General features: G+C 63.2%; 48 protein-coding genes, 1 tRNA gene, 1 pseudogene and 1 riboswitch (2 of these 51 cut by a window edge). Of the genes and pseudogenes, 22 read left to right on the top strand and 28 right to left on the bottom strand.

The window, feature by feature from the left end; genetic code table 11:
- Positions 1-691: the 3' portion of a 2-C-methyl-D-erythritol 2,4-cyclodiphosphate synthase gene (gene ispF, locus MSKU9_RS14495; protein ID WP_141262213.1), read on the top strand. It extends 479 nt beyond the left edge of the window; the window shows 691 of its 1,170 coding nt (coding positions 480-1,170); the start codon falls outside the window, past its left edge; its stop codon occupies positions 689-691.
- A 108-nt stretch (positions 692-799) separates the two neighbouring features.
- Here ispF and MSKU9_RS14490 read toward each other — a convergent pair whose 3' ends face one another.
- The 7 genes from MSKU9_RS14490 to fzlA form a co-directional block, all read right to left on the bottom strand.
- Positions 800-1,573, bottom strand: a complete 774-nt coding sequence (locus MSKU9_RS14490; RefSeq protein ID WP_141262091.1) for an ATP12 family chaperone protein — start codon at positions 1,571-1,573, stop codon at positions 800-802.
- Positions 1,570-4,047 carry an AsmA family protein gene (locus MSKU9_RS14485; protein WP_141262090.1) on the bottom strand — a complete coding sequence of 826 codons (2,478 nt, stop codon included), beginning with the start codon at positions 4,045-4,047 and terminating at the stop codon, positions 1,570-1,572. Before MSKU9_RS14485 ends, MSKU9_RS14490 begins: the two co-directional genes overlap by 4 nt.
- A 32-nt stretch (positions 4,048-4,079) precedes the next feature.
- Positions 4,080-5,057, bottom strand: a complete 978-nt coding sequence (locus MSKU9_RS14480) for an RluA family pseudouridine synthase (RefSeq protein WP_141262089.1) — start codon at positions 5,055-5,057, stop codon at positions 4,080-4,082.
- A complete protein-coding gene (locus MSKU9_RS14475; RefSeq protein ID WP_141262088.1) occupies positions 5,054-6,442 on the bottom strand; it encodes a replication-associated recombination protein A in 1,389 nt (462 codons plus the stop codon). The genes MSKU9_RS14480 and MSKU9_RS14475 overlap by 4 nt, the downstream gene beginning before the upstream one ends.
- 123 nt (positions 6,443-6,565) lie before the next feature.
- A complete protein-coding gene (locus MSKU9_RS14470) occupies positions 6,566-7,942 on the bottom strand; it encodes an MBOAT family O-acyltransferase (RefSeq protein WP_162853826.1) in 1,377 nt (458 codons plus the stop codon).
- Positions 7,942-9,174 carry a BaiN/RdsA family NAD(P)/FAD-dependent oxidoreductase gene (locus tag MSKU9_RS14465; RefSeq protein WP_141262086.1) on the bottom strand — a complete coding sequence of 411 codons (1,233 nt, stop codon included), beginning with the start codon at positions 9,172-9,174 and terminating at the stop codon, positions 7,942-7,944. The genes MSKU9_RS14470 and MSKU9_RS14465 overlap by 1 nt, the downstream gene beginning before the upstream one ends.
- 4 nt (positions 9,175-9,178) lie before the next feature.
- Positions 9,179-9,847 (bottom strand): FtsZ-binding protein FzlA, encoded by a 669-nt coding sequence (gene fzlA / locus MSKU9_RS14460; protein ID WP_025437472.1) that lies wholly within the window; start codon positions 9,845-9,847, stop codon positions 9,179-9,181.
- 167 nt (positions 9,848-10,014) lie between these two features.
- Between fzlA and minC the strand changes: the two genes are divergently transcribed.
- The 3 genes from minC (at position 10,015) to minE (ending at position 11,950) form a co-directional block, all read left to right on the top strand.
- A complete protein-coding gene (gene minC, locus MSKU9_RS14455) occupies positions 10,015-10,749 on the top strand; it encodes a septum site-determining protein MinC (protein WP_141262085.1) in 735 nt (244 codons plus the stop codon).
- Between the two features lie 113 nt (positions 10,750-10,862).
- Positions 10,863-11,675, top strand: coding sequence for a septum site-determining protein MinD (gene minD, locus MSKU9_RS14450; protein WP_141262084.1), 813 nt, complete (start codon positions 10,863-10,865; stop codon positions 11,673-11,675).
- Positions 11,675-11,950, top strand: a complete 276-nt coding sequence (minE, locus tag MSKU9_RS14445) for a cell division topological specificity factor MinE (RefSeq protein WP_141262083.1) — start codon at positions 11,675-11,677, stop codon at positions 11,948-11,950. The genes minD and minE overlap by 1 nt, the downstream gene beginning before the upstream one ends.
- 43 nt (positions 11,951-11,993) lie before the next feature.
- Here the strand turns inward: minE and MSKU9_RS14440 are convergent, their stop codons facing one another.
- Positions 11,994-12,668: a GntR family transcriptional regulator gene (locus MSKU9_RS14440; RefSeq protein WP_141262082.1), complete on the bottom strand. Its 675-nt coding sequence runs from the start codon at positions 12,666-12,668 to the stop codon at positions 11,994-11,996.
- 245 nt (positions 12,669-12,913) lie between these two features.
- Here MSKU9_RS14440 and MSKU9_RS14435 point away from each other — a divergent pair, with 245 nt between their 5' ends.
- Both MSKU9_RS14435 and aldA read left to right on the top strand, forming a co-directional pair.
- Complete coding sequence (locus MSKU9_RS14435; RefSeq protein WP_227002507.1) at positions 12,914-13,480, top strand: ferritin-like domain-containing protein; 567 nt, start codon at positions 12,914-12,916, stop codon at positions 13,478-13,480.
- 150 nt (positions 13,481-13,630) lie between these two features.
- Positions 13,631-15,079, top strand: a complete 1,449-nt coding sequence (gene aldA, locus MSKU9_RS14430) for an aldehyde dehydrogenase (RefSeq protein ID WP_141262080.1) — start codon at positions 13,631-13,633, stop codon at positions 15,077-15,079.
- Positions 15,080-15,250: 171 nt separating this feature from the next.
- Here the strand turns inward: aldA and coaA are convergent, their stop codons facing one another.
- On the bottom strand, positions 15,251-16,228 hold the full coding sequence (gene coaA, locus MSKU9_RS14425; protein ID WP_141262079.1) for a type I pantothenate kinase: 978 nt from the start codon (positions 16,226-16,228) through the stop codon (positions 15,251-15,253).
- A 293-nt stretch (positions 16,229-16,521) separates the two neighbouring features.
- Here coaA and MSKU9_RS14420 point away from each other — a divergent pair, with 293 nt between their 5' ends.
- A complete protein-coding gene (locus tag MSKU9_RS14420; RefSeq protein WP_141262078.1) occupies positions 16,522-17,847 on the top strand; it encodes a glycerate kinase type-2 family protein in 1,326 nt (441 codons plus the stop codon).
- A gap of 100 nt (positions 17,848-17,947) precedes the next feature.
- Here the strand turns inward: MSKU9_RS14420 and MSKU9_RS14415 are convergent, their stop codons facing one another.
- The 3 genes from MSKU9_RS14415 to MSKU9_RS14405 all read right to left on the bottom strand — a co-directional run bounded on the left by MSKU9_RS14415 (position 17,948) and on the right by MSKU9_RS14405 (position 21,085).
- Positions 17,948-18,316 (bottom strand): hypothetical protein, encoded by a 369-nt coding sequence (locus MSKU9_RS14415; RefSeq protein WP_141262212.1) that lies wholly within the window; start codon positions 18,314-18,316, stop codon positions 17,948-17,950.
- A gap of 123 nt (positions 18,317-18,439) precedes the next feature.
- On the bottom strand, positions 18,440-19,486 hold the full coding sequence (gene recA / locus MSKU9_RS14410) for a recombinase RecA (protein ID WP_141262077.1): 1,047 nt from the start codon (positions 19,484-19,486) through the stop codon (positions 18,440-18,442).
- Positions 19,487-19,663: 177 nt separating this feature from the next.
- A complete protein-coding gene (locus MSKU9_RS14405) occupies positions 19,664-21,085 on the bottom strand; it encodes a gamma-glutamyltransferase (protein ID WP_141262211.1) in 1,422 nt (473 codons plus the stop codon).
- 246 nt (positions 21,086-21,331) lie between these two features.
- Here MSKU9_RS14405 and MSKU9_RS14400 point away from each other — a divergent pair, with 246 nt between their 5' ends.
- Positions 21,332-22,126 (top strand): DsbA family protein, encoded by a 795-nt coding sequence (locus tag MSKU9_RS14400; RefSeq protein WP_141262076.1) that lies wholly within the window; start codon positions 21,332-21,334, stop codon positions 22,124-22,126.
- A gap of 56 nt (positions 22,127-22,182) precedes the next feature.
- On the opposite strand, the gene hemA is transcribed toward MSKU9_RS14400, so the two are convergent.
- A complete protein-coding gene (gene hemA, locus MSKU9_RS14395; RefSeq protein ID WP_370685935.1) occupies positions 22,183-23,526 on the bottom strand; it encodes a 5-aminolevulinate synthase in 1,344 nt (447 codons plus the stop codon).
- 120 nt (positions 23,527-23,646) lie between these two features.
- Positions 23,647-24,111 carry a hypothetical protein gene (locus MSKU9_RS14390; RefSeq protein ID WP_141262075.1) on the bottom strand — a complete coding sequence of 155 codons (465 nt, stop codon included), beginning with the start codon at positions 24,109-24,111 and terminating at the stop codon, positions 23,647-23,649.
- Positions 24,112-24,246: 135 nt separating this feature from the next.
- Between MSKU9_RS14390 and MSKU9_RS14385 the strand changes: the two genes are divergently transcribed.
- Genes MSKU9_RS14385 through MSKU9_RS14375 form a run of 3 tightly spaced genes read left to right on the top strand, consistent with a single transcriptional unit; the run spans position 24,247 to position 28,454 of the window.
- Entirely contained in the window at positions 24,247-26,178 is a 1,932-nt protein-coding gene (locus MSKU9_RS14385; protein WP_141262074.1) for a transketolase-like TK C-terminal-containing protein, read from the top strand.
- A gap of 30 nt (positions 26,179-26,208) precedes the next feature.
- Positions 26,209-27,231, top strand: a complete 1,023-nt coding sequence (gene gap / locus MSKU9_RS14380) for a type I glyceraldehyde-3-phosphate dehydrogenase (protein ID WP_141262073.1) — start codon at positions 26,209-26,211, stop codon at positions 27,229-27,231.
- Positions 27,231-28,454, top strand: coding sequence for a phosphoglycerate kinase (locus MSKU9_RS14375; protein WP_141262072.1), 1,224 nt, complete (start codon positions 27,231-27,233; stop codon positions 28,452-28,454). Before gap ends, MSKU9_RS14375 begins: the two co-directional genes overlap by 1 nt.
- Positions 28,455-28,613: 159 nt before the next feature.
- On the opposite strand, the gene ftsY is transcribed toward MSKU9_RS14375, so the two are convergent.
- The 4 genes from ftsY to MSKU9_RS14355 all read right to left on the bottom strand — a co-directional run bounded on the left by ftsY (position 28,614) and on the right by MSKU9_RS14355 (position 32,175).
- On the bottom strand, positions 28,614-29,630 hold the full coding sequence (gene ftsY, locus MSKU9_RS14370) for a signal recognition particle-docking protein FtsY (protein WP_141262071.1): 1,017 nt from the start codon (positions 29,628-29,630) through the stop codon (positions 28,614-28,616).
- Between the two features lies 1 nt (position 29,631).
- Entirely contained in the window at positions 29,632-30,879 is a 1,248-nt protein-coding gene (mtaB, locus tag MSKU9_RS14365) for a tRNA (N(6)-L-threonylcarbamoyladenosine(37)-C(2))-methylthiotransferase MtaB (protein WP_141262070.1), read from the bottom strand.
- Positions 30,876-31,700 carry a diaminopimelate epimerase gene (gene dapF, locus MSKU9_RS14360; protein ID WP_141262069.1) on the bottom strand — a complete coding sequence of 275 codons (825 nt, stop codon included), beginning with the start codon at positions 31,698-31,700 and terminating at the stop codon, positions 30,876-30,878. The genes mtaB and dapF overlap by 4 nt, the downstream gene beginning before the upstream one ends.
- Positions 31,701-31,773: 73 nt before the next feature.
- The gene (locus MSKU9_RS14355; RefSeq protein ID WP_141262068.1) at positions 31,774-32,175 is read right to left on the bottom strand and encodes a VOC family protein; all 402 of its coding nucleotides are present in this window, start codon (positions 32,173-32,175) and stop codon (positions 31,774-31,776) included.
- A gap of 89 nt (positions 32,176-32,264) precedes the next feature.
- Between MSKU9_RS14355 and MSKU9_RS14350 the strand changes: the two genes are divergently transcribed.
- From MSKU9_RS14350 to MSKU9_RS14340, 3 genes are all read left to right on the top strand, one after another.
- Complete coding sequence (locus MSKU9_RS14350) at positions 32,265-32,909, top strand: class I SAM-dependent methyltransferase (protein WP_141262067.1); 645 nt, start codon at positions 32,265-32,267, stop codon at positions 32,907-32,909.
- A gap of 163 nt (positions 32,910-33,072) precedes the next feature.
- Entirely contained in the window at positions 33,073-34,932 is a 1,860-nt protein-coding gene (locus MSKU9_RS14345) for a hypothetical protein (RefSeq protein ID WP_141262066.1), read from the top strand.
- A 157-nt stretch (positions 34,933-35,089) separates the two neighbouring features.
- Positions 35,090-35,392: a hypothetical protein gene (locus MSKU9_RS14340; RefSeq protein ID WP_141262209.1), complete on the top strand. Its 303-nt coding sequence runs from the start codon at positions 35,090-35,092 to the stop codon at positions 35,390-35,392.
- Positions 35,393-35,458: 66 nt separating this feature from the next.
- On the opposite strand, the pseudogene MSKU9_RS14335 reads toward MSKU9_RS14340, so the two are convergent.
- The 6 genes and pseudogenes from MSKU9_RS14335 to gcvT all read right to left on the bottom strand — a co-directional run.
- Positions 35,459-36,127, bottom strand: a pseudogene (locus MSKU9_RS14335) (ABC transporter ATP-binding protein); the annotation flags it as partial.
- A 74-nt stretch (positions 36,128-36,201) separates the two neighbouring features.
- Entirely contained in the window at positions 36,202-37,209 is a 1,008-nt protein-coding gene (locus tag MSKU9_RS14330; protein WP_141262064.1) for a FecCD family ABC transporter permease, read from the bottom strand.
- On the bottom strand, positions 37,206-38,225 hold the full coding sequence (locus MSKU9_RS14325; RefSeq protein WP_141262208.1) for an ABC transporter substrate-binding protein: 1,020 nt from the start codon (positions 38,223-38,225) through the stop codon (positions 37,206-37,208). Before MSKU9_RS14325 ends, MSKU9_RS14330 begins: the two co-directional genes overlap by 4 nt.
- Positions 38,226-38,501: 276 nt before the next feature.
- Complete coding sequence (gene gcvP, locus MSKU9_RS14320) at positions 38,502-41,396, bottom strand: aminomethyl-transferring glycine dehydrogenase (protein WP_141262063.1); 2,895 nt, start codon at positions 41,394-41,396, stop codon at positions 38,502-38,504.
- Between the two features lie 32 nt (positions 41,397-41,428).
- The gene (gcvH, locus tag MSKU9_RS14315) at positions 41,429-41,794 is read right to left on the bottom strand and encodes a glycine cleavage system protein GcvH (protein ID WP_141262062.1); all 366 of its coding nucleotides are present in this window, start codon (positions 41,792-41,794) and stop codon (positions 41,429-41,431) included.
- A 49-nt stretch (positions 41,795-41,843) separates the two neighbouring features.
- Positions 41,844-42,977 carry a glycine cleavage system aminomethyltransferase GcvT gene (gene gcvT, locus MSKU9_RS14310; protein WP_141262061.1) on the bottom strand — a complete coding sequence of 378 codons (1,134 nt, stop codon included), beginning with the start codon at positions 42,975-42,977 and terminating at the stop codon, positions 41,844-41,846.
- A gap of 259 nt (positions 42,978-43,236) precedes the next feature.
- A riboswitch (glycine riboswitch) is annotated at positions 43,237-43,324 on the bottom strand.
- A gap of 125 nt (positions 43,325-43,449) precedes the next feature.
- On the opposite strand from gcvT, the gene MSKU9_RS14305 reads away from it, so the two are divergent.
- A complete protein-coding gene (locus tag MSKU9_RS14305) occupies positions 43,450-43,761 on the top strand; it encodes a putative quinol monooxygenase (protein ID WP_141262060.1) in 312 nt (103 codons plus the stop codon).
- 80 nt (positions 43,762-43,841) lie between these two features.
- Here the strand turns inward: MSKU9_RS14305 and speE are convergent, their stop codons facing one another.
- The 3 genes from speE to uvrA form a co-directional block, all read right to left on the bottom strand.
- The gene (gene speE / locus MSKU9_RS14300; protein WP_141262059.1) at positions 43,842-44,702 is read right to left on the bottom strand and encodes a polyamine aminopropyltransferase; all 861 of its coding nucleotides are present in this window, start codon (positions 44,700-44,702) and stop codon (positions 43,842-43,844) included.
- Between the two features lie 131 nt (positions 44,703-44,833).
- Positions 44,834-45,298 carry an adenosylmethionine decarboxylase gene (gene speD, locus MSKU9_RS14295; protein ID WP_025437442.1) on the bottom strand — a complete coding sequence of 155 codons (465 nt, stop codon included), beginning with the start codon at positions 45,296-45,298 and terminating at the stop codon, positions 44,834-44,836.
- 159 nt (positions 45,299-45,457) lie between these two features.
- Positions 45,458-48,496: an excinuclease ABC subunit UvrA gene (gene uvrA / locus MSKU9_RS14290; protein WP_141262058.1), complete on the bottom strand. Its 3,039-nt coding sequence runs from the start codon at positions 48,494-48,496 to the stop codon at positions 45,458-45,460.
- A 295-nt stretch (positions 48,497-48,791) separates the two neighbouring features.
- Between uvrA and ssb the strand changes: the two genes are divergently transcribed.
- The 7 genes from ssb (at position 48,792) to eda (ending at position 56,594) form a co-directional block, all read left to right on the top strand.
- Positions 48,792-49,322: a single-stranded DNA-binding protein gene (gene ssb, locus MSKU9_RS14285; protein ID WP_141262207.1), complete on the top strand. Its 531-nt coding sequence runs from the start codon at positions 48,792-48,794 to the stop codon at positions 49,320-49,322.
- A 161-nt stretch (positions 49,323-49,483) separates the two neighbouring features.
- Positions 49,484-52,261 carry a DNA gyrase subunit A gene (gene gyrA, locus MSKU9_RS14280; RefSeq protein WP_141262057.1) on the top strand — a complete coding sequence of 926 codons (2,778 nt, stop codon included), beginning with the start codon at positions 49,484-49,486 and terminating at the stop codon, positions 52,259-52,261.
- Positions 52,254-52,766 (top strand): pantetheine-phosphate adenylyltransferase, encoded by a 513-nt coding sequence (coaD, locus tag MSKU9_RS14275; RefSeq protein WP_141262056.1) that lies wholly within the window; start codon positions 52,254-52,256, stop codon positions 52,764-52,766. The genes gyrA and coaD overlap by 8 nt, the downstream gene beginning before the upstream one ends.
- Before the next feature lie 62 nt (positions 52,767-52,828).
- Positions 52,829-53,320 carry a peptidylprolyl isomerase gene (locus tag MSKU9_RS14270; protein ID WP_141262055.1) on the top strand — a complete coding sequence of 164 codons (492 nt, stop codon included), beginning with the start codon at positions 52,829-52,831 and terminating at the stop codon, positions 53,318-53,320.
- 232 nt (positions 53,321-53,552) lie between these two features.
- Positions 53,553-53,628, top strand: a tRNA-Lys gene (locus tag MSKU9_RS14265).
- A 467-nt stretch (positions 53,629-54,095) separates the two neighbouring features.
- Complete coding sequence (gene edd / locus MSKU9_RS14260; protein WP_141262054.1) at positions 54,096-55,934, top strand: phosphogluconate dehydratase; 1,839 nt, start codon at positions 54,096-54,098, stop codon at positions 55,932-55,934.
- Positions 55,935-55,979: 45 nt separating this feature from the next.
- The gene (gene eda / locus MSKU9_RS14255) at positions 55,980-56,594 is read left to right on the top strand and encodes a bifunctional 4-hydroxy-2-oxoglutarate aldolase/2-dehydro-3-deoxy-phosphogluconate aldolase (protein WP_141262053.1); all 615 of its coding nucleotides are present in this window, start codon (positions 55,980-55,982) and stop codon (positions 56,592-56,594) included.
- Between the two features lie 582 nt (positions 56,595-57,176).
- On the opposite strand, the gene alkB is transcribed toward eda, so the two are convergent.
- Positions 57,177-57,671, bottom strand: the 3' portion of a protein-coding gene (gene alkB, locus MSKU9_RS14250; RefSeq protein ID WP_141262052.1) for a DNA oxidative demethylase AlkB. Its footprint extends 162 nt past the window's final position; the window shows 495 of its 657 coding nt (coding positions 163-657); its start codon lies off the right edge, out of view; its stop codon occupies positions 57,177-57,179.

Genomic DNA, 57,671 nt, shown 5'->3' with positions numbered 1-57,671 from the left:
CGACCTGTTCCGCGCCCAGACGCCGCAGGGTTTCCGTTTCGCGCTGCTGCGTGACCTGCACCGCGCGGCCAGTGCCGCCGACGCCACCGATGACGCTGCCCTGCTGGAACAGGCGGGACACCACGTGGCCATCGTTCCCGGTTCGGAAGACAACATCAAACTGACCTACAAGGAGGATCTGGTGCGCCTGGAACGCCTGATCGGCCCGACCCTGCTGCCGCGCACCGGGACGGGCTACGACGTACACGCCTTTGCCGAAAACCGGCCCCTGATCATGTGCGGCATCAACGTGCCGCACACGCGCGGCCTTGCAGGCCACTCGGATGCGGATGTGGGCATCCACGCCCTGTGCGACGCCATTTACGGCGCACTGGCCGAAGGCGACATCGGCCGCCACTTCCCCCCCAGCCAGAATGAATGGAAGGACGCGGACAGCGCGCGCTTCCTGGTCCATGCGGGCGAACGCATCCGCCAGCGCGGCGGCATGCTGGTCAATGCCGATGTGACCCTGATCTGTGAACGCCCCAAGATTGGCCCCCATTCGGAAGCGATGCGCGCCCGTCTGGCCGAACTGCTGAAGGTTGATATCGACCGGATCTCGGTCAAGGCCACGACCTCCGAACGTCTTGGCTTTACCGGGCGCGAGGAAGGCATAGCCTGCCTGGCCAGCGCCACGGTGCTGGTGCCCTGATCGCCTGAGACGCAAAAAAAACGGCCCGGTGCAATGCCGGGCCGTTTCTGTTTGTAGACGACTGAAAATAAAGTTTTTAGGTGCTGCCTTTTCAGGCTGCCCTTTGCCTCAGGCCATATGGCACAGGCGCAGGAAACGCGATGCGTCAGTCACCTCGACCGCCGCCAGACGCAGGCTTTCTTCCTGCCTGTCATCCCTGCCCCATATCTCCATCTGGGTGCGTTCATCCACGGATGCGATCTCGGCTGCCTTCGCGGCAGACAGCGCGCCGGTCACGACCGCCAGCCCCAGCACGATGCTTTTCATGGCAGGCACCATCACACCCAGCGCCGCAAGCGTGGAATTATCCGTCTTTTCCAGTATGCCACGCCACGCCACATGCACCGCCTGCGATTGTGACAGGGGCATGATGCCCTGCGTCACCGCCATATCGATGCCATAACGGGCATGCAGCCACGCAAGCTGCGGGTCCCATTCCGCCTTCTGGCGCGCGCACAGCAGGGCGGGATAATCCGCGCGGTAGCACAGCAGTTCCCCATCCACGTAATGCAGCAGGGCGCTTACCTGCGCTGCCGGGTCGGGGGCGACGCGTTCAATCATGGTGCCGGCAATACGGGTCAATGGCAGGTCATCGGGGGTGAAATCTCCCCCTTTTTCTCCACCGGCATGCGCCCATTCATCGGCAATCGCACCGGCCAGCGCCCGGGACGTGACACACAGCGGCGTCCCGCCGGGCAGGCGGATGCCACGCCCGTCAAGTTCGACACTGAATCCGCCCTCCGCCGGGCGGGCGGCAGCCAGTGCCCAGAACCGCTTGCGCCTGCCCTGTGTCTGGGGTGTGGGGGGGCTTACCCCCTCCTTCATCCCGTTGCCCTGCGTCATTTCAGGATACCCAGCCCCTTCAGCAGGCCAGCCGCCTTCTTCACATCCGGTGAGGACTTGGAGTTGCCCAGCAGGCCCGCCGCACCAGAGGACTTTGCCTTGGGTGCCGCCGTCGTGGGTTCGGGGCCAGCCTGTCCCTCACGCGCGGCCTTCAGCGTCGCGGGACAGGGATCGACCGCCGCCTTGCTGTCCGAACCGCCCAGAAGCAGGCCGATGGCGTAACGGCCATCTGCGCCGCCATCCATCTTGGGACGGGGCGCGGAAAGCGTGCCCCCCACGCGCAGCGGCACGCTGGCCCCGGTGCCGCTGATCATGACCTGCGGCACAAGATGCAGGTCCAGGTCATGCGACACCATGCCCACCGTGCCCTTGCCGGTCACGGTCAGCGCATTGGTCTGCACGCCGATGGTGTCAACATTCGCCTTTTTGTCCGCCATGCTCATATGCAGGCCAAAGCAGCGCAGCGCGATCGGGCCGGAACCCAGCGCGCCACGCGCCGCATCCCCCAGCAGTTCACCCAGCGCGCTGCCGCTGACCGTGCCATTGACCATGGACACGCCAAGATGCCCGGTCATGGCGGTGCGCAGTTCGGTCGCGGTATTACCCTGCGTATGCACTTCACCCACAACCTGCAGCGCACCCTGCACCATGTTGGACAGGCCCGCCTTGCTTTCCAGCCATGTCGCCGGCAGCACCAGCGTGCCGATCGTGCCCGATACGGTGGGCACGCTGCCCGATGCATTGACTTCAAACTGGCCCGACAGGCGACGGCCGGTGCCTTCGGCCTGTAGCGGATCGACCTTCAGCAGCCCGTTACGCAGGCTGATATGGGTCAGGGCATTGTGGTATTCATCACCTTCGAATTCCAGCTGTGCCACAGTCAGGCGCAGGTCCGCATCCAGCTTGCGCAGCCGGTCGAACGGCAGCGTTTCGTCACTGCTTTTGCCATTCGCAGGCGCGACAGTGTTTGCGTCGGCCCTGGTGGTGGTCGTGTTACCCATCAGGGCATCCGCGTTCACCCAGCTTGCATCAAGCGCGCCACTGACCAGCGGCACGCCCGCATGCCCACCGTGAACCGACAGGTCCAGTGCCCCCTTGAGAGAGACCTGCGTGCTCTTGAGCGCAATATCCGAAAGCTGGAAATGCGCGCCGTTATCCTCGCTGACCAGATGGGTCGAGGCTTCCAGATGATCGATCACGGCACCATTGGGCAGCGGCAGCTTGCCTGCGGTTGCGTTGACATTAACCACCGCGCGCGACCCGCCCAGCGTGCCCGCGACACGCAGGCTGCCCGGATCACCCGACAGGTCCAGCGACAGCGGCAGCGGATCGGCCAGATGCGACAGCGCCGCCTGCTCCACCTGCTGCAGCGACCCCAGCGTGCCGGACAGTTTCAGCCCCTGTCCCTGCCATGTACCCTGGCTGCGGATGGTCACGGCATCCTTCGGACCCGGCGCGTCAACCGACAGCCCCTGCAATGTCAGGCCGGACAGGTACTGCCCGGCATCAACCGCGCCCGTGTCCAGATGCAGGGAATTGAGCAGCGGCGTGCTGCCTTCCTTGTCCGCCGCACTGCCATCAACCACGTTGGCCTTGATCGACAGACGCTGCGCGTCAGGCAGGCTCAGGCCGGGGACGAACGCCTCGATCGCCTTCAGGCTGGCGATATTGCCATCCAGCCTGATGTTGTAGCCCTTCATGTGGTCGGGGTCAGCCACCGTGCCATCCACCGCCAGCTGGCCGACCTGCTGCCCGCCAGCCCTGAACGCCGCCTGCAACGCAACCGGCCAGCCCGCCCGCGCGGTGGATGTCAGATTGATTGCACCCGTATGCCCCGCCAGCGTGAAGCTGCCGCTGTCATTATGGCCCGCCACGTCAATTTCGGGCTTTGCGCCATCAACATCCGACAGGTTGATATGATCCAGCACCACCTTGCCCCTGCTGCCCGACATCTGGTCGTCCCAGTCAAGGTCGGCATTGCTTATGCGGATGCTGCCGATCTGCACTTTCCAGTCGGACGCGGCCTGCGTGGTTTTGGTGTCAGCCGTGGCCGTGGCCTGCGCGCCGGTGGGCGACAGACGCCAGTTGGCCATACCCTTGTCGGTGCGTTCCAGATGGACGACAGGGTGGACCAGCTTCAGGTCTTCCAGCCGGATTTCATGGTGCAGCAGCGCCATCAATCCCACGCTGGCCTGCAGCTTTTCCGCCGTCACCATGTCGGTATAGGCCCCACCGGCCATGTCCGACAGCCCGACATCACTTACGGACAGCGACAGCGTCGGGAAGACATGCAGTTCCAGCCCCCCCATGCGCACCTTGCGACCGGTCTGCTTTTCAATCGCGGCAATGGCCTTGGTGCGCAGCGCATCAGGGTCCAGCATGGACTTGACCGCAAGCCCCGCCCCGCCCGCGATCACGACCAGCGCTGCGACCGAGCCAAGGAGTATGCGCCGTGCATTTCCGTTCTGTGCCATTTCAATTCCTGTCCTGTACCATTCTGGCCGCGCTAGCTGCGGCGGGGCTGCGCCGTGGCGGGTGCGACAAAACCGATCTGCCGGAATGTCTCACGCATGTGGGGGGGCAGGTCCGCCTCGACCACCAGCGTGCCACCTGCCGGGTGCGGCAGTTCCAGCCTGCGGGCATGCAGATGTAGCTTATCCGTAAAGCCCGTGACATGAGCTATGTCACCGCCATATTTCGGATCACCCAATATGGGGTTGCCCAGTGCCTCGCAATGCACGCGCAACTGATGGGTGCGGCCTGTCAGTGGTGACAGCGCCAGCCACGACAGCTTGCGCCCTGCCGCATCCAGCACCTCGTATTCCGACAGGGCATGCACCGCGTCCGCGTCACCGCGTTCGGCCACGACGCTGATAGCACCCGCACCCGCGCCCAGCTTGGTCAGCGGCTGGTCAATGATGCCCGTGGCAGGGCTGGGGCGGCCCACGACCACCGCCCAGTAGACCTTGTGCACGTCACGCCCCCGGAAGGCTGCCGCCAGCTTGGCCGCAACCCCGGGCGTGCGCGCGACCAGCAGCAGGCCGGACGTATCACGGTCAATACGGTGGACCAGACGCGGCCGCGGGTCATCGGGGTTTTCGCGCAGGCCATCAAGCAGCGCGTCGATATGGTGCGTGATGCCGGGACCGCCCTGCACCGCGATGCCCGCGGGCTTGTTCAGCACGATCACATGGTCATCACGATAGACGACCATTTTGTTGATCTCGCGCACCTGCCGTTCGTCCAGCGGCTTGACCGCCAGTGGCGGGGGACGGTTCGCATTGGGGATGGGCGGCACGCGCACGGCCTGCCCCGGTTCAAGACGGGTGGCGGCGGTGGCGCGTTTGCCATCCACGCGCACCTGCCCCGTGCGGCACAGCTTCTGCAGCGCACCCTGCGTCAGATGGGGGTAATGCCTGCGGAACCAGCGGTCGAGGCGGATATCGGCTTCGTCATCACTGACGGTAAGGGTAACGACACTCATGACCCACGGCTTTCGCGCACTCTGTTCCAACTGTCCAGTCGTCGTGCCACTTCACGTTCATATCCGCGCCCGGTGGGCTGGTACAGTTTCGGGCGGCGCATGCCATCGGGGAAGTAATTCTGGCCCGATATGCCACCTTCCGTATCGTGGTCATATTCATAGCCCTTGCCATAGCCGATATCCTTCATGAGCGTGGTCGGCGCGTTGAGGATATGGGCCGGGGGCATCAGGCTGCCGGTAGCGCGTGCCGCACGGCGGGCCATGTTGTAGCCTTTGTACACCGCATTGGACTTGGGTGCCGTGGCCAGATGCACCACAAGCTGCGCAAGCGCCAGTTCTCCCTCCGGCGACCCCAGCCGTTCGAAAGTCTCCCATGCGGCGACCGCCAGCGGCAGGGCCTGCGGGTCGGCCATGCCCACGTCCTCGGCGGCGAAACGGGTCAGCCTGCGGGCGATGTAGCGCGGGTCCTCGCCGCCTTCCAGCATGCGGGCGAACCAGTACAGCGCCGCATCCGGGTCCGATCCGCGCATGGATTTATGCAACGCGGAGATCAGGTTGTAATGCTCATCCCGGTCCTTGTCATACAGTGCCGCGCGACGTGCAAGCAGGCTGGACAGGCCACCGGGGTCCAGCGGCGCCTTCTGCGGTGGCAGGGCCAGAAGCTGCTCGACCATGTTCAGCAGGTAGCGCCCGTCGCCGTCCGCCATGGCGCGCAGGGTGGCACGGGCTTCGGGCGTCAGCGGCAGGGTCATGCCGGTCGCTGCTTCGGCGCGTTCCAGCAGTTTTTCCATCGCCGCGTCATCCAGCCGGTGCAGCACCAGCACCTGACAGCGTGACAGCAATGCGCTGTTGAGCGCAAAGGACGGGTTTTCCGTCGTGGCCCCCACCAGCACCACCGTGCCATCTTCCACCACCGGCAGGAAACCGTCCTGCTGCGCGCGGTTGAAGCGGTGGATTTCATCAACGAACAGCAAGGTGCCGCCGCCATTCGCACTTGTGCGCCGCGCATCCTCGAACGCGCGCTTGAGGTCAGCCACACCGGAAAACACCGCCGAAAGCTGCACGAAGCGCAGGCCCGCCGCATCGGCCAGCAGACGCGCGATGGTGGTCTTGCCCACACCCGGCCCGCCCCACAGGATCAGGCTGGCCAGCGACCCGCGCGCAAGCATCTGCCGCAGGCTGCCCTGCGGCCCGAGCAGGTGATCCTGTCCCACCACCTCATCCAGCGTGGTGGGACGCAGGCGGTCAGCCAGTGGCTGGGTGCGCGCGGGGGATCTGGATTCATGGGCCGGAAACGGGACCGGGCCACGCCTGTCCTGCTGTGGCGGGGGCGCGCCAAACAGGTCCGCCGGCTCGTTATCCATGCTGTCACGCCTGCCTGCCATATGCTCCTGCCTGTAATCATAGCGGCCCCACGTGGCGGACCATTACTGAATCTGGGAACTGTTGCCCTTCAATACCAGTACCCCCGACACAATACATGCCCCATACGGCAATGACACGCGATGTCAGAACTGGAAATAGATGAAGGGCTCGGGCGGCCGCCCGCCAATCAGGAACACCAGCAGCACGAAAGCAATACCTGCCGCCACCGCCATCCACGGTGCGGGCCGCAGGCGTTCGAGCACCACCTGCTGTGACACGGGACCAATCACCGCCATACACGCCGCCAGCCCCAGCACGACCGGATGCCGGATGGCGGCCCCGCTTATGCCATGCAGTCCCGCCATCGCCCCCAGCATCCGTCCTGCCGTTGCAAGGTCGGCGGCGCGGAACACCACCCATGTCAGCAGCACGAACCCGACGGTCAGCACGTACCCGCCCACGCGCGGCATGGCCTGCCCCGCCCGGTCCCACGCATGGGCCACCGCCAGTGCCGCGCCATGCAGCAGGCCCCACACGACAAAGGTCCACCCTGCCCCATGCCACACGCCCGCCAGCCACATGGTGACCATCACGTTGGCGGCCTGCCGCAGCGGCACGCAGCGGTTTCCACCCAGCGGGATGTAGATGTAATCACGCAGGAAGCGCGACAGCGTCATGTGCCACCGACGCCAGAAATCCCGCACCGATACCGCCGCATAAGGCGCGTTGAAATTGAATGGCAGGCGGATGCCCATCATCAGCGCCATGCCGATGGCCATGTCGGAATAACCCGAAAAATCAAAATAGATCTGCAGCATGTAGGCCACCGCCGCCAGCCACGCCGCCCCCATACCCGGCACATGGCCCGCATGGGCTGCATCAAACACCGGCGCGCAGATGGTGCCCAGCGTGTCGGCCAGCCCCACCTTCTTGCCAAGCCCGATCAGCAGCAGCAGGCCTCCCCGGCCAAGGTTTTCCCACATCGCGGCATTGCGGGGGTTGATGTCGAACTGCGGGATAAGTTCGTTATGCCGCACGATGGGACCAGCCACGAGTTGCGGGAAGAACGTGACGAATTCCATGAAATCCGCCAGCCGGTACACCCGCGCCTGCCCACGTCCCAGATCGACAAGGTAGGATATCTTCTGGAATATGAAAAAAGACAGCCCCAGCGGCAGCACGATGGGCCATGCCGCATGATCCAGCCCCGCCCGGTGCAGGACGCTGCCCACCAGCCAGTCGGCATATTTGAAGCCGAACAGCACGGCAAGGTTGCCCACGATCCCCACCCGCAACCAGATGCGCCGGCCGGTCCGCCCCCACAGGATGGCGATCATCTGGCTGAACCCGATCATCGCAAGCCAGAACGGCACGAAACGCCAGTCCCACAATCCATAGAACAGCATCGAGGCTGCGATGATGACACCCTGCCGCGCGGCACGACTGTCGCCCACGGCGTAATACAGACCGAGAACCAGCGGCAGGAAGACAACCAGAAACGATTGTGACGCGAACAGCATCAGCCGCCGCGTTCCGCCACCGCCTGCCCCGCCGCATGGCCGCTGGCCCATGCCCACTGGAAATTGTAGCCGCCCAGCCAGCCGGTCACGTCCACCGCTTCCCCCACCATGAACAGGCCTGGCACGTCACGCGCCTGCATATCGCGTGAGGACAGGCAGTCCGTATCCACTCCGCCGCGCGTGACCTCGGCCTTCACATAGCCTTCGGTGCCATGCGGGTTGAGCCGCCAGCTGGACAGGACGCTGGCGACATTGGCCAGCACCGCATCGGGCATGCCCGCAAGCTGCCCGTCAGGCAGGTGCGCCTGCGCCATAAGCTGGGCCAGGCGCTGCGGCAGCAGCATGGACAGCATGGCCACCCCGCCCGCACGCGGGCGATCGCGCTTGATCTCCAGCAGCCTGCGGCCGGCATCGATGCCGGGCAGCAGGTCGATGTCCAGCACCTGTCCCGGCTGCCAGTATGACGAGGCCTGCAGGATGGCAGGCCCCGACAGGCCACGATGGGTAAAGACCATACCGTCACGGAAGGTGACCTGACGCGCCTGCCGCCCTTCCCCGGCCTGGCAGGTAATGCCCACCGTGACCGACAGCCCGGCCAGCGGTTCCATCCATTCACGGTCCTGCGCGCCGAATGTCAGCGGCACAAGACCTGGCGCGGGAGGAACGATGCGCAGCCCGAACCGGCGCGCAAGGTCGTGAGCCAGCCCCGTTGCCCCCAGCTTGGGAATTGACAGGCCGCCGGTCGCGACAATCAGGTTGGGCGCATGGAAGATGCCATGATCCGTCTCGACCCGGTAATGCCCGGCCCCGTCACGCGTCACATCGATGATACGGTGCGATACCCGCACATCCACCTGCCCCGCCGCGCATTCGCGCCGCAGCATGTCCACGATGTCGCGTGCCGAACGGTCACAGAACAGCTGACCCGCCGCCTTTTCATGCCACGGGATGCGATGGCGCTGCACCATGTCCAGGAAATCGGCGGGCGTGTACCGCGCCAGCGCCGATTTGGCGAAATGCGGGTTGGCGGACAGGAACTGCCCCGCCCCGGTATCCATATTGGTGAAATTGCACCGGCCACCGCCGGAAATCAGGATCTTGCGGCCCGCATGCGGCGCATGGTCCAGCACCAGCACCCGCGCGCCCGCCTGCCCTGCCGTAGCGGCCGCCATAAGGCCCGCGGCCCCGGCCCCCAGCACGATGGCGCTGAAACCGGCGGTCTGTGCTGTCATATCTTTAGAAATCCAGATCCGCGTAATGGGCGGGAGGGGTGAAACCGGTGATGCGGTCCTGTAGCAGGGCACGGAAACACGGGCGGCTCTTGACGCGGGCGTACCAGTCCTTGGCCGCGGGTGCGCGCGACCAGTCCACGTCATCAAGGAAATCAAGGCAGGACAGGTGGGCGGCTGCGGCGAAATCCGCCATCGACAGCATGTTGCCCGCCAGCCACTGCCGCGTTTCGGCCAGCCAGTCGATATAGGACAGATGGGTGCGGATATTGGCATACCCCGCGCGCAGGGCAGCGCCATCAGGGTTGCCCTTGCCCGAAATACGCTTCATCACCTTTTCATTGAGCAGGTTGCGCGACACTTCTGCCCCGAACTTCTCGTCGAACCAGACCACCAGCCTGCGCACCTCCACCCGTTCGGCCAGCGTGCGGCCCAGCAGCGGGGTGTCGGGATAGGCTTCCTCCAGATATTCGCAGATGACCCACGAATCGGGAATGCACAACCCGTTGCTTTCCTGTAGCATGGGCACCGTGCCTGCAGGATTGCGGTCAAGGTATTCAGGGCGGCGTTCCCACACACGCTCGGTCTTGAGTTCGAACGGCAAGCGCTTTTCCCCCAGCACGAGGCGGACCTTGCGGGAATAGGGGGACAGGGGAAGGTGGTAAAGGATGCGCATGTTCCCGCTTTATTGCATTGTCCCGCCATTCGCCAAGCCCCGAGTGCGCAGGCATGGAAAAGTATGGATGCATGACAGGTTAATAAGGCATCCGCCCCTCGACAGTTACCGCATGGCACGGTAGCTGGAAACAACACGTCCCATTCACCAGACAGGACAGGATAACGTTGCCCGACGAACTGCGTCCCACACCGAAAATCCGCGCACGCGGACGGTCGTTCCTTGCCCTGGTGCTGTCGCCTGAACCCGTGCTGGCCGACTGGCTGGCCGGGCTTGATGCGCAGATCGCGCGTTCAAGCACATTCTTTGCCGGCAAGCCGGTCATCCTTGACCTGTCCCTGCTGGACGCCACGACGGAAGGACTGGCCGACCTCTATCCTGCGCTGTGCGCGCGCGGCATCCGCGTCATCGGCATAGAAGGCGGCGATGCCTCATGGGCCGCCTGCGCCGGCTGGGACTGGCCATCGGGGTTCATGGGCGGCCGTGCATCCGGCGCCGTGGAAATACCCGATGACGCTGCTCCCGCACAGCCCCAGCCGCCACGCGGGTCGTCCATGATCATCGAACAGCCCATCCGTTCGGGGCAGGTCATCATGAACCCCGACGGCGACATCATCATCGTAGGCTCCGTCGGGTCGGGCGCCGAGGTAACGGCCGGCGGGTCGATCCATGTCTATGGTCCGCTGCGCGGCCGCGCCATCGCGGGCATGAACGGTCAGCCCGACGCCCGCATATTCGCCCATTCCATGCAGGCGGAACTGCTGGCGATCGACGGATATTACATAACTGCGGAGGAAATTGATCCGCAGTATGTTGAAAAACCCGCGCAGATCGTCCTCACTAATGACACACTTGTGGTGCAGCCGCTTGTGCCGTCTGCCTTTCCCGTGCGCAAACGCTAGGCAGGCACCCGACAGTCTCCCGTCACGCTCCTTACGCGTGCCAACCATCCAACCGTATCCATCAGGTCATGAACAAGAAAACACCCCCTAAAAGCGGACAAGGAAGTACCTCAATGGCAAAAGTGCTGGTTGTCACATCCGGCAAGGGAGGCGTCGGGAAGACCACCTCAACCGCTGCATTGGGCGCCGCACTGGCACAGACCGGGCAGAATGTCGTCGTAGTCGATTTTGATGTCGGCCTGCGCAACCTCGACCTCGTGATGGGGGCCGAACGGCGGGTCGTGTTCGACCTGATCAACGTGATCCAGGGCGACGCCAAGCTGTCGCAGGCGCTGATCCGTGACAAGCGCATCGAGACGCTGTCGATCCTGCCCGCGTCCCAGACGCGCGACAAGGACGCCCTGACGGCCGAAGGCGTTGCCCGCGTCATGCAGGAACTGCGTGAGAAATTCGACTGGGTGGTCTGTGACAGCCCCGCCGGGATCGAACGCGGCGCGCAACTGGCCATGTACCATGCCGACCACGCCATTGTCGTGACCAACCCCGAAGTGTCGTCCGTGCGCGACAGTGACCGGATCATCGGCATGCTGGACAGCACGACCGAAAAGGCGAAGGGCGGCGGCAAGATTGAAAAGCACCTGCTGCTGACCCGCTACGACCCTGCGCGCGCGGCACGCGGCGAGATGCTGCGGATCGAGGACGTGCTGGAAATCCTGTCCATCCCGCTGCTGGGCATCATTCCCGAAAGCGAGGAAGTGCTGCGTGCGTCGAACCTTGGCGCGCCGGTCACGTTAAGCAGTCCCGACAGCCCGCCTGCCCGTGCCTATGCCGAAGCCGCGCGCCGGCTGGAAGGGGAGAAGCTGGAAATCACGGTCCCGACCGAACGCAGGGGACTGTTCGCACGCCTGTTCAAGGGGAAAAGCTGATGAGCTTGTTTGGTTCCCTTTTTGGTCGCGGCACGAAAACATCCGCCCCTGTTGCCCGCGACAGGCTGCAGATCCTGCTGGCGCATGAACGTACGGGAGAAGGCAATGAATCCGACCTCCTGTCCAAGCTGCAGGCGGAGATCCTGGAAGTCATCAAGCGGCATATCCCTGTCGAGCAGGAAAAGGTGCAGGTAAAGCTGGACCGCGGCAATTCCGTCTCGATGCTGGAAATCGACATCGAGGTACCGCAGATCCGCACGCCGGGCCGCCCGTAAGGGCCCGGCCCGGCCGGGTTTACACCCCGTTCAGGACGGCCCGTCAGGACAGGCGGGGTTCGATCCAGCGGCGCGCGTGTTCGAAATCGCGCGTGACCGCCGCCTGCGCCGCCTCCACATCTCGCTGGCGCAGGGCTGCGATCAGGTCGTCATGCGGGTGGGTGCGCCCTTCATGCTGCATCTGGATCATGGGACGTGACAGGGCATAGATCGGCCCGATCCGCATCCACAGGTTGCGCAGGATGGTCGCTGTCAGGGGGAGTTCGGCCAGTGTCGCCACCGTAGTATGGAAATCGGCGTTGAACGCCGCCATGCCCCCGTCATCGCATGCGTGCGATGCATTCATGAACTGCTGCTGCAGGATGACCAGCGCCTCGATCCCATGATCGGACGCACGCTGGGCGGCAGCGGCGGCAAGGCGCATTTCCAGATCAACACGCAGATCATGGATTTCGGCAAAACTGCGCTGGGTCATGGCAGGCACGACGGCGGTATTGCGGTCGTTGAGTTCCAGTGCATGTTCGGACACAAGGCGCAGCAGCGCCTCACGCACGGGGGTGGGGCTTAGCCCCAGTTCCGCCGCCAGCGGTCGCAGCACCAGCCGTTCGCCCGAGCGGTAACGGCTGCGGATCAGCCCGCGACGCACATGCTCATAGGCGTCGTCGCTCAACGCGCGGCGGGGAGGCTTTTCAGACTGGCCTGCGCTGAATGATACCATGCCGTTTACTTCATCCTTAATGCAAATAGGTCTTATTAGTACAGATCAATAATGATCTGGACGTGAATGGCAACGCCTGACGTAACGAAAAACCCGTTTTTCCCGCATTTAGACCGTTTGCGGACTGTCCCGACCTCAAAACCGCCCTGTGAAGGAACCCCTTTCCGCCCGGCCCGTTAGCACCAGCAATGATCCGTAACGGACATGCCGTCACCTGTATGCCCGGAACCGACAAGGAGAACATCATGTCCGAGACAGGCGAAAATACGTTCCTGACCGATGTACAGACCCTGCGTGAACGCGCGAAGAAGGCAATCGAGAAAGGTGCCCTCACCCCCGCATATCAGGGCAATGTCCAGACCGCGATCGACCTGCTGCAGACTGTCGTTGCGACCGAACTTGTGTGTGTGCTGCGCTATACCATGCATTCCATTTCCGTCACGGGCATTACCAGCGAAAGTGTCGCAAGCGAATTCGCGACCCACGCCAAGGAAGAGCGTGCCCATATGATGTGGGCGGCCGACCGTATCGACCAGCTTGGCGGTGTTCCCAACCTGTCACCCGAAGGACTGGCGACCCGCTCCGCCACCGAATATGGCGATGGCGGCAATCTGGTGGAAATGGTGCGCCAGAACCTTGTGGCCGAACGGCTGGTCATCGAACATTACCGCGAACTGATCCGCTATTTTGCCGACCATGACCCGACAACGCGGATCATGCTTGAAAAGATCCTTGCGGAAGAAGAAGAACATGCAACCGACATGCATGACCTGCTGGTAGCCCACGAAGGCCGTCCCTTCCTGCAGTCCTGACCTTCTCCCGCCTGTTTCCTTCCGCCTGCCCTGCCACCGCGCATGCCTCCCCTGCACCGGACCACACCGGTGCGGGTGGCGTTGCCGCGCGCGGCGTCCCGCCGTATGGCAGGCAACTTTCTACTACTGACTGAAAACGGAGATTTCCCCATGACCAAGCCAAAAAACCATGATCTGTTCATTGGTGGCGCATGGTCCAAGGCCGACAATACCGAACGCGATACCATCCGTAATCCCGCAACTGGGGAAGTACTGGCCCATGTGGCGGTCGCGGGTAAACACGACGTCAACCGCGCCCTGCAGACCGCGCAGGACGCCTTTCCCGCATGGAGCCGACAGGTTGCGACCGACCGGGCGGATTACCTGTATCGCCTGATTGAACTGATCCGGCGCGATACGGAAAAGCTGGCGCGCATCATCACGTCCGAAAACGGCAAGCCGCTGAAGGAGGCCCGGATCGAGGTCAGTTTTGCCATCCAGTTGATCCGCTTCGCCGCTGAAAACGTCCGTCGGCTGGAAGGCAACATCATCCCCGGCAGCCGCCCCGGTGAGAAAATCCTGATCGAAAAAATCCCCCACGGTGTGGTGGCCGGTATTTCGGCATGGAATTTTCCCCTTGCCCTGACCGCGCGCAAGCTGGGTCCGGCGCTGGCGGCGGGCAATACCTTTGTCATCAAGCCGCATGAACTGACCCCGCTTTCGACCCTGGCGCTGGCCGAACTGTCGGTTGAAGCCGGTTTCCCAAAAGGGATCTTCAATGTCGTGACCGGCGGTGGTGTGACCGTGGGCAACGCACTGGTGACCAGCCCGATCACGAAGCTGATCACCATGACCGGCAGCACACCCGCGGGCCGCAAGATCATGGCCGCCGCATCCGAAGGGCTGAAGGAAGTCCGGCTGGAACTGGGTGGCAAGGCCCCGTTCATCGTGATGGAGGATGCGGATATCGACGCCGCCGTGAATGCCGCCGTCGCCGCGCGATTCATGAATTGTGGCCAGGTCTGCACCGCCAATGAACGCACCTATGTCCATACGGCGGTCTATGATGATTTCCTGAAGCGCCTGCGCACGAAGGTCGAAGCCCTGAAAACCGGCAACCCACTGGATGAAAACACCGACATGGGGCCGAAGATCAGCGCGCAGGAACTTGAAAAGGTCGACGCCATGGTACGCAGGGCCGTGGAACAGGGGGCAAAGGTTGAACTGGGTGGCAGGCGCCTGACGGGCGGAGACTATGACAAGGGCAATTTCTATGCCCCCACGCTGCTGACCAACGTGAAAGGCGACATGGACATTGTGCGCAACGAGGTATTCGGTCCCGTGCTGTCACTGATCCGTGTCAGGGACTTTGATGACGCCATCGCCCAGGCCAACAATTCGCGTTACGGCCTGTCGGCCTACATGTTCACGCAGAATCTGAAAAACATCATGCGCATGACCAATGAACTCAACTTTGGTGAGATTTACGTCAACCGCGAAGGTGGCGAGGCCGCGCAGGGTTTCCACCACGGCTATGGCGACAGCGGCATCGGCGGGGAAGACGGCCAGTACGGGCTGGAAGCCTATGTCGATACCAAGACCGTTTACCTGAACGCATAAGGCAGACGGTACGACACCACACGCCATGGGCGGCCGGGAGCAATCCTGGCCGCCTTTTTATTGCCCTTAGCATCCACCAGCCATGAAAAGTCTTTGGTGAAGCTTTTTGCAAAAAGGCGGCACCCAGAAACTTTCATTCTTTTTATCAATCGGTGGTTTTGAAATGCCGTCTTAAATCTGGCGCATCCACACCGTATCGATCGCGTGGCTGGGGCTTTTGTGCATGACCACGCGGGCACGTTCGCGCGTGGGCAGGATATTCTGCTGCAGGTTGGGCAGGTTGATGCGCCGCCAGATATCATGCGCCATACGCGCGGCCTCATCGGGTGCCAGGTCGGCGCAGTGGTGAAAATAGGATGTCGGCTTGCGGAACGCCGTGCGCTGCAGGGACAGGAAACGCCTTACGTACCAGTCCTCGATCACCTGTGTATCGGCATCCAGATAAATGGAAAAATCGAAGAAATCGGACGCCATGAACGGCTGTTCGGATACGGTCTGCAGCACGTTCAGCCCCTCGAATATCAGGATGTCGGGCTGGTCGATCACCTGATAGCGGTCGGGCACGATATCATAGGCTTCGTGCGAATAGACCGGCACCTTCAGGTTACGTTCCCCCGCCTTCAGCGCGGCGAGGAAGGCAATCATCTGCCGCAGGTCATAGCTTTCGGGAAAGCCCTTGCGGTGCATGAGGTGGCGCCGCTCCAGCTCACGGGTGGAATGCAGGAAGCCATCGGTGGTGACCAGCGCCACATTCGGGTGGTCGGGCCAGCGCGACAGCACCGCCTGCAGCAGGCGGGCGAACGTACTCTTGCCCACGCCCACACTGCCCGCGATACCGATCACGAACGGCATGGTCACCGCCGGTGCGCCGATAAAGGCGCTCTTGACCATGTTGTTCATGCTGCGCGTCGCCATGACATGCAGGTTGAGCAGGCGCGAAAGCGGCAGGTAGACCTCGGTTATGTCTTCCAGCGAGACCGGCTCGTTATGCCCCCGCAGGGCGGCGATGTCCGCCTCCCCCAGCGACTGGGGCACATTCGCGCGCAGTGCCGCCCATTCCGGACGTGGAAAGATCAGATAAGGCTGCACCATCCCATGGGGCGGATGCGTGGAGGTGACAGGACGCGCGTCCAGCACACAGTTCTCCATGCCCTTGTCCTTTCTGCTGTGGCGCCTGCGCGTGGGTGCAGGCCATCTGCCGCGTATCACCATCGCCCCCGCCAATCCATATGTCAGCCCCCCAATTTAGCGTGTGTAACCCCCCGCAGGCCGGGCTTTCCCCGCATCCTGATACAGACGTGATAATTGTGACACACTGTCCCCTGCTGCATGGATGGTATGGAACCGGCGCAGGGGCCAGTGCGCATCCCGCCCGCACACCATGCGTTATGATATGCACCCGGTCCGCACCGGTGCATGCATGAAGGATCTGGACCACTGCAATGAACGACGCCACCATCCACCCGTTTTCCGCCACACCACGTATCACCACGGCCACGGACTGGACGGACGACCATGCGCGCACGGCCCTGCGCCGCATACTGGATGCCGCCATCCGCAGCGCCATGCCCGATGTCGTTCTGGCGCGCTACCTGCCACAGCGGCCAAAGGGAAAATGCATGGTAGTCGGCGCGGGCAAGGCCGCCGCATCCATGGCGGCTGCACTGGAACAGGCATGGCCTGATGTGGACCTGACGGGATGCGTGGTGACGCGCGACGGACATATGGCCCCCACGCGCCGCATCCGCGTGCTGGAAGCCAGCCATCCCGTGCCCGACAGCCGGAGTGAGGCTGCCGCGCAGACCATGATGGCCGAAGTGGCGGGGCTGGGACCGGATGATCTTGTCATCGCCCTGATTTCGGGCGGAGGATCGGCGCTGCTGGAACTACCGGCGGATGGCCTGACACTGGATGACATTCGCGCGGTCAACCATGCCCTGCTGCATTCCGGGGCCAGCATACGCGACATGAACGTGGTGCGCCGCCACCTGTCGGCCATCAAGGGTGGAGGTCTGGCTGCCGCCGCCAGTCCCGCACGTGTGGTGACACTGGCCATAAGCGACGTGCCGGGGGACGACCCGCTGACCATCGCCAGCGGCCCGACCGTGGCCGATCCCACCACGTCAGCCGATGCCCGGTCCATCATCACGCATTACGGCATTACCGTGCCCGATGCGGTGCAGCGCGTGCTCATGCGCCCTCCGATCACCAGCACGCTTTCCCCGCGCAATCGCTATACCCTTGTTTCCACGCCGTTCATGGCGTTGCAGGCCGCCGCCAGCACGGCGCGTGAACTGGGGCTGACCCCTCTGGTCCTTGGCGATGCACTGGAAGGGGAAAGCCGCGACGCGGGCACGTTCATGGCGGGCATCGCCCTGTCCGCACGCCAGCATGGCATGCCGGTGGCGGGGCCTGCGGTGCTGCTGTCAGGCGGCGAGACGACGGTAACCATCAACCCCGCCCTTCCCCCGCCGGGACGGGGAGGACGCAATACGGAATTCCTGCTGTCCATGGCCAATACCCTGCAGGGGCATGAGGGGATCTGGGCGATTGCGGCGGATAGTGACGGCATTGACGGGACCGAGGACGCGGCAGGCGCCATCATCACCCCCACCACCCTGTCCCGTGCCCGCGCACTGGGGTGTGACCCACGTGCCTGTCTGCGCGGGCATGACAGCTACACGCTGTTCCAGCAGACAGGCGATCTGATCATGACCGGCCCCACCCTGACCAACGTGAACGATATCCGGGCCGTGCTGGTTATTTGAAGAGCATTGCAGAAACCTGAAAAAAGTTTCTGGTGAAGCTTTGTTGAAAAAACTTCAAAGGAACGCCGCCTTTTTGAAAAAAGGCGGCACTCAAAACTTTTTAGTGACTGCCCTGCCCCTGCTTGCCGTAACTGACCTGGGTGTCGGGCACGACAAAATGCTTGCCATCGTTACTGTCGGACCCGCTATCGTCATCCCCGGCCTGATTAGGGTCATATCCTGAAGATATCATCTGCATTGCCGCCGCATCGGGCGGGGCGTGATAGGCTTCGGTGCCGGTTTCATCAGTTGGATCGGGCGGCCTGGGCAGGTGCCGCGACAACGGGCGCAGCGCATCTCGGGCATGGTCAACATGCCGCGCGCGCCCATGGGAGCCCAGCGGTGGCGGGGATTCATCCACATCGGCTGGATCATTATTGTCGTCCTGCCCCCCGCTACAGGCGGCAAGGCAGGCCAGCAATCCGATCATCGCAAGACGCGGTTTCATTCCGGCTGTCCCCACCCCCGTTTTTTCAGTTCCCGCCCCGTGCGCTGATGCGATAACACACGGGCAAAAAACGATAGCCTGCCATAACGGGACAGGCCAAGGGGATCAATGCTCGGCGCCATCCTCATCGGGGCCAACCAGCATGGCTTCCGCCACCACGCCTGCCTGTTCACGCACGCGGCGTTCGATATCAGCCGCCATTTCAGGATGTTCGCGCAGGAACTGCTTGGCGTTTTCACGCCCCTGCCCGATGCGCTGGCTGTCACAGGAGAACCATGCCCCGGATTTTTCGACAATACCCGCCTTTACACCAAGGTCGATCAGTTCACCGACCTTGCTGATCCCTTCGCCATACATGATGTCGAATTCAACCTGACGGAAGGGGGGCGCCATCTTGTTCTTGACCACTTTCACGCGCGTCTGGTTGCCAGTGACTTCGTCCTTGTCCTTGATCGAGCCGATACGGCGGATGTCCATGCGCACGGAAGCGTAGAATTTCAGTGCGTTACCACCCGTCGTGGTTTCGGGGCTGCCGAACATCACACCGATCTTGAGCCGGATCTGGTTAAGGAAGATCAGCATGGTGTTTGAACGCGAGACGGAACCCGTCAGCTTGCGCAGCGCCTGGCTCATCAGGCGCGCATGCAGGCCCACATGGCTGTCGCCCATGTCACCTTCCAGTTCCGCGCGCGGCACAAGGGCCGCCACACTATCCACCACCAGCACGTCAACCGCACCGGAACGAACCAGCGTGTCGGCAATCTCCAGCGCCTGTTCACCCGCGTCGGGCTGGCTGATCAGCAGGTTATCGACGTCCACCCCCAGCTTGCGGGCATAACCGGGGTCAAGCGCATGCTCGGCGTCGATGAAGGCGCAGGTGCCCCCCTTGCGCTGGGCTTCCGCAATGGCGTGCAGCGCCATGGTGGTCTTGCCTGAACTTTCGGGGCCATAGATCTCGATAATACGGCCACGCGGCAGGCCGCCAATTCCCAGTGCGATATCCAGACCCAGCGACCCGGTGGAAATCACGTCCACCTGTTCGGTCGGGCGTTCGCCCATGCGCATGATCGAACCCTTGCCGAATGCACGTTCGATCTGGCTCAAGGCCCCTTCCAGGGCCTTGCTTTTGTCTATACCCGGAGCCTGTGCCATTGCTGCCTACCCTGATGCTTGAAAAAATGAAGTCTGACCCGGCATCCTGCGCTGCGCCACCTATCGGAAACAGGTGGCAGGTCATGCAGTCCAATATGGAACAAAACGGGATCATTTACAATGCCCCCGTTCACCCCCGCCGGGAATAATGGTGCCCGACCGGCCTGAATCCGTGGCCTAGCGTGGCCCCATGGCCAGGCCCGCGCCACGCGGATCGGTTGCGGCGGTGCAGGTGCTGGCGTCACCCGGCAGACCGTGCGGGCACGATACAGCATTGATGCGGCCCTGGGCCGTAACCGGATGGGCGTCGGGCGTCTGGCCCGCCAGTATCTGGTGCATGGCGATACCCACGGCAGCGGCGGCGTCATTCTGGCCAGACCCGGCCGCCACGGCGCGGAAGGCACGGCCCTGACTGGCGATGGCCGCCGTAAACAGCGGCAGCGGCAGGCGTGCGGGGGATGCGCCCAGCACGATACCGGTATTGCCCGCCATGCGCCCGGTGCCAAACAGGTTGTCCATGCTCAGGCTGCACGCCACGGCCATGCCCGAATGGTCAACCACGGTAAATGAAGTGGAAGCCGGAAGCGAGGGCAGCCCACCGCCGCTTCCTCCACCACCGTTGACGAAAGCCTGTGCGCGGGCCGTCATGTCATCGCCCGTGCCACTGGCATGGTTGCCATTCTGCGCCCGCCATGCCGCGACACTGGCCTGTGCACGCGTCGCCGCATCGGACGATGACGCGGCCCGGAACGCCACGGCACTGCCCAGGCCACCGTCGGCCGGTGGCGGCAGGAAGGCGACCTGCATGTCCCCGCTGCTCAGGCTCAGGGGCAGGCGCTCTGACGGGATGGCGCTGCGCATGTCGGACATCTGCAACCCGCCGCCCGCGCCCTGGCTGCCCGCGACAAAGGACTGCCCCAGCGCGCCATTATACAGGTCACCCACGCCCATGCTGCGGATCTGGTCCAGCGCACCGGAAAGATGGGTCTGCACCAGCGCATCCCCTTCCGCCAGTGCCTTGCCGTCCGAACGGCTGAATACCGCGCGGATGCCCGGGTCGGCCAGCAGCGGTACCTGCACCGCGGCCAGGTCACCGGCCAGCTGCCGGCTGACATTGATGCCGTTGGCCGCCAGTGCGATCGCATCAGGCACCAGTTCCGCGAACGCGGCGGACCCGTACTGCAGGTGCATGAGATACAGCCCGCGCGCCAGCATCGGAACTGCGGCCGGTCGGTCGGCATGCGGCATGTCGGGGGCCGTCACCGTACCCGCGACAGGCAGGAACATGAAGGCGCGGCCCCCGTTCTGGTCGCCCGGACGGTAGGCAAGGCACGCGCCGCCCGAACCCAGCGACGCACGTGACGGCAGCGTTACCGACAGCGCCAGCCCCATGGCCGTGGCCGCATCCGCCGCGTTGCCACCACGCTGCAGGATATCGCGTCCGACCAGCGTCGCCTGCGGTTCATCCGACGAAACCGTGCCGATCAGCTGACCGGGGGACGGACCAAACATGTGCGACACAAGCCGCATGGGCGAATAGCGGTGCCCGGCGCAACCGGCAACCGAGACGGCCAGAACAGCCGAAAGCGCCGTACGCATATACCGACGGGCAACAGGGGTGATCGAATGCTCTGGCACGCAACACTTCTCCAATGGGCAGGTCGGCTTTGATGAACCGGACGGGTCGTTGCACGACCGCGCGATCATGGCAGCCCCATCACGACTTACCGGCCTTACGGGCCGTGGGCAACAGGCAGCCTGCCCCGTTCCCCACCATCGCCCATTCCTTTCGTGTGCCCGATCCTTTACAGACACATTATCCTGACATGACAACGGAGCAAACCCGTGACATTCATTTCCCCCCGCCGGTACCGCCCGCGCCTGCTGAATGCCCTGCTGGCCGTGGGGGCGATGACCGTTACGGCCACCGCCGCACCCGGCACGGGACATGCCGCCGACACCACCAGCTTTACCCCCGCACAGCGGCAGGAAATCGTGGAAATCATGCGCAACGCGCTGAAAACCGATCCCACCATCCTGTCCGATGCAATCACGGCGCTGCGCAACAACGCCAATGCGGCACAGCAGAACGCCGCCCGCAGCGCACTGGAAAGCCACCGCGCCGACCTGCTGACGCCTGCGGCCAGCGATGCGATACTGGGAAATGCGGCAGGGCATACAACGGTTGTGGAATTCTATGACCCGCGCTGCCCATACTGCCGCAAGGTGCTGCCCGACCTTGATCGCCTTGCAAAGGAAGACAGGGACCTGCGGATCGTGGAAAAGGTCATTCCCGTGCTGGGACAGAACAGCCTGATCGCATCACAGGCACTGGTGGCCGCCTTCGTTCAGGGTGGCCAGCCCGCATATTTCCGCATGCAGGCAGCCATCATGAATGATTCCGTCACCCCCACTGCCGACCGGATGCGCACGCTGGCCACCCAGTCCGGGCTGAATGCCGCGACACTGGCCAGTGACATGAACGGTCCCAGGGTCACGGGCATCCTGCAGGCGAACATGGAACTGGCCCGCGCCATCGGGCTGGACGGCACGCCGACCTTCGTCTTCAACGCCCGCCAGATCATTCCGGGCGCGGTCAGCTACGATGACCTGAAAAAGGCGATTGCGCAGAGCCGCTGACCCACACGCCTCCATGTCAGCCCGCGCCCCGGCCATGCCGGGCGCGGGCCAACGGGTCAGGCCATGGCGGCGACAGGCTGCGGTGCAAGGTCGTTGATGCGCAGCAGACGGGACAGGGCCGTCACCATGTCGTCCATCATCTCATCCGTATGGAACGGTCCCGGCGTCAGACGCAGGCGTTCGGTGCCACGCGGCACGGTGGGATAATTGATGGGGGTTGCGTAAATCCCGTAATCGTTGAGCAGACGGTCGCTCAGCTCACGGCAGCGCTGGGCGTCGCCCACCGGGATCGGCACGATATGGCTTGGCGTCATGGTAAAGGGAATGCCTGCCTTGCGCAGCTTTTCGCGGAAGGTGTTGACGCGTTCGAACATGCGTTCGCGCCGCCAGCCATCCTTGCGCACCAGCCGCACGCTGGCCAGAGCCGCCGCGACAACCGCGGGCGGCAGGGCGGTGGTAAAGATGAAACCCGAAGCCGCAAGGCGCAGGTATTCGACAATATCGCTGGTCGCGGTGATGTAGCCACCATGCACGCCAAACCCCTTGGCCAGCGTGCCTTCGATGATGTCCACCTGATCGGCCACGCCGTCACGTTCCGACACGCCACCGCCCTGATCCCCGTACAGGCCCACGGCATGCACTTCGTCCAGATATGTGATGGCGCCATACTTGCGCGCCAGCGCGCATGTCCCGGCGATATCGGAAATGTCGCCATCCATGGAATACACGCTTTCAAACGCGATCAGCTTGGGCGCATCCCTGGGGGCCGCGGCCAGCTTGGCTTCCAGGTCGGCAAGGTCGTTATGTTCGTAGATGACCGTGGTTGAACCGCGCGCGCCCTTGATCCCCGCGATCATGGAGGCATGGTTCAGCCGGTCGGAAAAACAGATCCAGCCGGGCATGCTGCTCAGGATCGTCTGCAGGGTCGCCTGGTTGGAGACATAACCGGACACGAACAGCAGCCCCGCCTCCTTGCCGTGCAGGTCGGCCATTTCGGCTTCCAGCGCGGTATGGACCGGACTGGTGCCCGCGATGTTGCGCGTGCCACCCGCACCCGCGCCATGTTCGTGGATTGCCTGAATGGCGGCTTCGACCACCACCGGATCGACGCCCATGCCCAGATAGTCGTTGGAGGACCAGACCACGACCTCCCGATCCTGCGGGCAGGCGGGGGTTGACGGAGTGGCCTGTGTTTCCGGCTGGTCATACAGGGGATAACGCTCGGCCTGGCGTGCCAGTGGGGTGAACTGCCGGTATCGACCCTGCGCGCGGATATTCTCCAGCGCCGTCCGGCAGAACCGGAAGAACGGATGCCCATCCACTTGATTACTGGACACTGCTGCTTTTCTCCATGCACACCCCGGTCTGTTCACGGGGTCTTCATTTATGATGGCCACCATCACGGATGACCCGCGCCGGGGGGATGATGTCCCCTCACGCGGCGCTATCGCCGGGGATTAACCGCCAGCGGGCCACCCTTTATGGCATGATGGAGGCGGAAATTGCAAAACCGCATTGAACTACTGCGCATAAATGCAGACCTGGGTTGCACTGTTCGCGGGCACACTGCGGGCGTCCATTTCCGTCTGGCTGCCACCGGCACCGGCATCCATCACCGCCTGCAGTACCGGCTGGCCATTGGCATCCACCACTTTCTGCATGTCCGGCACGCCGCCATCGCCCCGGTCGGGCACGCTGACCACAATGGTGAACAGCGCATTGGGCTTGCGCGACAGGGCATCGGCCACGGCGGCGCGAACGGCGGGTTTCCATTGTGTATCAGGCGTTCCCGCCACAATGGTCACCAGCGCGGGACGGTCAATGCCGGGCACCGGCGGCGGCGGATGCTGCGGCAGTTGTGGCGGGTCGCCCGCATGGCGGTTGAATGTTTTCTGGCCGATCAGCTTGCACCCGCCCATTACCGGCAGGCAGGCGAATGCGACAAGAAGGACGCGGCGGACAGGGCGCGGGGACGGACGGGACATGACCCCATACCGATACAGTATCCCCCACGCGTGGCATAGTGGGACAACACCGCTAATATTGCCGCCACCCGCGCGGCGCAGTAGTCATGCGAAAGCGGCTCCGACCGATCCTTCCCCGACCAATGGACGACGCCGATGCCTGAAGACCTAGCCAGCACGCCCCTACCCGCGGCATCCCCCGCCGCCGCCAACATGCCCCAGCGGCTGGCAACGGCGATCCGCCACGCCATCAGCACCCACGAGCCCGACCGCCGTTACGCCCCGCATGCGCAGGTCATGGCTGATTTCTGCGCGGTGTTGTGGAGTCGCTTCCTGCGCTTCGATCCCGCCAGCCCCGAATGGCCGGACCGGGACCGCGTCGTGGTATCGTCCCCACGTTATCGTGTACTGCCGCGCATCATGGCCGAACTGTCGGGACAGGCGCCACTGCCGCCACGCGTGGGCGACCCTGCGCGCGCCCGGCACGACCGGCAGGCCTGTGGCCCCAGCGGGCAGGGGCTGGGGGCGGCGATCGGCATGGCACTGGCGGAACAGAACCTTGCGGCACGGTTCGGCCGTTCGCTGGTCAACCACCGCATCTGGGGACTGGGCTGCTGGACGGAGCTGTCCACCGGTGTCGCACTGGAAAGCGCTGCCCTTGCAGGCCAGATGGGGCTGGACCGCGTCACACTGGTCGTTGGCCTGTGGCTGAACGAGCGCGAGGCCGTGGACGCCATACTGCCGCGCTACAGCGCATCGGGCTGGTCGGTCAGGAAGGTGAACGCAGCCAGCCCCGAACAGATCGCGGCCGCCATCACATCATCGCAGCGTACGCACAAACCCTGCCTGATCGCCTGTATCGCAGCCCCCGAAACCGACCCGCCACCGCCCTTCGCCGATGATCCGGGCCTGTGGGCAGGGGCCGCGCGCCGGGGGGCCAGCGCGCGGCGTTCATGGCTGCGCAGATTGCTAAAAGACAGGCAGAAAGCCGAATTCGAACGCATGGCCCGCAACCAGCGTCCCGCCTTCTGGCAACCCGACTGGCAGCGGTCATGGCGGGAACATGGCAGTGCGATCGCCCGTGTTTCCCCCACCTTTGCTGCACAGCGGGGACTCGAGACCCTGCATGAACTCCTGCCCGAACTGACCTGCCTGCGTTCACGCCGGGGCATGCTGGCCGACCTGCCCGCCAACCGTCGGGGCGGCAGCGAAATCGACCTGTCATGCGGGACACAGGTGCATGGCATGGCTGCCCTGCTCAATGGCATTGCCATGCATGACGGACTGCTGGCGTTCGGCACATCGACCATCATCGCGGTGGACCGCATGCGCCCTGCCCTGCGCTACGCCGCCATGACGGACCAGCAGGTGATCTACCTGCTGACCGATGACGACCTGCTGCGCGGCGACGGGGCGGGCGGCGGCCAGCCGGTGGAACAGCTTGCCAGCCTGCGCGCCATGCCAAACGTCGCGGTTTTCCGTCCCGCCGACCACCGTGAGACCATGGAATGCATGGAACTGGCACTGCGGCGGACCAGCGGGCCAAGCCTGCTGACGCTGGAATCCACTCCCGCGCTGGCAACTTCCGCGGCCCCTGAACGTGAACAGCACGGACTGACCAACCTGTGCGCACGGGGCGGTTATGTACTGGCCGAAGCCGAAGGCACGCGACAGGTCACGCTGGTCGCCACGGGGCACGAGGCCATACTGGCGCTGGCGGCGCGCAAACTGCTGCGGGATGCGGGGGTTGCGGCGGCTGTCGTCTCCCTTCCATGCTGGGAACTGTTCGCCGTGCAAAAAATGACGTATCGTGCCGCCGTGCTGGGAACGGCACCCCGGATCGGAATAGAGGCCGCTTCAGGGTTTGGATGGGAACGATGGCTTGGAACGGACGGGCTGTTTGTTGGTATTGACGGATTCGGGGCGCCTTCCGCCCCCGACCGGCCAGACAGCACCGCCGACATCACGCCGGAACGGATCTGCCGCGACGCATTGCGTCTGGTCCGCCCCCAGTCCGACGCCCTGGTTGAAACCGCGGGAGGAAACGGCGCGCCGCCCGGGATGGCATCAACCGATGCCAGTGTGTGAAATGTCTGACCTTACGGAGAAAATAAGAAAATGGCTGTTAAAGTCGCAATAAACGGTTTCGGTCGCATTGGTCGCCTTGTGCTACGTGGCATTATCGAAAGCGGACGCACCGATGTCGTGCCCGTGGCCATCAATGACCTTGGCAGCGTGGCAGATAACGCACACCTGCTGTCCTACGACAGCGTGCATGGCCGCTTCCCCGCCGAAGTGAAGGTGAACGGCAACCAGATCATCATCACCGCCAACGGTCGTACCTACGACCCCATCACCGTCTCGGCCGAGGCCGACCCGACAAAGGTACCGCTCCAGGGCGTGGACGTGGCGCTGGAATGCACCGGCCGTTTCACCGACAAGGAAAAGGCAGCCCAGCTGATCAAGGCGGGCGCACGCAAGGTAATCGTGTCCGCCCCCGCATCGGGCGTGGACGCCACGATCGTGTACGGCGTGAACCAGGACGTGCTGACCCCTGACATGACCGTCATTTCAAACGCGTCATGCACCACCAACTGCCTGGCCCCGGTGGCCAAGGTGCTGGATGACACGTTCGGCATCGAATGCGGCTACATGGTCACCATCCATTCCTACACCGGGGACCAGCGCACGGTGGACACGCTGCACAAGGACCTGCGCCGCGCACGCGGGGCGGCGCTGAACATGATCCCGACCTCCACCGGGGCCGCGCGCGCCGTGGGGCTGGTGCTGCCGCACCTGAAGGGCCGGCTGGATGGCACCGCCATTCGTGTGCCCACCCCCAACGTCTCGCTCGTCTCGCTGGATTTTGTGCCCAAAAAAGCCCCGGCCTCGGTCGAGGAAGTAAACGATGCGCTACGTGCGGCATCCGAGTCCGGCCCGCTGAAAGGCATCCTCGCCTATAACACCGCGCCGCTGGTCAGCACGGATTTCAACCACTCCCCCGCGTCCTCCACCTTTGACGCGACCCAGACAGCCGTGATCGATGGCGGCAAGCTGGTGCGCATCTGCAGCTGGTATGACAATGAATGGGGTTTCTCCAACCGCATGGCCGACACGGCTGCCGTATTCGGGGCACTGTAATGGGCGCGACATCATTCAAGACGCTGGACGACCTTGACGCCACCGGCAAGAAGGTCCTCCTGCGCGCTGATCTGAACGTTCCGGTCCGTAACGCCCAGATCACGGACGCAACCCGCATCCTGCGCCTGCTGCCTACCATACAGGAACTGGCCCGCAAGGGTGCGAAGGTGATTGTCGTCAGTCACTTCGACCGCCCCAAGGGCAAGCCCGTGCCGGAAATGTCGCTTGGCCCGATCGCCGATGCGCTGGGGGATGCGCTGGGCCGTCCGGTCACATTCGTCGATGACTGCATCGGACCGAAGGTGCAGGAGGCGGTGGACGCCATGCAGGACGGGGATGTCGTCGTGCTGGAAAACACCCGTTTCTATCCTGGGGAGGAACAGAACGACCCCGCCCTGGCGAAGGAATTCGCTTCGCTTGCCGATTACTATGTCAATGACGCGTTTTCCGCCGCCCACCGCGCCCATGCTTCGACCGAGGGCGTGGCCCGCCTGCTGCCGTCCTTTGCCGGGCGGCTGATGGAGACGGAACTCAACGCACTGAACATCGCGCTGGAAAACCCGGCGCGTCCGGTGGGCGCCATTGTGGGCGGGGCCAAGATCTCCACCAAGCTCGACCTGATCGGCAACCTGCTGGCCAAGGTGGACATGCTGATCATTGGTGGCGCCATGGCCAACACGTTCCTTGCGGCGCAGGGTGTGAATGTGGGCCGGTCCCTGCAGGAAGCGGACATGCATGACACCGCGCGCGACATCCTTGCGAAAGCAAAGGAAAAGGGCTGCGAGATCGTGCTGCCGGTTGACGCCGTGACCGCCACTGATTTCAGGGCCGACGTGCCGACCCGCACCGTGCCCGTCACCGCCATTCCTGATGACGCAATGATGCTGGATGTCGGGCCGGAAACAGTCAAGCTGATCGAGCAGAAGATCGCGACGCTGAAAACGCTGGTCTGGAACGGTCCGCTGGGTGCATTCGAAATCACGCCATTTGACGCCGCGACCAATGCGGTAGCGCGCGACGTGGCGCGCCTGACCGATGCCGGTGCGCTGAAAAGCATTGCAGGTGGCGGGGATACGGTTTCGGCCCTGCGTCATGCGGGGGTGGAGAAGCATATCTCCTACATTTCCAGCGCGGGCGGGGCCTTCCTCGAATGGATGGAAGGCAAGACACTGCCGGGCATCATGGCGCTGGAAAACATTTTTGAACGCGCGATGCCGATCTGAGGCGAAAGCCATAAAAGTTCCTGGGCGCCGTCTCCTTATTTCCAAAAAAGGCGGCGTTCCCCTGAAGCTTTTTGAAAAAAGCTTCACCAGAAACATCTTCAGGTCAGGGACCATCCCATGGGATGGTCCCTTTTTTCATGCCTGAATGGTTCTGCCGGATCAGCCCGGCTGTTGTGGGTGTTCCGCCCCGGATGGAGGTGCATCGGCAGCTTCCGCCTGTCCTTCGGCGGGCATGTCATCGCGTTCGATGACCTTGATCGAATCGCCAACCAGCCCCTTTGCAAACGCCTCGGCGGAGAACGGACGCAGGTCATCGGCCTGTTCGCCCACCCCCACCAGATGCACCGGCAGGCCGAACGCATCGGCCAGCGCCACCACGATCCCGCCGCGCGCCGAACCATCCAGCTTGGTCACGACCAGCCCGGTCACGTTGACCAGTTCCTTGAACACCCGCACCTGTTCCACCGCATTCTGGCCCGTGGTCGCGTCCAGCACCAGCAGCACGGAATGGGGAGCGGTCTCATCAAACTTGCGCATGACGCGGATGATCTTGGCCAGTTCCTCCATCAGCGCGCTCTTGTTGTGCAGGCGGCCTGCCGTATCGACCAGCAGCAGGTCGGCACCTTCCGCCGTGGCGCGCTTGAGGGCTTCGAACGCCAGACCCGCCGCATCGGCATTGGGCTTGCCCGCAATGACGGGCGCGCCCGTGCGCTCGCCCCATACCTGCAACTGTTCAACGGCGGCGGCGCGGAAGGTATCGCCCGCGACCATCATTACCTTCTTGCCCTGCTCGCCATAAAAACGGGCCATCTTGCCAATGGTGGTGGTCTTGCCGGTGCCGTTCACCCCCACCACCAGCACCACATGCGGCCTGAGCTTCGGATCAGGTTCAAACGGGATGGCGACAGGTTGCAGGATATTGGCGATTTCTTCCGCCAGTGCCTGCCGCACTTCCTCATCCGTTACTTCCTTGCCGAACTTGGAACGACGGAAGGAGTCGATCACCTTTTCCGCGACACTCGGGCCAAGATCGGCGGAGATCAGCAGATCTTCAAGCTCCTCCAGCGCCTGGTCATCCAACTTGCGCCGGGTGAAGACGGCGCTCAGCCCACCGCTGAGTTTCTGTGTGGAGCGCGACAGCCCCGCCTTGAGACGTGAGAAGAAACCAAGTGCCATATCAGAGAATTTCCGCAACCAGTCCGTTATCGTCAACCGCCACCGGGCGCACCGTTTCAATGCGTCCGGCTACGGACACCGCCCCATCCGCCAGCCTTACCGGGGCGAATTCCTCGCTATGTCCCGACGTGTCCGTTTCCATCAGCACCCGCAGCGTACGGCCCATAAGGCGCGCATGGAAATCAAGCGCGGCCTGCGCACCCGCCGCCCGCAGCCGGGCCGCGCGCTCTTTTCGCGCGGGCACGGCAATGGCGGGCATGCGGGCCGCCGGCGTGCCGGGGCGCTCACTATAGGGAAACACGTGCAGGTAAGGCAGGGCGTTCATACGCACGAAATCGAGCGTCTGTTCGAACAGTTCCTCGTCCTCGGTCGGGAAACCGGCGATGATGTCCGCCCCGATACCGATATCGGGCCGCAGCCCGCGTGCCCGCGCCACCACGGCCTGCGCATCCGCCGTCAGGTGCCGCCGCTTCATACGCTTGAGAATGATGTCGCTCCCCGCCTGCAGCGACAGATGCAGATAGGGCATGAAGCGCGGTTCGTTTTCCAGCAGTTTCCATATGTCCTCATCAATCTCCACCGGATCGACCGAGGACAGGCGCAGCCGCTCCAGTTCGGGCACAAGGCCCAGCAGCCTGCGGCACAACTGCCCCAGCGGCGGTCTGCCCGGCAGGTCATCCCCCCATGAGGTAATGTCCACGCCGGTCAGCACCACTTCCCGGTAACCCGACTGCACCAGTGCGCGTACCTGTTCCACCACCACCCCGACGGGTACCGAACGCGACGGCCCGCGTCCGAAGGGAATGATGCAGAAAGTGCAGCGATGGTCGCAGCCCTGCTGTACTTCCACGAATGCGCGGGTGCGTCCTGCGAATTCGGTCACCAGATGCGGGGCGGTTTCACGCGCGGCCATGATGTCGGACACGGCGTTGCCCTGACCCAGCGCCATCTCGCTCCAGCTTGCGGCATCCAGCTTTTCACGGTTACCCAGCACGCGGGTCACGCCGGGCAATGCCGCCCAGCGTTCGGGGTCAATCTGGGCCGCGCAGCCCGTAACCACGATACGTGCATCAGGGCGGTCGCGATGGGCGCGGCGCACGGCCTGACGGGCCTGTCGCTCGGCCTCGCCCGTCACGGCGCAGGTATTCACGATCACCACATTGTCCAGCGCGGCTGCGTGATTGCGCATCACCTCGCTTTCATATGTGTTGAGACGACAGCCGAATGTCAGGATTTCCGGCTTCTTCATCGGGGATAGTCTTCCGGGTTGAACGTGCCATTGAAACTGGTCTGCGCGGGACCGGTCATCAGCACATGGCCATCATTTTCGCGCCATGTGATGGTCAGTTCACCACCATCCATCACCACGGTGCAGGTCCGCTCCACCAACCCGCGACGTATGGCGTTGACCACGGCGGCACACGCACCCGAACCACACGCCCGCGTCAGGCCGCTGCCGCGTTCCCATACCCGCAGCCGCATGGCCCCAGGACCCGTGACATGGGCGAAACCGATATTGGCACGCTGGGGAAACAGGGGATGATGTTCCAGTTCCGGCCCCGCCACGCATGGGTCGATGGCATCAGCGGTGGGCAGGAAAAAGGTCGCATGCGGGTTGCCCATGGACACGGCGGCCGGATCGCCCGCGATGGGCAGGTGCAGCGTGTCCATTTCTTCCGCCAGTGGCACATCCGTCCAGCCCTGCGCGGGCGTTCCCATATCCACCGTCACCAGACCGGAGCGGATAATGGTGGCATGCAGCACGCCCGCGCGGGTCTGTAGCCCGACGCGATCCCGCCCGGTCTCGCGCGCCAGCAGGTCGGCGACACAGCGCGAGGCGTTACCGCACGCCCCTGATTCCGACCCGTCGGCATTGAAGAAACGCACGAACACGTCCGCTCCCTGCGCACAGGCGGGACGCAGGGTCACAAACTGGTCGCAGCCAATTCCGGTATGGCGGTCGGATAATGCGGCGATCCGGGCAGGTGTCAGGTCATGGCGGTGGACGCGTTCATCCACCACCACAAAATCATTGCCCAGCCCGTGCATCTTGAGAAAACCGGTCATCATCCGTCCTGTATAGGGGCAACCCACCCCTGTATGCGAGCGGGATGACACCCCGCGCGCGGCCTTGCAAGCCCGATCAGAGAAAACGCCCCGGCCGACCGCGCTGCAATACTTCAATCCTGTAGCCATCCGGGTCGGCAATGAAAAAGAACCGCCCCACGAACCGCTCCCCGCACGACATGTCCCTGACCGCCAGCGGCGACAGCCCGGCCGCCACAAGACGGGCATGTTCCCCGTCCACATCCGCGACCGAAACCGCCAGGTGACCATAGCCATCGCCCAGGTCATAGGGCGTGGTGCGGTCGTGGTTGACGGTCAGTTCCAGTTCGAACGTCTGTTCGTCATTGGACAGGTAGATAAGGGTGAAAGTATCGAAAACAAGCCGGTCGGCCACCTTCAGACCGAAAGCCGTATCATAGAATGCAAGGCTCGCGGCTTCATCACGCACGCGGATCATCGAATGGATCATACGGGCCATTCTGCTTTTCTCCTGTTCCCTACGGCCGGGCGCGTGATACTACGCCCACCGCATATGGCGTTGTTACTTCCGTACTGTCTGGCACATTCATGAACGACCTGCACGGGTTCCACCCGCATTCCTTCACTGCCGCATCGAATGAATCCGATACGGTATTCTATTCCCGCAGGCCCGCAGGTCCCATGCTGGACCAGGGCGCGCTTACGGCCATTACCGCGCTGTACCGCACGCTGCTGCCCGAAGATGGCAATATCCTTGACCTCATGGCCGGTCCGGACAGCCACCTGCCATCCGACATGGAATTTGACAGCGTGATCGGCATAGGCGTCAACACGCAGGCGCTGGACAGCAATCCGCGCCTGACCGACCGGGTGGTGGAAGACATAAACGAAACGCCCGACCTGCCACTGGCAGATGAAAGCATGGATGCAGCCCTGCTGTGCGATGTTGCGCCCTACCTGCGCCAGCCCGTGCATGTCTTTCGCGAAATTGCCCGCGTGCTGCAACCCGGTGGCCTGATCATCATTACATTCGGCGACCGTTTCATCCCGCAGAAGGCCACGGCGCTGTGGCAGGCGCTGGATGAGGGGGACCGCCGCCGCATGCTGTCGATCCTGCTGCAACGCGCAGGCTTTGGCCCGGTGGATAATGGCAACGTCTCCCCTGCCCCCGAGGACCTGTTCTGGCATGACGCCGTTCATGCCATGACGGCGCGCCGTCCTGACATTTTGTAACATAAAACCAATAATACGGCCCTGCCCGTTACATTATCGTCCTGATACACAGCATCGGGCCATAGGTTGGACCGATATTAAAAGAAATTATCATTTACCCCTTTATTCAGAAATGTTTTGACATATATTCTGTGTAACCTGATTTGGGGCCCCCTGGCAGTACATGCGGATTCCGTCTTTTTCCATAACCCGGCGTGTGCGTCTGTCACACGTGCTGATGGTGTGTTCCGTTCTGGCCCCGTTTCCTGCCTGGGCTGACGAAGATCCAGAATCACTGGATATCATGGAACGCCAGATGGAGCAGCTGCAGCAGCAGCAGATGGCATTGCAGAAAAGCCTGCAGGCCATGCGCCAGCAGATCATCCAGCACCGCGCCCAGCTGGGCGGTACCGCAGCCCATGGCGGTCACCCGCTGGAGGTCACGGGATCGGGCGGGCATGTACGCGGCGGCTGGACCCCGGTGGAAGGACACGCCCCCGCATCGTCCCAGACGGCGGGGATCGAACCCATGGCGCGCCCGCGCATTGGCGGCCATTCCGACCCGGTATCCGAACTGGGCGACCAGCCGACCTATGAATCGGTCGTGGCGCACCGTGAGGAAGACCTGATTTCCCACATGGCCAACAACAATGTCGGCCCGCATAACCGTGAAACGGTGGGGGCGCAGTCGGCTGGCGCCCTGGGCAGCAAGGTGTTTCACCTTGGTCCCGTGTCCATCATCCTTGGTGGTTTCTTCGATGCGGCGGCACTGGTGGAAAACCGGCAGGTTTCATCGGGCATTTTCAACTACTGGAACGCCATTCCCTTCCGCAACAGCTCGAATTTCCACACCACCAATTTCAATGGCGATGCGCGGTATTCGCGCTTCTCGCTCATGGCGCGGGGACAGCTTAACCCGCACCTGACGGTGGCGGGGTTCGTGGAAACGGATTTTGGCGCCAGTGCTGAAACCACCAACCCGTATGAAAGCAATTCCTACGTGCCCCGGCTGCGACAGGCTTACCTGACGCTGGATGATTCGCACGCCAACATGCATTTCCTGATCGGTCAGGCCTGGACCATGCTGACGCCTGACCGCGTGGGTATCGTGCCCCGACAGGAAAGCCTGCCCGAAACGATCGAATCCTCCATCCTTGCGGGACAGACATGGTCACGACAGTGGCAGCTGCGCGTGGTCAAGGATTTCATGAACCACCGTGTGTGGACAGGTTTTTCGATTGAAAACCCAGCCACCATCTATGATACGACCGGCTTCTCCGCGTCGGGGGATAACGGGGAATACAGCCTGCCCGGCAGCGGCAACTATGCCAAGGTCGGTTCCAACGGTGTGGGGCTGAGCAGCAACACCACCAATTATTCCAACGAAATCGCCCCCGACATCATCGGCAAGGTGGCATGGGACCCGACATGGGGCCATTACGAAATCGAGGGACTGCTGCACTTTCCCCACGACCGTTCCGTCATCAATGGTGTAGGCGAAAACCATACCGCCATCGCATGGGGGGCTGGCGGGTCGATGATCCTGCCGGTCATTCCCCACCGGCTGGAAGTGCGGCTGGCAGGACTGGCGGGCCGGGGCATAGGCCGTTACGGCTCGGTCCTGCTGCCTGATGCCACGCTGCGGGCCAATGGCGCGCCCGCCCTGCTGTCCAGCGCGCAGACAACCGCGGGCGTGATCGCGCATCCGAACAAGGTGCTCGACGTCTATGGCTATTTCGGCATGCAGCGTTCAGGCCGCAGCTATTTTGATTCAGATGGCACGGCCTATGGCTATGGCAACCCGCTGGCAAACAATACCGGCTGCGAAACCGAAGGGTCAGAGGCCTGCGTCGCCAACATCCGTTCGGTGGAGGAATTCACCATCGGCGCATGGTACCGCTTCATCCACGGCCAGTATGGCACGGTGCAGGCGGGCACGCAGCTGGCCTATTCGCGTGTGCATACATGGGGGGGCATGGGTGGCGCGCCGACAACCAGCCTGAGCGAAATCTTCTTTGACTTCCGTTACCTGCCATTCCAGTAATCGCCCCCTTTCTGCGGGAGATATTGCGTCCGGCATGGAAAAGGAGGAAGGTGGCCCACAATCGGGGATGATGGAAAGGCCAGCACTCATGTCAATCAGGTTACGGCACTTGGTTCTGCTGGGTGTATTATGTGCCCCTGTCGTGCCGGGTGTAGCGATGGCTGATGCCGGGCATGCCGACGCTGGCAACGAAGATCCCGGCGAAGCCTCGCAGCGTCATTTTTCCATGCACCAGCTTTCCAAAAAGCCACCCCTGCCCCGGCTGCACATGGATTACAGCCAGTACCGCTACATCCCGCCGGGTGACAGGATCAAGGAACAGCCGGACCTGAACCGTCTGCTGTTCTGGACCCCATCGGGGGAGCCGGACGGCTATGCGGAACGACGAGGCACCGCCGTCCTGTATTATGACCGCACTGGCAAGGCCGTGCGTGTTGATACCAACCCGTACGGTCGCTAAAATCCTGTTTTAAAATGAAAGTTTTTGGGTGCCGCCTTTTGAAAAGAGCTTCACCAGAAACTTGCTTCAGTTTTCTGCCTGCTGCTGTGGCACATAAAGCTGGTCCAGCATGGACGGTACCAGCAGGGATGCAGCCGGTCCATCCGCCATGACCCGGCCATGACGCAGCAGGATGGCCCGATCAAATATACCAGCAGCCTGAACCGGGTCATGCGTGGTGGCGACAATGGCGTGGCCCTGTGCCGCCAGCCTGCGCAGCAGGGCGTACAGCCGCAGCTTCTGCCCGTAATCAAGGCCGGTTTCCGGTTCATCCAGGATCAGGATGCGGCCCCCCTGCGCCAGCGCGCGGGCCAGCAGCACGGCCTGCCGTTCCCCACCCGACAGTTCGGTATAGGGCCGCGTGGCAAGATGGATTATCGACAGTTCCGCCAGTGCATGTGTCACCGCTTCCCGGTCGCGTTCATGCAGCGTGGGGGCAAACGGCGTTTCCGCAAGTCGCCCCATGCCCACGATATCGCGCACGCTATAGGGAAACAGCGGCACATGCCCCTGCGGCACATAGGCGATGCGACGGGCGACCTCACGCCGGGACCAGTCCACCATGGGCTTTCCATCCAGCCAGACCTGTCCTGAATCCGGGCGGGCAAGGCCCAGCAGCAGGCGTAGCAGCGTGGTCTTGCCCGCACCATTCGGCCCCAGCAGGGCCGTCATTTCCCCCGTGCGGATACCCAGCGAGACATCATGCAGCACCGTGCGACGTCCCCGGTGGAAACCTGCATGCTCCATCCACAGGATGGCGCCATCCCCGTTCATGCCCGCCACCCGCGCCGCAACAGCGGCAGCACCGCGACAAACACAGCCACTCCCAGCAGATCGGCAATCAGGCCCACGGGTATTTCCTCCGCCGACAGGGTGCGCGCCAGATCGTCACACACCAGCAGGAACATTGCGCCGATGCACGCACTGACCGGCAGTACGCGCATGTTGCATGGCCCGACCAGCAGGCGCGCGACATGGGGTACCACAAGCCCCACCCAGCCAATCATGCCCGCAACCGCAACCGTCATGGCCGCCAGCACCGTGGCCCCGCCAATCACCCCGTATCGCAGCGCCATGACCGGAATGCCCAGCGTGCGCGCTTCCTCATCCCCCATGGCCAGCCCGTCCAGCATCCGCCCACAGGCCGACAGCAGCACGATCCCCACCACGACCGGCCCCACCAGCACGCCCAGCGCCTGCGGTGTCACCTGCGTCAGGCTGCCCAGCAGCCAGAATACGATATCGGGCAACTGGTTCTGCGGGTCCGCCACGTATTTGAGCAGTGACAGCAGCGCGGTAAACAGCGCCGAACTGATCAGCCCGCCGAATATCAGCATCAGCATGGATGCAGCGTCGAACATCTGTGCCACCCCCACCCCGAACGCCACCGCCGCCAGACCACCGAAAAAGGACAGAGCCGCCACACCCGCATGCCCCATGCTCCATACAATGCCCAGCGCCGCCCCCATGCCAGCCCCTGCCAGCACGCCAAGCAGCCCGGGGGAAACCAGCGGATTGCGAAACACTGCCTGATACGCGGCCCCCGCGACCGACAGTGCCGCCCCCACGCATATCGCCCCCCCTATCCGGGGCAGGCGCGCACCGAACAGGACAGTATGCACCATGTCACCATTTGCCGAGGCATGCCCAGCCGTCAGCAGGGCATGCAGTACCTGCCCCGGCTGCAGTGGAAAACGCCCGATACAGGCCGACAGAACCGCCAGCACCACCAGACCGGCGCCACACAGGCACCCGACCACGCGCACGCGCAGGATCACGGTGTGCCGCTCGCCATGGATTCGGGCGGCTGGCCCGCAAGGATACGGGCCGCATCCTGCGCACTCAGTGCATAATGAAAATAGGTATCGTAGAATTCACGTGTCAGCAGCAGCGGATCCACATCACCAAACAGGTCGGGATGCAGGATCTTCGCAGCCCAGCTGATCTGTAGCGGCAGTTCGCTGCCATACCGGTCCCACGGGAAAACACCCGACGGATTGTTATGCACCCTGCCCTCACGCACCGCGCGCAGGCGCTGCCACATCCCGCCATCAGCCGCAGGGTCCAGCGTGCCGCAATCGGGACCAAGGATGATGACATCCGGATCCCATGCCGCCACCTGCTCGACCGAAACAGGCTTCATGTTGCCGCTTATGCCCCGTGCGGCGTTACGGCCACCGGCAAGGGTGATCCATTCATCAACAATGCTGTCCGCCCCATCTACCTTCAGCGGGTGCAGCGACTGGACATGCAGCACGCGCGGGCGCTGCGCATCCGCCACACCGGACAGCCGGTCCCGCGCATCATTGACGGTCTGTCGCATCATGGTGCGGTAACGGGTGGCGGTCGCATGCGCCTGTTCGGTACCCAGGGCCGCTGCTGTCATGTCCATGACCCGCAGCAGTCCGTCCACATCATGGAAGGAGGCGACAAGCGTTGGCACCCCCACCCCACGGAACGCCGCGATGGCAGCCGAGGCATCAGGCACGAATACCAGATCCACCCTGTCCTGCAGCAGGGTTTCGGCATTGACCTGCGGACCGTTGACGGCGCGGGCCTGATAGAGGGCGGGAAAGACCCTGTACATCCATGGCCGCGCCTGCGGGCGGTCCACGGTCATGACAATCTGCCTTGCCCCACCCAGCATCAGCACCAGTTCGTTATGGGCGAACCACAGGTCGGCAATCCGCGCGGGGTGGTCAGGCACGGACTGGGTCACGCCCGCCATGTCCGTCACGTCCCGCGCCATGGCGGGTGACGGGACAGGGATGCCTGCCGCGATCGTGCAGGCCATTACCCCGATACCCAGCCAGCGTGTGCCCCATTCCACCGTAATGTTTCCTTCCCGCAGTCCGTGTATTGTATCGCAACAGATATATACATGAACCACCGGGACGCAATCAGCCCCGAAGAAAGGTTTTCTGACAAATCACCCTGAAAAAAGGCTGAAAACAAAAGAAGTTTCTGATGAGGCTTTTTGCAGAAAACTTCATCAGAACGCTCCTTTTTACACAGGACGGCAGGCAGAAACCCTTGTTATTTCCGGCCAGCCCGTTGTTCTGAAATACCCCTAACCAGCATAGGTGCTGATATCGGGACATGAACAGACAAGGTTGCGATCCCCATAGGCATTATCCAGCCGGTTGACCGGGGACCAGTATTTGCTGGCCGCCACCACAGCCCCCGGCAGGCTGGCCTGCGCGCGGTCATAGACATGGGCCCAGTCCGGGTCGGTCACGTCACGCACGGTATGCGGGGCGTGGCGCAGGGGACTGTCGTCGATGGTCAGCACGCCATTTTCAACCGCCGTGATTTCGGCGCGGATGGCGATCATCGCATCACAGAAGCGGTCCAGTTCGGTCCGGCTTTCGGATTCTGTGGGTTCGATCATGAATGTGCCCGCTACCGGAAAGCTGACCGTAGGCGCATGGAACCCGTGGTCGATCAGGCGTTTGGCGATGTCATCCACCGTAACGCCGACCTTATCCTTCAGCGGGCGCAGGTCGATGATGCATTCATGCGCAACCCGCCCGTTCGCGCCGCGGTACAGCACGGGATAATGTGATGACAGCCGGGTTGCGATGTAGTTGGAATTCAGGATCGCGACCTCGGTCGCGCGCTTCAGTCCCGCATCACCCATCATGACCATGTACATCCACGAAATGGGCAGAACATCGGCGGACCCGAAGGGGGCTGCCGAAATGGCATTGGCCTCACCCTTCTGCGGCGCGCCCGGCAGGTAGGGGGCCAGATGCGCGCCCACCCCGATCGGCCCCATGCCGGGGCCACCGCCACCATGCGGAATGCAGAAGGTCTTGTGCAGGTTGAAATGGCTGACATCCCCGCCATACACGCCCGGCTGCGCAAGACCGACCTGCGCGTTCAGGTTCGCGCCATCGACATACACCTGCCCACCTGCCGCGTGCACCAGTGCGCAGATTTCGCGCACGTTGTCTTCAAACACACCATGGGTGGAAGGATAGGTAATCATGATCGCGGCCAGATCGTCGGCGTGTTTCGCGATCTTGGCCTTCAGGTCGTCAATATCGACATTACCCTGCGGATCGCACGCCACCACCACGATACGCATGCCCGCCATCTGCGCCGATGCGGGATTCGTGCCGTGCGCCGATGCCGGGATCAGGCATACGTCACGCCCTATGTCGCCACGTGCATGGTGATAGCCGCGAATGGCCATAAGCCCCGCGAACTCCCCCTGTGCGCCGGAATTGGGCTGGAGCGAGACAGCGGCATAACCGCTGATCTGGCACAGCATCCGCTCAAGGTCGGTAAACAGACGGGCATAACCGCGCATCTGGTCCGCTGGCGCGAAGGGATGGATATTGCAGAATTCCGGCCATGTGATCGGCAGCATTTCCGCCGTGGCGTTCAGCTTCATGGTGCATGACCCCAGCGGGATCATGGAACGGTCCAGCGCCAGGTCACGATCGGCAAGGCGGCGCAGGTAACGCAGCATGTCGGTTTCCGACCGGCAGGCGGAAAAGATGGGCTGGGTCAGCATTGTGCCCGTGCGGGCAAGGCCTGCGGGGATGGGGCTGGCGATATCGGCAAGGCTGGCCTCGACCTGCCCGACCTTCGTCGCGTCGCCGCTCACGCGGGCCCAGACCGCGCGCACCGTGTCTGGCGTGGTGGTTTCATCAAGGCTTATGCCCACATGCGTCGCGTCCACGCGGCGCAGGTTCATGCCCGCATCCAGCGCACGCGCCATCACGGCGTCCGTATCCGCGCCGGTTTCAACCGTAACCGTATCAAAGAACGCCGTTGTCACAACCGTTGCACCCAGCGCACGCAGGCCTGCTGCCATGATCGTGGCAAGCCTGTTGATGCGCGTGGCGATGGCCCTCAGGCCCACCGGGCCATGGTACAGCGCATACATGGACGACACGATGGCGGGCAGCGCCTGTGCGGTGCAGATGTTCGATGTCGCCTTTTCACGGCGGATATGCTGCTCACGCGTCTGCAGCGCCAGACGGTAGGCGGGATTGCCGCGCGAATCGATGGACACGCCCACGATCCGCCCCGGAATATTGCGGCGGAACGCATCACGCGTCGCCATATAGGCCGCATGCGGGCCACCCGCCCCCATGGGCATGCCGTAACGCTGCATGGACCCGATGGCGATATCCGCCCCCAGTGCGCCGGGGCTTTCCAGCAGCATCAGCGCCATGGGGTCCGCCGCGACACCCGCAATCGCGCCCGTCGCGTGCAGGCTTTCGATCCATGCGCGTGGATCGCGGATTTCCCCCGATGATCCCGGATACTGGAACAGCGCGCCAAACACCGCCTGCGGGTCCAGATCGGTAGCGGGATCACCCACCACGACCTGCCAGCCCATCGGTTCGGCACGGGTGCGCACGACCGCGATGGTCTGCGGGTGACAGTCGGCATCGATGAAAAAGGCGTTCGCCCTGGTCTTGGCCACGCGGCGGGCCATGGCCATGGCTTCGGCAGCTGCCGTCCCCTCATCCAGCAGCGAGGCATTGGCCACGTCCAGCCCGGTCAGTTCGATCACCAGCGTCTGGAAGTTCAGCAGTGCTTCCAGCCGTCCCTGGCTGATTTCGGGCTGGTACGGGGTATAGGCCGTATACCAGGCCGGGTTTTCCAGCACGTTGCGCTGGATTACGCCGGGCAGGATCGTATCGTAATACCCCTGCCCGATCAGCGATGTCAGAACCCGGTTTTCCGCCGCAATCGCGCGCAGACGGGCCAGTGCGACATGTTCGGGCACGCCCGCGCCAAGGCCCATGGCCCCCGACAGGCGGATATTGCCCGGCACTGTCTGCGCCATAAGCGTATCGAGGCTGTCCGCCCCCACCACACGTAGCATGTCGGCCACATCATTGGCATCCGGTCCGACATGACGGGTGCAGAACGCACCGGCATCATCACCCAGATCATGCCACAGGGAAGAAGAACCACAGGGGGAAGACGTCACGGCCAGCATACTCCGTAAAGCAGGGGAAACAGGTGGGAAGATCAGCCAACCAGTGCGGTATAGGTGGCCTTGTCCATCAGACCCGCAAGCTGGGATGCATCCGCAATGGTCATGCGCACGATCCAGCCTTCACCTTCCGGGTCACGGTTGACCAGGGCCGCGTCATCACCCAGCGCATCGTTGAACGCCAGCACGTCACCCGTTACCGGCGCGTAGATATCGGACGCAGCCTTGACCGATTCCACCACGGCCACGCTGTCGCCCTGTTCCACCGTCGTGCCGGGATCGCGGGCTTCGGCAAAGACCAGTTCGCCCAGTTCATTCGCCGCATGGGCGGTAATGCCGACAACCGCGACATCGCCCTCAACGCGCAGCCACTCATGTTCCTTGGTGTAATAAACAGTCATGTCCATGCTCCATTGATCTGAAATATGTCTGAAAAAACAGGGAAAAACCCTAGCGTTTGAAGGTCGCCGCCACGAAGGGCAGCGCCGTTACCACCACCGGCAGCAACCGGCCACGCACGCTGGCGAACAGTGATGCGCCGATGGCTGCATGGTCGGCCGCCACATACCCCATGGCGACGGGCCCCCCCACGCTGGGGCCAAATGCACCCGACGTCACATAACCGGCTGGCTGCGTGCCCGCTTCATCGGCGAACAGTTCGGCCCCGCCACGGACTGGCGCACGCCCCTGCGCACGCAGCCCCACACGGCGGCGCGTCGTGCCATCCGTCAACTGCTCGGCCATGATCGCAGCCCCCGGATAACCACCGGCCCGCGCACCACCGGGTTTACGGCTTTTCTGGATGGACCATTCAAGGGCGGCCTCAACCGGGGTGGTGGTCTGGTCGATATCGGACCCGTACAGGCACAGCCCGGCTTCCAGCCGCAGGCTGTCACGCGCACCAAGGCCGACAGGCGCAACATCGGGATGGGCCAGCAGGGCACGGGCCACGGTGAGCGCCCCGTCTTCCGCCATGCCGATTTCAAAACCGTCCTCACCCGTATAGCCGGACCGCGAGACGATGCAGGAAACACCCGCCAGTTCCATCTGCGCCACGTCCATGAAACGCATTCCGGCGGCTTTGGGATCAAGGGCAACAAGGGCTGCTTCCGCCGCTGGCCCCTGCAGCGCGATCAGGGCACGATCGGCCAGCATTTCCACATCACAGCTGGCATTCAGCGCGTCATGCACATGCGCGAAATCGGCATCCCTGCACGCGGCATTGACCACCAGCAGCAGCCAGTCACCCATGTTGGTGACCATCAGGTCGTCGCTAATGCCGCCATCCGCCGTCGTGAATACGGCATAACGCTGGCGACCGGGTTTCAGGCCAACGATATCGGCGGGCACCAGCGCCTCCAGCGCATGGGCGGCGTCCGCGATCTGGCCGGATTTCGGGCGGATGCGCACCTGCCCCATGTGCGAGACATCGAACAGTCCCGCCTTCGCCCGGGTGTGCAGGTGTTCGGCCATGACACCGGCAGGATACTGTACCGGCATGTCATAACCCGCGAACGGCACCATCCGCGCGCCGAGTTCAAGGTGAAGGTCGTAAAGCGGCGTACGCAGCAGGGGCTGGTTCATGCGGGCTGGGCCTTGTGCAGGTCCGCATGCGCGCAGGCAGCCCCACATGCACGGCATGCGGACAACGTGGCACGGTACGCGCCAGCGGAACAGGGAACGGAAAACGGGGACAGGGGAAAAACACGGGCAGGCAACGGCGTGAACATGCGGGACTCCTGTCGAATCCGGATGGATTCAAAGAGCCCCTTCTGTCGCATGTGCCTGAGATCGTTATCCCGTCGGCGGATATCCGGGTCAGGGATACCTCTTTCCAGAATTCTTGGCCGACCGGTCCTTTGGCCTGAGAGTTTCCGGGGCGGTTGCTCCTTCGGCGCTGGCGCGAAGCCAGTCTCTCCCGTGTCGACAGAGCTGACTTGACATGACCGGATGCGCCAAGTCAATCCATGAAAACCATCCCGGCTCCAGGACGCCGCCGCCCCCCTGCATTCAGGTATGACGTTCTGGACACGTAATGTAAAAAGGATACATCCCCATGACCACAAGCCCGCTGACCATCGTGGCCGAATTCCGAATTCCTGCTGAAAACCGTGACCACTTCCTTGAACTGTGCGCCTATGACAGCGCGCATTCCGTGGCGGATGAAAGCGGCTGCCAGCGATTTGAAGCAGTCAGCCCGATGGATGACCCGCAGACCGTCATCCTGGTGGAAGTCTATGATGATGAAGCCGCATTCGAGACCCATCTCGCCACCCCCCACTTCAAGGTCTTTGAAGTGGCCGTGAAGGAGCTGGGCGCGGAACTGGTCAGCCTGCGCAAGACCGCGCGTATTGCGCCCAGGTCCTGACTGTCAGCCTGACGCCGCAACGAAAAAAGGCCGGAGGGGTTTTTCCCTCCGGCCTTTTTCATGTCATCGGCGTCATACGTTCAGCGCGGCAGGTTCTTCGCGATATAGGGCGGCAGGGTGAAGGATGCGACGTGCATTTCCGGCGTCCAGTACCGCGTATGCGCAATGCCGGCCTTCTGCGCGCGCGCGCGGATCACATCAACCGGCTGCTGCCCCGGCACAACGCCCTTGGCCGCGACACCCAGCGTCATGAAACCGCCGACATAGGTGGGGACCGCCGCGACATAGGCCGAAACATGGTCGAAAAACTGCGCGCGGCGCGCACTGGTATCGCGCAGTTCATCCGCCTGCATGAACGGCACGCCACACTGGTTCACGATAATGCCGTTGGCCGTCAGGATGCGGGCGCAGTGTTTGTAGAACGAATCGGTAAACAGCACTTCCCCAACCCCGATCGGGTCGGTGCTATCCACGATGATGACATCAAACGACCCGTCTGCCGCATTGGTCACATATTCGATCCCGTCGCCCACGATCACCTCGGCGCGCGGATCGTTCCATGCGTTCCCCGCGATGGAAGGCAGGAATTCCTTGGACAGTGCGATCACGTCACCGTCGATCTCGACCATTACGGCCTTTTCCACGGTGCCATGTTCCAGCACGCGCCGCAGCACGCCGCCATCACCCGCGCCGATAATCAGCACGCGCTTCGCATCGCCATGCTCCAGCAGCGGCACATGGGTCAGCATTTCCTGATAGACGAATTCATCGCGTTCCGTGATCTGGACCACGCCATCCAGCATCAGCACGCGGCCGAGATCGACGTTCTCGAACACGGCGATATCCTGGAACGCGCTTTTTTTGCGCGCCAGCATCCGGTCCACACGCAGTTCCTGCCGCCAGCCTTCGTACAGGCCTTCGCTGATCCACTCACGGGACATTGCGATCCCCCTTTCGTCCTATATCAATGCACATGAAAAAGCGCGGGCCGGAAATCAATCCGGCCCGACACTTGCGTTTTGTCGTGAAAGTCACACCGGGACATGGTGAACCCTGCCCCGGCCACAGCCGGCTAAAGCTGCACGCGCCCCCGGCGCTGCTCATCCACCTCGATCCGGCCGGCCTGGAACAGGCGCTGCATGACCGGGATCGCAAGATGCGGATCGCATGCCCCACACATGAAAATATCCACGGCGGCAAAGTTCCGCTCGGGCCATGTGTGGATCGAGATATGGCTTTCCGCCAGCACGACCACGCCTGACACGCCCCCATTGGGCGTGAAGTGATGGAAGTGACTGTGCAAGATCGTAGCCCCTGCCGTCACGGCGGCTTCACACAGGGTACGGTCGATCTGCTCGGGATCATCAAGATTCCGGGCATCCCAAAGATCGACAAGAAGGTGCGTTCCCGCAAACTTCATTCCGTCTTTTTCGACGAAATAATCCTTCCGGTCGTCCTCGGACGAAAACGGCGCTGAAGAGATCTGGTTATCGCTCGGGTGTTCCGAGACCATCCCCAGTTGAGCAAGTGCGTTCATCACGTACCCCCAAACCAGTAGACAGCCTGTTGGGCAAGATTGCCCCCTTGGGCCAAGAGAGGCGCTGATAGGGCCTGCGGGCCTTGTGGCGCAAGTGTTTTTCGCACCCCCGCCAAAGTTTTTTTCCCACCCACCCACAGCGCCTGCAAAAACAGACGTCTATTTTACAGGTTTACGACCGGTTTTTGCCGGTTTCCCCTTCTTTTTCGCAGGTTCCGGCGCTTTGGCCGCTGTGGCTTTTTTGCCGCGTGCCTTTGCCCCGGCCGCAGGCTTCCCATCCGTTGCGGGAACCGGCACAAGCGGCTTATGATCCAGTAGCGGGCGCAGGAATCGCCCTGTATGGCTGTCGGGGCTGGCGGCGACCTGTTCGGGCGTGCCGCAGGCCACGATCCGGCCACCGCCATCACCGCCCTCCGGTCCCATGTCGATTACCCAGTCGGCGGTCTTGATGACCTCCAGGTTATGTTCGATCACCACAACCGTGTTGCCCTGGTCCACCAGTGCGTGCAGCACCTCCAGCAGCTTGCGCACGTCCTCGGTATGCAAACCGGTGGTTGGTTCATCCAGAATATAGAGCGTGCGTCCCGTGGCCCGGCGCGCCAGTTCCTTGGACAGCTTGACGCGCTGCGCCTCGCCGCCCGACAGCGTGGTGGCCTGCTGGCCAAGGGCGACGTAGCCCAACCCCACCTTCTGCAATATGGCCAGCCGGTCGCGGATACGCGGCACGGCAGAGAAATAGGGCAGCGCCTCATCCACCGACATGGCCAGCACGTCGGCAATCGACTTGCCCCGGAACTTCACATCCAGCGTCTCGCGGTTGTAGCGCGCGCCCTTGCAGGTATCGCAGGTGACGAACACGTCAGGCAGGAAGTGCATCTCGATCTTCAGCACCCCGTCGCCCTGACACGCCTCGCACCGCCCGCCCTTGACGTTGAACGAGAAGCGGCCGGGCTTGTAGCCGCGCGCCTTGCTTTCGGGCAGCTCGGCAAACCAGTCGCGGATGGGACCGAACAGGTCTGTGTAGGTGGCGGGGTTGGAACGCGGCGTGCGGCCAATGGGCGACTGATCGATATCGATGATCTTGTCCAGCTGGTCCAGCCCGTCAATGGCCGTATAGGGCGCGGGGTTCTGCCCCGAGCCCATAAGCCTGCGCGACAGGGCCTTGTACAGCGTGTCGATCACCAGCGTGGACTTGCCGCCGCCCGAAACCCCGGTCACGCAGGTAAAGGTGCCCAGCGGAAACCTGGCCGTAACATCCTTGAGGTTGTTGCCCGTCGCCCCCCGCAGCACCAGTTCGCGCCCGGGGTCGATGTCCCGGCGTTTTGCAGGCACGGGAATGCATTTGCGCCCTGACAGGTATGCCCCGGTGAGGCTGTTCGGGTTTTCGGCCACTTCCTGCGGCGTGCCGGCGGCCACGACCGTGCCGCCATTCACGCCCGCACCCGGCCCCATGTCGATCAGCCAGTCGGCGGCGCGGATCGCGTCCTCGTCATGTTCGACCACGATCAGGGTATTACCCAGCTTTTTCAGCCGGTCCAGCGTGCCCAGCAGGCGTTCATTGTCACGCTGGTGCAACCCGATGGAGGGTTCATCAAGCACATACAGCACGCCCGTCAGGCCCGAACCGATCTGGCTGGCCAGGCGGATGCGCTGGCTTTCACCGCCCGACAGCGTGGCCGACCCGCGTGACAGGGTCAGGTAATCCAGCCCCACATCATCAAGGAAGCGCAGCCGATCGAGGATTTCACGCAATATGCGGTGCGCGATCTCGGCCCGCTGGGGCGTCAGTGTCGCTTCCACCGTGCCGAACCAGTCCAGTGCCTTGCGGATGGGCATGTCGGATGCCTGCGCGATGTTCAGCCCAGCCACCTTGACCGACAGCGCCTCTGGCCGCAGTCGCGCGCCGTCGCACACATGGCATGGCTTTTCGGACTGGTAGCGCGACAGTTCCTCGCGCACCCATACGCTGTCGGTTTCCGCCATGCGGCGGCGCAGGTTCCTGACCACGCCCTCGAACGGTTTGGTCAGGCTGTAGGCACGGCGGTCGTCACGATAGGTGAACTCGATCGGGTCTTTCCCACCTTCCAGGATCACGTCCCGCACGCCTTCGGGCAGGTCTTCCCATGGTGTATCCATCGACACGCCGTAATGCTTCGCGATGGAAGCCAGTGTCTGGGTATAGTAAGGACTCTGGGCGTTACGCCACGGAGCAATGGCGCCCGCGGCCAGCGAAAGCGATTCGTCCGGCACGATCAGGCGCGGGTCGAAAAAGGTTTCCTGCCCGATGCCATCACAGGCCGGGCATGCCCCCTGCGGCGCGTTGAAGGAAAACAGGCGTGGTTCGACTTCCTCCAGCGTGAAACCGCTGACGGGACAGGCGAAGCGGGATGAGAAGACCGTGCGCGGAGCGTCCTCGCCCTCCGGTGCGTTCTTCACCACCTCTTCGGCATAGACCAGGCCGTCGGACAGGCCGAGCGCCGTCTCAAAACTGTCGGCCAGACGGGTTTCAATGCCTTCCTTGACCACGATGCGGTCCACCACCGCTTCGACCGTATGACGCAGGCGGCGATTGAGTTCGGGCACCTCGTCAATCGTATACAGCGTACCGTCCACCTTCACGCGGGTGAAACCCTTGCGCTGCAGTTCGGCCAGTTCCTTCCTGCACTCCCCCTTGCGGTCACGCAGCACCGGGGCCAGAAGCATGAGGCGCGTACCCTCGGGCATGGCCATGACGCGATCGACCATCTGGCTGATTGTCTGCGCCTCGATCGGCAGGCCGGTGGCAGGTGAATACGGCACGCCCGCGCGTGCCCACAGCAGGCGCATGTAGTCATGCACCTCGGTCACGGTGCCGACGGTGGAGCGGGGATTTTTTGATGTCGTCTTCTGTTCGATGGAGATCGCGGGCGACAGCCCCTCGATCGAATCGACATCTGGTTTCCCCATAAGCTCCAGAAACTGCCGCGCATAGGCTGACAGGCTTTCGACGTACCGTCGCTGGCCTTCGGCATAGATGGTGTCAAACGCCAGTGATGATTTGCCAGACCCGGACAGCCCGGTCATGACCGTCAGCGCGTCACGCGGTATGTCGATATCGACATTTTTCAGGTTATGTGCCCGTGCCCCGCGCACACGGATGGATTGCGGGCTGACATGCTGTGCCGCCGGAACCTGTTCCGGACGCGAAGAAACGCTCATGAACTCTCCCTGTTCCGTTCCCGTGCGGGAAAGCGGATACCGGCCGCCATTTCGGGCCACACCATATCTGGTCCTGATGGTCCATTACGACAAGGGCGACAATGCACCGGCCTGCATGCGCATGCCATCCTGCGGCACGATAGCGATCTCCTTCCCGCACTCGCAATTCCAAGTCGTATCCGGTAAGATCGCCGCACCTATTTCGCCACGATCGCCATCCGGCGGCCCGTGGCGGCATCTGGCGGCGGGCATGGCCCGGTGCCGGTCCCATACTCGAACTGCAGCAGGACAGCATATGGCGGGCAGCGTCAACAAAGTCATTCTGGTCGGTAACCTGGGCAAGGACCCCGAAGTCCGGAACAGCCAGAGCGGGGCGAAGATCGTCTCGCTGACATTGGCCACAAGCGACACATGGAATGACCGCGCATCGGGTGAGCGGCGCGAACGGACGGAATGGCACCGTGTCGTCATCTTCAACGAACGCATTGGCGACGTGGCCGAGCGTTTCCTGCGCAAGGGCCGCAAGGTCTATCTGGAAGGTTCGCTCCAGACCCGCAAATGGACCGACCAGAGCGGCCAGGACCGCTACACCACCGAAGTGGTGGTGGACCGCTTCCGTGGCGACCTTGTCCTGCTGGACAGCAACCGTGGCGGTGACGCCGGTGGTGGCGATGACATGGGCGGTGGCTATGGCGGCGGTGGCGGCTACAGCGCGCCCGCGCGCCAGCAGCCCCAGCGTAACGAACGTCCCGCCACGGGTGGCGGTGGCGGCGGCTGGGATGCGCCCGCCGGCGGCAGCGACCTGGACGACGAAATCCCGTTCTAGGCCCGCCTTACCCCCCGTGTGGCGCTTCGCTGCGGGGGGCAAGACATGCTATACACACGCAGGGACATGATGGCCGCGCCCCGGCCATAGCCTTGCCTTCCGTTCCACCCCCGTGCCCGCACGGCCACGGGGGTGGATAACCCTGACATGACGGAACTGCCTTGACCGAGATACCCGACGATCCCCTGCCCCCGTCCGACATGCTGCCGGTCACGATCGAGGAGGAAATGCGCTCCTCCTACCTCGCTTACGCGATGTCCGTCATTGTCAGCCGCGCCCTGCCGGACGTGCGCGACGGGCTGAAGCCGGTGCATCGCCGCATCCTGTATTCCATGCGCGAAAGCGGGTTCACCCACGACAAGCCCTATCGCAAATCGGCCCGCGCGGTCGGTGACGTGATGGGTAAATACCATCCGCATGGCGACTCCTCCATCTATGACGCCATGGTGCGCATGGCGCAGTCGTGGTCGATGCGGGTGAAACTGATCGACGGGCAGGGCAATTTCGGGTCGGTGGACGGGGATTCGCCCGCCGCCATGCGTTATACCGAAGCGCGCCTGGCCAAGGCCGCATCCTTCCTGCTGGATGACATCGACCGCGATACCGTCGATTTCCAGCCCAACTATGATGAAAGCGAGCAGGAACCCACAATCCTGCCCGCCGCCTTCCCCAACCTTCTGGTCAATGGCGCATCGGGCATCGCGGTGGGCATGGCGACCAACATCCCGCCTCACAACCCCACCGAGATCATTGACGCGACCCTTGCGCTGATCGCGCGTCCCGACATGACGCTGGACGACCTTCTGGAATACGTGCCGGGTCCGGACTTCCCCACCGGGGGCACCATCCTTGGCCGTGCCGGCATCCGCAGCGCGTTCGAGACGGGTCGCGGGTCGGTCATCATCCGCGCCAAGGCCGAGATCGAGGAAATCCGCAAGGATCGCCGCGCCATCATCGTGACCGAAATCCCCTATCAGGTGAACAAGTCCACGCTGCAGGAACGCATTGCCGACCTGGTGCGCACCAAGCAGGTCGAGGGCATTTCCGACATCCGTGACGAAAGCGACCGTTCGGGCATGCGCATCGTCATCGAAATCAAGCGCGAGGCGACGCCGGAAGTGGTGCTGAACCAGCTCTACCGCTTCACGCAGCTCCAGACCTCGTTTGGCGTGAACATGCTGGCCCTTGATGGCGGGCAGCCGCGCCTTATGGGCCTGAAGGACGTGCTGGAAGCGTTCATCCGCTTCCGTGAGGACGTGATCCTGCGCCGCGCGCGCTTTGACCTGAACAAGGCGCGTGACCGTGGTCACCTGCTGGTCGGCCTTGTCATCGCGGTGGCCAATATCGACGCGGTGATCGCGCTGATCCGCGCGGCCCCCGACACGGCATCCGCCCGGGCGGCCCTGATGGCGCGTGCATGGGACGCGGCCGACGTGGCGCCGCTGCTGGAACTGATCCATGACGAGGGCAATGTCATCATCGATGGCAAGGTCCACCTGACGGAAGCACAGGCGCGCGGCATTCTGGAACTGCGCCTGCAGCGCCTGACCGGGCTGGAACGTGACAAGATCCAGAGCGAACTGTCCGAAGTGGCTGTCAGGATCAACGACCTGCTGGACATCATCGCCAGCCGCCCGCGCCGCATGGAAGTCATGCGCACCGAGCTGGCCACCATCCGCGCCGAACTGGCCACGCCGCGTGCGACCGACATTGCCGATTACGCCGGTGACCAGACCGATGAAAGCCTGATCGAGCCGGGACAGATGGTCGTCACCATCACGCGCGAAGGCTTCATCAAGCGCACGCCGCTGGATGTGTTCCGCGCGCAGAACCGCGGCGGGCGTGGCCGGACGGCCGCGGGACGGCGTGGTGACGACATCATCGTGCGCTCGTTCAACGCGCATACGCACCAGTGGGTACTGTTCTTCTCCTCTGGCGGCAAGGCGTATCGGGAAAAGGTCTGGCGCCTGCCCGAAGCCAGCCCCACCGCCAAGGGCCGCGCACTGGTCAACCTGCTGCCCGACCTGGGCAGTGACACGATCACCGCCGTCCTGCCCCTGCCGCAGGATGAGGAGTTGTGGGAAAACCTGCACCTTGTCTTTGCAACCGCATCGGGCAGCGTGCGGCGTAACCGGCTGAGCGATTTCCGCAACATCCGCTCGTCGGGCCTGATCGCCATGAAGCTGGATGAAGATGACCGCCTGATCGGGGTCGCCACCTGCCGCGAAGGTCAGGACGTGTTCCTTGGCACCCGCAACGCGCGCTGCATCCGATTCCAGATCACCGATGACACGCTGCGCGTGTTCGCCGGTCGTGGCAGTTCGGGCGTACGCGGCATAAGGCTGGCCGAAGGCGACAGCGTAAACAGCCTGTGCGTGCTCAACCACGTCGAGGCCACGGTGGAGGAACGCGCCGCCTACCTGCGCATGGCCAATGCCCGCCGCCGGGCCGAGGCCGCCATGGAAGGCGATGAAGCGGAAGACACCGTGGTTTCGGATGAAGGCGAAGCCACGGGCGACCTGCCCCTGTCCTCCGAACGCTTTGCCGAACTGGAAGCGGCGGAGGAAGTGCTGCTGATCGTCAGCAACGCGGGCTATGGCCGCCGGTCCTCGGCCTATGATTACCGCGTCAGCGGACGTGGCGGGCAGGGCATCAACAACATGACCTTCTCCGCCAACAAGCGCGGCAACGCAGTGGTTGCAACGCTGCCGGTTCTGGCGGGCACGGACATCATGCTGGTGACTGATGCGGGCCGCCTGATCCGCCTGCCCATCAACCAGGTGCGTATCATGTCGCGCCAGGCCAGTGGCGTAACCCTGTTCCGCCTGAACGACACGGAAGAAGTCACCAGCGTCTTCCCGGTCATGGATGACGGGGAAGACGGTGAGGAAGGCGAGGTGACCGATGCCCCCACCCGCGATGCAGGGCAGGATGACTGAGGCCACCACCATCCGGACGGGATTCTACCCCGGCACGTTCGATCCCGTGACCAGCGGGCACATGGATATCATCGAACGTGCGGCCGGGCTGGTTGACCGGCTGGTGATCGGGGTTGCGGAAAATCGGGACAAGCACCCCCTCCTCCCGCTGGAGGAACGGCTTTTGTGCCTGCGCACCGATATCGAACCGCTGAATGCCGGGCGCGCCATCCCCGTTACCGTGGTCGGTTTTACCGGGCTGGTGGTGCATGCGGCGCGTACGCATGGGGCGCATGCAATCATTCGCGGGCTGCGGGCGGTTGCGGATTTCGAATACGAGAACCAGATGTTTGGTATGAACCAGCATATGGCACCGGACATTGACGCGCTGTTCCTGATGGCGCGGGAGGGGCACCAGTACATCTCCTCCCGGCTGGTCAAGGAAATCGCCCGGCTGGATGGGGACATTTCCGGTTTTGTCCCACCCTTTACCCGCAGGCACATTCTCAGCCGCCTGCGTGGCTGATGGAGCGGGGCCGCGCGTATGGTCCCGGTCCTCCCACCCTTCACTTTACGAAACGGATCACGATGTCTGCTACAGAAAACAAGTCCGACCTGATCAACATGGATCTCAAGACAGGACGGGTGGTGATCCGCCTGCGTCCCGACATTGCCCCGCTGGCGGCCGAGCGTATCCGCACGCTGGCAGCAGAAGGGTTTTATGACAACACCCCCTTCCACCGCGTGATCCACGGCTTCATGGCGCAGGGCGGCGACCCGACGGGCACCGGCACATCGGGCAGCAAGCTACCGGATCTGAAAGCCGAGTTCACCAACAAGGCCAAGTTCGAACGCGGCACGGTCGGCATGGCCCGCACCATGAACCCCGACAGCGCGAACAGCCAGTTCTTCATCATGTTCGAACCCTCCCCGCACCTTGATGGCCAGTACACCATCGTGGGTCAGGTGATTGAAGGCATGGACCATATTGACAAGGTCAAGCGTGGTGCAGGCCAGAGCGGCATGGTTCAGGACCCCGACCGCATCATCAAGATGCGCCCGGCTGACGCCGAAGCCTGATTTGGCGGACACGGCCGGACAGCGCGCCCCATGCGACGCGACTGCCCGGCCAGTGGGCTGTAGCCGGTGGCCTGACGACGCCCATGGCGCGCGCCACCGGCACCACAGCCTGTTTTTGCTGGCCTTATGCGGCCACGCACAGGTTGACACCCCCGCCGGGGATGTTTAGAGACCTGCGCAAGGCGTCACGCCACGGGTTTTACCGTTGCGGACCCCTTCATACAGGTGATGTGAGCCGGTAGCTCAGTCGGTAGAGCATTCGACTTTTAATCGAATGGTCGTGGGTTCGAATCCCACCCGGCTCACCATTCCCTGTCTTCCTTTTTTACATGCAATGCCGCCTGTCCCTTCAGGCCCCGCGCCATTTCCGGACGTTGGAACCTGTTGTCGGGCACGTTCGCGCACCGTGGTGCGAACCTGTGGTTTCATGGTCCAATTTACTGAAATACAATACTTTATGCGCCATCCACCGGTCTGGCGCATGGGGCATCATGGCCTGTATCCGGACCATCGGGGCGGGACACGTGGAATGTTTTTGCGTGCCCATAGATATATGGATGTTCGATCCAATAATTAAGTTATCTATTTGTGATTATTTTTATAATTTTATGTCTTGAACTTCCTATATTTTTTCAAATAAATGACCATTCGCCATGCGGTCACAGGATATTCGCACATTCCGACCGCTTTTAAACCCGCTGTCGTTGCCGGTGCAATGGATGGCGAACCTGCCTACCCCGCTTGCGGGCAGGCCTATCAATGTCTGTGAGATACCATGAGCCTGCATCCCGTCCTGACCGCCGTGACCGAACGGGTCATTTCCCGTTCGGCCCGTACCCGTCGCGCGTATCTGGACCTGATCGCGCGTGAGCGTGAAAACGGTATCAGCCGCCCCCGTCTGGCCTGTGGCAACCTTGCGCACGCCATCGCGGCGTCCGGTGATGACAAGACGGGACTGCGGTCGGCACGCGGCATGAATATCGGGATCATTACGTCGTATAACGACATGCTGTCCGCCCATCAGCCCTATGGCCGTTATCCCGACCAGATCAAGCTGTTCGCGCGCGAAGTGGGTGGCACGGCACAGGTGGCAGGAGCGACCCCCGCCATGTGCGACGGCGTGACGCAGGGGCAACCGGGGATGGAAATTTCCCTGTTCAGCCGTGACGTGATCGCCATGTCCACGGCGGTGGGGCTGAGCCACGGCATGTACGAGGGAGTCACGATGCTGGGCATCTGTGACAAGATTGTGCCCGGCCTGCTGATCGGCGCGCTGCGCTTTGGCCACCTGCCCACCATCCTGATCCCCTCCGGCCCGATGCCATCGGGCCTGCCCAACAGCGAAAAGCAGCGCATCCGCCAGCTTTATGCCGAAGGCAAGGTAGACAAGGAACGCCTGATGGATGCGGAATCCGATTCCTACCATGCAGCGGGCACCTGCACGTTCTACGGCACGGCCAACACCAACCAGATGCTGATGGAAGTCATGGGTCTGCACCTGCCCGGTTCATCCTTCGTGCCGCCCAACACGAAGCTACGGCAGGAACTGACGCGGGCGGCCGTCCACCGGCTGAGCGAAATCGGCACACGTGGCGAGGACTATCGCCCGCTGGGCCTGTGCGTGGATGAACGCGCCATCGTCAATGCCGCCGTTGGCCTGCTGGCCACGGGCGGGTCCACCAACCTTGCCATTCACCTGCCCGCCATAGCGCGGGCTGCGGGTATCGTGATCGACTGGGACGACCTTGACCATCTGTCCTCCGTCGTGCCGCAGCTGACCCGCGTCTATCCCAACGGGTCGGCGGACGTGAACGCCTTCCACGCGGTAGGCGGCATGCCCAGCCTGATTGGCTCGCTGCTGGACGCGGGGCTGCTGCATCCCGACATCATGACCGTGGCCCGTGGCGGCTTTGCCGAATACCGCAAGAAGCCCTGCATGAAGGACGACACGCTGGCATGGGAAGAAGCCGGTCCTTCCACCGATGACACCATCCTGCGCGCGCCCGCCAACCCGTTTCGTGCCGATGGCGGCATGAAGGTAATGGAAGGCAATCTGGGACGCGGCATTTACAAGACCAGTTCCGTCGCCCCCGAACGCTGGACGATCGAGGCCCCGGCCGCCGTATTCGACCATCAGGAAGACGTGCTGAAAGCCTTCAGGGACGGAAAGCTGGACCGGGATGTGGTTGTCGTCGTGCGCTTTCAGGGACCAGCCGCCAACGGCATGCCCGAACTGCACAAGCTGACGCCGACGCTGGCGGTGCTGCAGGACCGGGGGCACAAGGTGGCGCTGGTGACCGATGGCCGCATGTCGGGTGCCAGCGGCAAGGTGCCCGCCGCCATTCATATCGGCCCCGAAGCCTATGTCGGCGGTCCGCTGTCGCTGCTGCGCGATGGGGATATGGTGCGTGTGTGTGCGCAAACGGGCCAGATTGATGTGCTGGTGTCGGCCACGGAACTGGCAAACCGCACGCCGTCGCGCCCGCCCGCACCGCAGTTCGGCACGGGGCGCGAGCTGTTCGCGCTCATGCGCGCAAATGTGGACATGCCCGAACAGGGAGCATCGGCCATCCTTGCCTCCATGGACCACATGGCGGCACAAGAAGACGCCTGAACCCGGCGCATGCGCCGCGAACCGTTGTGAAAAAGGGAGGCCGACATGGCCCGCATTGAAGACATCATGACCCTTGCCCCGGTTATCCCGGTGCTGGTCATCCACGATCCCGCCCATGCCCGCCCGGTGGCCGAAGCTCTGGTGGCCGGTGGCCTGCGCGCGCTGGAAGTCACCCTGCGCACCGAATGCGCGCTGGAAGTCATTGCCGAAATGGCGAAGGTGGAAGGTGCCGTCGTGGGCGCTGGCACCGTGCTGAATGGCGATGACCTGAAAAGTTCGGTTGACGCGGGAGCCCGCTTTATCGTCAGCCCCGGCCTGACCGCCAATGTCGCCCATGCCGCAAACGCGTGCGACGTCCCGCTGCTGCCCGGCACGGCCAATGCCAGCGACATCATGCGCGGGCTGGATCTGGGACTGACGCATTTCAAATTCTTCCCCGCCGTCGCGGCAGGTGGCATTCCGGCGCTGAAGGCCCTGTCCGCCCCGTTCGGTCAGGCGCGTTTCTGCCCCACTGGCGGCATCAAGGCTGATACCGCAGCCGAATGGCTGGGCCTGCCATCTGTCCTGTGCGTGGGTGGATCGTGGCTGGTGCCCACGGGCACGCCTGATGTCGCGGCGATTACGGCACGCGCGAAGCAGGCCGCCGCACTCAAGGTCTGATACCCCATAACAAATTGATAAAAAGAAAAGTTCTGGGTGCCGCCTTTTCCCAAAAAGGCGGCATTCTTTCCGAATCTTTTTTCAAAAAGCTTCGCCAAAAACTTTCTTTCTATTTACATGCCCGACGATTGTTCGTGTCGGCTTTCCCTTCCGCCTTTCCTAACAGAGTGCAATACCACCACGATGGTCAGGTAACGGAACAGGCCAGTTATGGAGCATAACCTTGGCGGAACGGACCATCGCCTGCAACGCCCCCTGCAACCCACACTTCAGCGACCATTCATTCACCGGCAGGCTACATGAAAAATACATGTGGGATGAAAGGGAATACGGGCAACTGAAGCAGGCCATCACCTGCCTGTCCCGGCATAAATGCACGGCCCCCGTCATACGCGCGCAGGCATTTGATATTTTCAGTTACCTCATGTCCAGCGCGTTGATGGGCCACTCAATCCCGATGACCTGTTCAGGATCACCAACATGGATACCGAACAGTTCGGGACACGACGCAACGAGCTGCAGACCCTGTTCGACAATTTCCGGGGAAACAGACAGTTCCGTCAGCCCTGAGACCACCCCACCTTACCACACCCGCCGGAAGGTCAGGTTGTAACGGCACGGACCCGTCACCGGGTGCTGGCCCGCCCGCAACGCGGCGATACCGTGGAACACCAGCCGTGACAGGCCGCCCCACACCACGACATCCCCATGCAGCAGGGGAATGCGCCGGACCGGGTCCGTCCGCTGCAACCCGCCCCACTGGAACATGGCAGGCAGACCGAAGGAGACGGACACAACCGGCGCATCCGTCCGTTCATCATCATCCTGATGCAGCCCCATGCGCGCACCCGGCCGATATCCGTTGATCAGGCAGGTATCAGGCGCGAAACCATCATACCCTGCCAGCCGCGCGGCGTCGGTGGCCCATGCCCGCCATGCAGTCGGCAGGGCGGGCCAGGACTGACCCGTCATGGGATCATGAGTTTCATAACGGTGGCCACGCGCATCACTACACCAGCCAGCAGCCCCGCAGCAGGTCATGGCGACCGACATCATGCCGCCGCCCGCTGTCGTCAT

Origin of the sequence: Komagataeibacter diospyri (assembly GCF_006538165.1) — a bacterium.
Lineage (GTDB): Bacteria > Pseudomonadota > Alphaproteobacteria > Acetobacterales > Acetobacteraceae > Komagataeibacter > Komagataeibacter diospyri.
This window is presented reverse-complemented; position numbering and strand designations above follow the sequence as displayed.

What these genes read in the sequence shown, in the direction of transcription:
- gap (WP_141262073.1), top strand. Translation starts at nt 26,209, where the DNA reads ATGGCTGTTAAAGTCGCAATAAACGGTTTCGGTCGCATTGGTCGCCTT.
- MSKU9_RS14375 (WP_141262072.1), top strand. Translation starts at nt 27,231, where the DNA reads ATGGGCGCGACATCATTCAAGACGCTGGACGACCTTGACGCCACCGGC.
- fzlA (WP_025437472.1), bottom strand. Translation starts at nt 9,847, where the DNA reads ATGCGCATCCTTTACCACCTTCCCCTGTCCCCCTATTCCCGCAAGGTC.
- ftsY (WP_141262071.1), bottom strand. Translation starts at nt 29,630, where the DNA reads ATGGCACTTGGTTTCTTCTCACGTCTCAAGGCGGGGCTGTCGCGCTCC.
- recA (WP_141262077.1), bottom strand. Translation starts at nt 19,486, where the DNA reads ATGGCACAGGCTCCGGGTATAGACAAAAGCAAGGCCCTGGAAGGGGCC.
- minD (WP_141262084.1), top strand. Translation starts at nt 10,863, where the DNA reads ATGGCAAAAGTGCTGGTTGTCACATCCGGCAAGGGAGGCGTCGGGAAG.
- eda (WP_141262053.1), top strand. Translation starts at nt 55,980, where the DNA reads ATGGCCCGCATTGAAGACATCATGACCCTTGCCCCGGTTATCCCGGTG.
- MSKU9_RS14440 (WP_141262082.1), bottom strand. Translation starts at nt 12,668, where the DNA reads ATGGTATCATTCAGCGCAGGCCAGTCTGAAAAGCCTCCCCGCCGCGCG.
- uvrA (WP_141262058.1), bottom strand. Translation starts at nt 48,496, where the DNA reads ATGAGCGTTTCTTCGCGTCCGGAACAGGTTCCGGCGGCACAGCATGTC.
- MSKU9_RS14490 (WP_141262091.1), bottom strand. Translation starts at nt 1,573, where the DNA reads ATGACGCAGGGCAACGGGATGAAGGAGGGGGTAAGCCCCCCCACACCC.
- MSKU9_RS14270 (WP_141262055.1), top strand. Translation starts at nt 52,829, where the DNA reads ATGTCTGCTACAGAAAACAAGTCCGACCTGATCAACATGGATCTCAAG.
- speD (WP_025437442.1), bottom strand. Translation starts at nt 45,298, where the DNA reads ATGAACGCACTTGCTCAACTGGGGATGGTCTCGGAACACCCGAGCGAT.
- MSKU9_RS14480 (WP_141262089.1), bottom strand. Translation starts at nt 5,057, where the DNA reads ATGAGTGTCGTTACCCTTACCGTCAGTGATGACGAAGCCGATATCCGC.
- coaD (WP_141262056.1), top strand. Translation starts at nt 52,254, where the DNA reads ATGACTGAGGCCACCACCATCCGGACGGGATTCTACCCCGGCACGTTC.
- MSKU9_RS14470 (WP_162853826.1), bottom strand. Translation starts at nt 7,942, where the DNA reads ATGCTGTTCGCGTCACAATCGTTTCTGGTTGTCTTCCTGCCGCTGGTT.
- MSKU9_RS14435 (WP_227002507.1), top strand. Translation starts at nt 12,914, where the DNA reads ATGTCCGAGACAGGCGAAAATACGTTCCTGACCGATGTACAGACCCTG.
- MSKU9_RS14485 (WP_141262090.1), bottom strand. Translation starts at nt 4,047, where the DNA reads ATGGCACAGAACGGAAATGCACGGCGCATACTCCTTGGCTCGGTCGCA.
- aldA (WP_141262080.1), top strand. Translation starts at nt 13,631, where the DNA reads ATGACCAAGCCAAAAAACCATGATCTGTTCATTGGTGGCGCATGGTCC.
- MSKU9_RS14465 (WP_141262086.1), bottom strand. Translation starts at nt 9,174, where the DNA reads ATGACAGCACAGACCGCCGGTTTCAGCGCCATCGTGCTGGGGGCCGGG.
- MSKU9_RS14350 (WP_141262067.1), top strand. Translation starts at nt 32,265, where the DNA reads ATGAACGACCTGCACGGGTTCCACCCGCATTCCTTCACTGCCGCATCG.
- MSKU9_RS14340 (WP_141262209.1), top strand. Translation starts at nt 35,090, where the DNA reads ATGGCTGATGCCGGGCATGCCGACGCTGGCAACGAAGATCCCGGCGAA.
- MSKU9_RS14385 (WP_141262074.1), top strand. Translation starts at nt 24,247, where the DNA reads ATGCCTGAAGACCTAGCCAGCACGCCCCTACCCGCGGCATCCCCCGCC.
- MSKU9_RS14420 (WP_141262078.1), top strand. Translation starts at nt 16,522, where the DNA reads ATGAACGACGCCACCATCCACCCGTTTTCCGCCACACCACGTATCACC.
- dapF (WP_141262069.1), bottom strand. Translation starts at nt 31,700, where the DNA reads ATGATGACCGGTTTTCTCAAGATGCACGGGCTGGGCAATGATTTTGTG.
- ssb (WP_141262207.1), top strand. Translation starts at nt 48,792, where the DNA reads ATGGCGGGCAGCGTCAACAAAGTCATTCTGGTCGGTAACCTGGGCAAG.
- MSKU9_RS14325 (WP_141262208.1), bottom strand. Translation starts at nt 38,225, where the DNA reads ATGGCCTGCACGATCGCGGCAGGCATCCCTGTCCCGTCACCCGCCATG.
- MSKU9_RS14390 (WP_141262075.1), bottom strand. Translation starts at nt 24,111, where the DNA reads ATGTCCCGTCCGTCCCCGCGCCCTGTCCGCCGCGTCCTTCTTGTCGCA.
- MSKU9_RS14415 (WP_141262212.1), bottom strand. Translation starts at nt 18,316, where the DNA reads ATGATCGGATTGCTGGCCTGCCTTGCCGCCTGTAGCGGGGGGCAGGAC.
- hemA (WP_370685935.1), bottom strand. Translation starts at nt 23,526, where the DNA reads ATGGTGGCCATCATAAATGAAGACCCCGTGAACAGACCGGGGTGTGCA.
- mtaB (WP_141262070.1), bottom strand. Translation starts at nt 30,879, where the DNA reads ATGAAGAAGCCGGAAATCCTGACATTCGGCTGTCGTCTCAACACATAT.
- minE (WP_141262083.1), top strand. Translation starts at nt 11,675, where the DNA reads ATGAGCTTGTTTGGTTCCCTTTTTGGTCGCGGCACGAAAACATCCGCC.
- gcvP (WP_141262063.1), bottom strand. Translation starts at nt 41,396, where the DNA reads ATGCTGGCCGTGACGTCTTCCCCCTGTGGTTCTTCTTCCCTGTGGCAT.
- gcvH (WP_141262062.1), bottom strand. Translation starts at nt 41,794, where the DNA reads ATGACTGTTTATTACACCAAGGAACATGAGTGGCTGCGCGTTGAGGGC.
- coaA (WP_141262079.1), bottom strand. Translation starts at nt 16,228, where the DNA reads ATGGAGAACTGTGTGCTGGACGCGCGTCCTGTCACCTCCACGCATCCG.
- speE (WP_141262059.1), bottom strand. Translation starts at nt 44,702, where the DNA reads ATGTCCCGTGAGTGGATCAGCGAAGGCCTGTACGAAGGCTGGCGGCAG.
- MSKU9_RS14305 (WP_141262060.1), top strand. Translation starts at nt 43,450, where the DNA reads ATGACCACAAGCCCGCTGACCATCGTGGCCGAATTCCGAATTCCTGCT.
- MSKU9_RS14405 (WP_141262211.1), bottom strand. Translation starts at nt 21,085, where the DNA reads ATGCGTACGGCGCTTTCGGCTGTTCTGGCCGTCTCGGTTGCCGGTTGC.
- MSKU9_RS14355 (WP_141262068.1), bottom strand. Translation starts at nt 32,175, where the DNA reads ATGGCCCGTATGATCCATTCGATGATCCGCGTGCGTGATGAAGCCGCG.
- gcvT (WP_141262061.1), bottom strand. Translation starts at nt 42,977, where the DNA reads ATGAACCAGCCCCTGCTGCGTACGCCGCTTTACGACCTTCACCTTGAA.
- edd (WP_141262054.1), top strand. Translation starts at nt 54,096, where the DNA reads ATGAGCCTGCATCCCGTCCTGACCGCCGTGACCGAACGGGTCATTTCC.
- MSKU9_RS14475 (WP_141262088.1), bottom strand. Translation starts at nt 6,442, where the DNA reads ATGGCAGGCAGGCGTGACAGCATGGATAACGAGCCGGCGGACCTGTTT.
- MSKU9_RS14345 (WP_141262066.1), top strand. Translation starts at nt 33,073, where the DNA reads ATGCGGATTCCGTCTTTTTCCATAACCCGGCGTGTGCGTCTGTCACAC.